The sequence below is a fragment of the Streptococcus sp. CL5.50 genome, assembly GCF_049738015.1.
Lineage (GTDB): Bacteria > Bacillota > Bacilli > Lactobacillales > Streptococcaceae > Streptococcus > Streptococcus mitis_CA.
The window spans coordinates 57,672-115,342 of sequence record NZ_JBKOTR010000001.1 but is presented as its reverse complement, the minus strand read 5'-3'; the positions used below and the strand labels follow the sequence as shown (position 1 = coordinate 115,342).

Sequence of the window (57,671 nt, the reverse complement as noted above, 5' to 3'; positions counted from 1 at the left end):
GAACGTGGCTACGGTACAACTCTTGGTAACTCTCTTCGTCGTGTACTTCTAGCTTCTCTACCAGGAGCAGCTGTGACATCTATCAATATTGATGGTGTGTTACATGAGTTTGACACAGTTCCAGGTGTTCGTGAAGACGTGATGCAAATCATTCTGAACATTAAAGGAATTGCAGTGAAATCGTACGTTGAAGACGAAAAAATCATCGAACTGGATGTTGAAGGTCCTGCTGAGGTAACAGCTGGTGACATTTTGACAGATAGCGATATTGAAATTGTAAATCCAGATCATTATCTCTTTACAATCGGTGAAGGTTCTTCCCTAAAAGCGACTATGACTGTTAACAGTGGTCGTGGATATGTACCTGCTGATGAAAATAAAAAAGATAATGCACCAGTTGGAACACTTGCTGTAGATTCTATTTATACACCAGTTACAAAAGTCAACTATCAAGTGGAACCTGCTCGTGTAGGTAGCAATGATGGATTTGACAAATTAACCCTTGAAATCTTGACAAATGGAACAATTATTCCAGAAGATGCTTTAGGGCTTTCAGCACGTATTTTGACAGAACATCTTGATTTGTTTACAAATCTTACTGAGATTGCTAAGTCAACTGAAGTGATGAAAGAAGCTGATACTGAATCTGACGACCGTATTTTGGATCGTACGATTGAGGAACTGGACTTGTCTGTGCGTTCATACAACTGTTTGAAACGTGCCGGTATCAATACTGTGCATGATTTGACAGAAAAATCTGAAGCAGAGATGATGAAAGTACGAAATCTTGGACGCAAGAGTTTGGAAGAAGTGAAACTCAAACTCATTGATTTGGGTCTTGGATTAAAAGATAAATAAAGGAGGAATAAATGGCTTACCGTAAACTAGGACGCACTAGCTCACAACGTAAAGCAATGCTTCGCGATTTGACAACTGACCTTTTGATCAACGAATCAATCGTGACAACTGAAGCTCGTGCTAAAGAAATCCGTAAAACTGTTGAAAAAATGATTACTCTAGGTAAACGTGGTGATTTGCATGCACGTCGTCAAGCAGCTGCTTTCGTACGTAATGAAATCGCATCTGAAAACTATGATGAAGCAACTGATAAGTACACTTCTACTACAGCACTTCAAAAATTGTTCTCAGAAATTGCACCTCGTTATGCTGAACGTAACGGTGGATACACTCGTATCCTTAAAACTGAACCACGTCGTGGTGATGCAGCGCCAATGGCGATCATCGAATTAGTATAAAATCATCAATTTTGTTGAGTGTTATGATGATGGAGTCTTGTGCTCTTAGTCTAGCTCTGGTCTACCGCTAGGATTTCGGTCCTAGCGGGAACACTCATCATAAGTTGGGATAGTAGACGCTTGTTTACGAAATTGTTTTTTTCTTAAGAACAACTTCGTAAGCAGGCGTTTTTGAGTATTTTAGTTAGAATTATGCTATACTATTTGAAAAGAATCCTGTTTAATGTTCAGGTTTCCTATTAAAAGAAGAATTGGAGTTTGCTTATGAAAGCGATTATAACTGTTGTTGGTAAAGATAAATCTGGAATTGTTGCAGGTGTTTCTGGTAAAATAGCAGAATTGGGTTTGAATATTGATGATATCTCTCAAACTGTCTTGGATGAATATTTCACGATGATGGCTGTCGTCTCTAGTGATGAAAAGCAAGATTTTACACGTCTTCGTAATGAATTTGAAGCTTTTGGGCAAATTTTGAATGTGAAAATCAACATTCAGAGTGCAGCGATTTTCGAAGCTATGTATAATATCTAGGAGGTTATCATGGATATTAGACAAGTTACTGAAACCATCTCCATGATTGAGGAGCAAAACTTCGATATCAGAACTATTACCATGGGGATTTCCCTATTGGACTGTATCGATCCGGATATCAATCGTGCTGCGGAGAAAATTTATCAAAAGATTAGGACCAAGGCAGCTAATTTAGTGGCTGTTGGCGATGAAATTGCGGCTGAGTTGGGGATTCCAATCGTTAATAAGCGTGTATCGGTGACTCCTATTTCTCTGATTGGGGCGGCGACAGATGCGACAGACTATGTGGTTCTGGCAAAAGCACTTGATAAGGCTGCGAAAGAGATTGGTGTGGACTTTATTGGTGGTTTTTCAGCCTTGGTACAAAAGGGTTATCAAAAGGGAGATGAGATTCTTATCAATTCTATTCCTCGTGCTTTGGCTGAAACGGATAAGGTCTGCTCGTCAGTCAATATAGGCTCAACCAAGTCTGGTATCAATATGACGGCTGTCGCAGATATGGGACGAGTTATCAAGGAAACGGCAACTCTATCTGATATGGGGGCAGCTAAGTTGGTTGTATTCGCTAATGCTGTTGAGGACAATCCATTTATGGCGGGTGCCTTCCATGGTGTTGGGGAGGCAGATGTTATCATCAATGTCGGAGTTTCTGGTCCTGGTGTGGTGAAACGTGCCTTGGAAAAAGTTCGTGGACAGAGCTTTGATGTAGTAGCAGAAACAGTCAAGAAAACTGCCTTTAAAATCACTCGTATCGGTCAATTGGTTGGTCAAATGGCCAGTGAGAGACTGGGTGTGGAGTTTGGTATTGTGGACTTGAGTTTGGCACCAACACCTGCAGTTGGAGACTCTGTGGCACGTGTCCTTGAGGAAATGGGGCTAGAGACAGTTGGTACGCATGGAACGACGGCTGCCTTGGCTCTCTTGAACGACCAAGTTAAGAAGGGCGGAGTTATGGCTTGCAACCAAGTTGGTGGTTTGTCTGGTGCCTTTATCCCTGTTTCAGAGGATGAAGGAATGATTGCTGCAGTGCAAAATGGCTCTCTTAATTTGGAAAAACTAGAAGCTATGACGGCTATCTGTTCCGTTGGTTTGGATATGATTGCCATCCCAGAAGATACTCCTGCTGAAACCATTGCAGCTATGATTGCGGATGAGGCTGCAATTGGTGTCATTAACATGAAGACAACGGCTGTTCGTATCATTCCAAAAGGAAAAGAAGGAGATATGATTGAGTTTGGTGGCCTATTAGGAACTGCACCTGTTATGAAAGTCAATGGGGCTTCGTCTGTCGATTTCATTTCTCGTGGGGGACAAATCCCAGCACCAATTCATAGTTTTAAAAATTAAGAAAATAGGAGAAATTTTAAGTTCTATTTAAGGTTGGATGTGTATACTATAATCATTAAATAAAGACCTCCTAATATTATTTGAAACAGATAACACTGATTTAGTTTGAATTTGATTTTCATCTAATATCTTTATTTAATAGAACTCCTAAACTTTTTCATAATAATCTCCTGCAAAAGTCACCTGTCTGGGTGGCTTTTGTTTTATCATCCATGATATAATAGAAGCAAACGGAGGACGGAAAATGGTAAAAGTACGATTGTATTTGGTACGTCATGGCAAGACTATGTTTAACACGATTGGTCGCGCGCAAGGTTGGAGCGATACTCCTTTAACGGCTGAAGGTGAGCGAGGGATTCAAGAATTAGGAATCGGTTTGCGAGAATCTGGTCTACAGTTTGATCGCGCTTATTCCAGTGATTCTGGCCGCACCATTCAGACAATGGGAATTATTCTTGAAGAACTTGGTTTGCAGGGGAAAATCCCTTATCGCATGGACAAACGTATCAGAGAATGGTGTTTTGGTAGCTTTGACGGAGCTTATGATGGTGATCTTTTCATGGGCATTATTCCTCGTATCTTTAATGTGGATCATGTTCACCAATTGTCTTATGCTGAACTGGCTGAGGGGTTGGTAGAGGTCGATACAGCTGGTTGGGCTGAAGGATGGGAAAAACTCAGTGGCCGAATCAAGGAAGGTTTTGAAGCGATTGCCAAAGAAATGGAAGAGCAAGGTGGGGGCAATGCCCTAGTCGTGAGCCACGGAATGACCATTGGAACCATTGTGTATCTGATTAATGGCATGCATCCGCATGGTCTCGATAATGGTAGCGTGACGATACTTGAATATGAGGACGGCCAGTTTAGCGTAGAAGTTGTCGGTGACAGTAGTTACCGACAACTAGGACGTGAGAAGATGGAGGAAGTCTCTATTTAATTAGTCTAGACTTGCTTGCAATGAACTAGGAATCTAGTAGGAATATCAAAATAAGAAAAAACAGCCGAAGTAATCCTTTCGGCTGTTTTTGATGGGGAAAACTAAAGTGTAATGCTATTGCTTTTAGAGATTTTCATAAACAAGAGCAAGGAACCTACTGTTAGAACAGTCAGGATAGTTGATAAGGCTGCGGCTACACCGTAATTCCCTCTGAGAACCTCTGTATAAATGGCTACAGTCATTGTTCTTGTTTTGACATTGTAGAGGAGGATAGAAGTAGAGAGTTCTGAAATCATTGTAACCCAAGATAGGATAGCTCCAGAAATAATACCAGATAGCATCATTGGAGTTGTAATCTTGGCAAAGGTATTGAGACGGCTACTTCCTAAGCTTTCAGCAGCTTCTTCAATACTTGGTGCTATTTGTTGCAAGCTAGCAACAGATGAGCGAATAGTATACGGTAATCTTCTGACAGATAGAGACATAATCAAGATGAAAGCAGTTCCTGTAATCATAAGAAATCCACTTCCAAATAGACCGGTATTGAAGGAAGAAATGAAGGCAATCCCTAGAACAGTTCCGGGTACAATATAAGGGACCATACTGAGGCTGTCAATTAAGTTTGTAAACAAATTCCGTTTTCTAACGGCTAGGTAGGAGATAAATGTTGCGAATAGGACAACTAGAACTAAGGCAATCAAAGGGATACGAATAGTATTGAAAATAGCAGATCCCATACGATTGAAAGCTACCTTGTAACTGTTTAGAGAATAACCTTTGACAAATACCATACCTGATGTTTTTAGGAAAGAAGTATAAATCAAGTAGACTTGAGGTAGAACAGAGAACAAGATAATTCCGTAGACTGTTGCATAAATGGCAGCCATTTTTCCTTTTGTAGTTTTTTTAGGCTCAATTGGATGGAGCGAATTCATGCTGAAACTGTAGCGGTTTGAGATGTATTTTTGGATAAGGAAGATTGCCAAGGCAATGATAATCGCCATAATTGCTAAAGCAGATGCAAAAGCAGAATTTCCTCCAACCTCGCTAATGAATTGGGTATAAATCAAGACGGGGAAAGTCCGATATCCTTCACCAATCAACATAGGCGTTCCAAAATCTGAGAATGCTCTCATAAACACAAGCAGGGCAGCAGCTAGTAAGGTTGGAACTAGGAGAGGTAAAACAACCGTTACGATACGCTTAAATCCGAAGGACCCCATGCTTTCAGCAGCTTCAAGTAGAGAATTGTCAATACTTTTCATTGTCCCAGCAACGTATAGAAATACCAGTGGGAATAGTTGCAGTGTAAAGACAAGTACAATTCCTTTGAATCCATAAATATCAATAGCTGGAAGATGAAGAGTATTTGTCATGAATTTTGTGATGACCCCATTTCGTCCCAGCAAGAGAATCCAGGAGTAGGCTCCCACGAAAGGAGCTGACATGGAAGCAATGATAATCAATATTTGTAGAAATTTCTTTCCCTTGAAGTCATACATGGAAAAAAGATAAGCTAATAGGGTTCCTACAACTAAGGAAGTGACAGTAGCGGTAATGGAGACCTTGAAACTGTTGACGAGTGTCTCAGAGTAGTAGGCTTTGCTAAAGAAAGTGACAAAATTAGCTAGTGAAAATTGTCCCTCATGTATAAGTGCTTGCTTGAGCACGGTAACGATAGGATAAACCAGAAAGACAAGATAGGTAAGAAAGATGAAGAAAGAGGAGACTGTCCAAATATTTAGTTTTTTACGTTCCATGGTTGACTCCTTTTATCAGGTTTTGCGAACCATCTGCAGAAAAGACGTTTAATTTTTGGGTATTGATTCGTAGACGAATACGATCGCCTTTTTGTAGATCTTCTTCAAAAGTTGATTCTTCGCTAACTTGAATTTTTGAGGCAAAACCTGTCTCAATGAAATACTCCGTATTTAGTCCAAGATAGACGCTATCGCTAATAGTTCCTTCAATATCTCCCGATTCATCTTTGATAAACTCTTCAGGACGAATGCTTACATGAATAGCTTGTTCCTCAGCCTGATCAAGAGCTGGCATTCGAAGAGCATAGCCATCTGAAAAGACGATATAAGCGCCGTCGCTCCGTTTTTCTAGATTGGCAGTGATGATATTTGTGCGTCCGATAAAGGTAGCCACAAACTCATTAGCTGGTTTATGATAGAGTTCTTTTGGCCGACCGATTTGTTGAATCACCCCATCTTTCATAACAGCAATTTGGTCTGAAATAGCCATGGCTTCTTCTTGGTCGTGGGTTACATAAACAGTTGTAATTCCCACTTCGTGTTGGATTTCTCGAATGGCTTGACGCATATCCAAGCGAAGTTTGGCATCTAGGTTACTAAGTGGCTCGTCCATGAGGAGAACACTTGGATTAACCGCTAAGGCACGTGCCAAGGCGACACGTTGTTGTTGTCCACCACTGAGTTTATCGGGCTTTCGGTCTGCATATTGAGCAATTTGCATGAGTTCAAGATACTTATTGGTCTGTTGGACCAATTCTTCTTTAGGGACTTTCTTTTGCTTGAGACCAAAAGCAACATTATCTCGAACAGTCAAATGTGGGAAAATAGCGTAGTTTTGAAAAACCATCCCTATATTGCGTTTGCTGGGTTCCATATTATTGATTTTTGTATCATCGAAGTAAAATTCTCCACCTTCGATACTGTTGAAACCTGCAATCATACGAAGAAGGGTCGTTTTCCCACACCCTGAAGGCCCAAGAAGGGTAAAGAGACTTCCTTTTGGAATTGTAATGTTCAAATTCTCAATAACAGGGACATCGTGGTAGATTTTTTTTGCGTTAATAATTTTGATCTCACTCATAGTGAACCTCTTTTACTGTTTAGATTGGATATCTGTAAAGACTTCGTTGTATTTCTTAACGATATCTGATTTATTCTTGATGACATAATCATAATCTTCAGTGAGTGTTTTGATTTTGTCAATTGGTTTCATATTTTCGCTTGTTTTAGCATTTTTACGAACAGGACGGTTAGTAGTGGTTGTACCAAGTGTATCTTGTACTTCTTGAGAGATAATAAAATCGATAAATTTCTTGGCATTTTCCATGTTCTTAGCTTTTTTAACGATAGCAGCGCTAGCAGGTAGGAAGACTGTTCCTTCTTTTGGATAGACAACTTTGATGTTAGCTCCGTCATTTAAGAGTTTAACAGCTGGATCTTCATAAGAGAGACCAACAGCCATTTCTCCATCAGCTACTGCTTTATAGACGCCAGATGAACTTGAACCGATTTTACCATCAATAAGTGTGAAGAGATCTTTTACATAAGACCAGGCTTTATCGTCTTTGTACCCACCTTGAGCTTGTAGCATATTTGTTAATTGAGCAAAGGCGCTAGAAGAGTTTGCTGGGTCAGCAGTTGCAATTTTTCCTTTTAGTTCAGGTTTGAGAAGGTCGCTATATCCTTCGATATTCATGCCTTTCGTTAAATCAGGGTTGACGATTAAAACACTACCATCTAGTGTATAAGGAGTAGAGTAGCCAGTTGTGTTTTGATATTCTTTGATAACATTATCATTTTCTTTTGAAGTATAGTTTTCAAAGAGTTCTCCGTGGGTAGCATATTGTGTATAAGAACCACCAAAGATAACATCGGCTACAGGAGCTTCTTTTTCTGACTCTAGTTTTTTGAAAAGTTCTCCAGTACCAGCTTGAATCAGTTCTACTTTAATACCGTATTTTTCTTCAAAGGCGGGAATAGTTGCTCCAATTAAGCCCTCTGAGTTTGGTGAATAAACGACTAGCGAACCGCCGTCTCCTTTATCAGATGAACTGTCATCGGCAGATTCACTAGAAGAACAAGCGGCAAGACCAAAAAGAGCTAGTCCGCAAGCAGCATAATACATCCATTTCTTTTTCATGATGGATACCTCCGTTATGTTATTTAAGTTTATTTTAAAATAATGTAAGCGTTTTTAAAACCGATAATTCTATTCTATTAGAGTAAAATTCTCTACAAAAACGGAAGCAATCTTTTTGATTTTATAGTAGGGTGCGACAGTTAATCATTGGGAAATCAAATTTTATTTTTTAGATAGAATATCTGTGAAAATATCATTGTACTTTTTAAGAATAGCGGATTTGTTTTTAATGACATAATCGGAATCTTCGGTGGCAATCTTGATTTCTGTCATAGCCTTCATATTTTTATTGGTTTTAGCATTTTTACGAATGGGTCTGATTGTTGTTTCAGTTCCTAGCTTATCTTGGATTTCTTGAGAAAGGAGGAAATCGATAAATTTCTTAGCGTTTTCCATGTGTTTGGCATTTTTGACGATAGCTGCGTTACCAGGTAAAAAGACGGTTCCTTCTTTTGGATAAATGACTTTTACATCAACCCCATCATTTAAGAGTTTTAAAGCAGGATCTTCATAGGTGAGTCCAACAGCCATTTCCCCATCGGCGACAGCTTTGTAAACATTTGAAGAACTAGATGCAATCTTTCCATCTACTAGGGTAAATAGATTTTTTACATAGGTCCAAGCTTGTTCATTTTCGTATCCACCTTGGTCTACAAGCATGTTTGTTAATTGAGCAAAGGCACTAGAAGCATTACTTGGATCAGCAGTAGCAATTTTTCCTTTTAATTTAGGATTGAGTAGATCATTGTAGCCTTCAATTTTAATATCTTTTGTAAGGGCTGAATTGGCAATGATAACACTGACATCCAGTGTGTAAGGTGTGTAGAATCCTGTTTTATTTTGATATTCAGGGATTATCTGGTCGTTTTCTTGGGAAATATAAGGTTCAAAAAGATTTTCGTTAGAAGAGAAGAGGGCGTAGGAGCCTCCAAAAATGACATCAGCTACAGGGGATTCTTTTTCGGCCTCAGCTTTTTTGAACAATTCACCCGTGCTGGCTTGTACTAAATCAACCTTAATACCATATTTTTCTTCGAAGGCAGGTATTGTCTCTTCGATAAGGTCTTCAGGGTTAGGCGAGTAGACAACCAAAGTGTTATCTGAATCTTTTTCAGAGCTAGTTTCCGCTTCTATAGGAGAAGAACATCCTGATAAAGAAAGGAATATCCAGCTAAAAGAGAGAAAGAATAGTATTTTTTTCATAAGTATCTCCTTTTTTACGAACATTTTCTCTACCTAGATTATTAATGTTTTTAAATTGTAGAGTCCTACAGAATATAATAAAAACCTTAAAGAAATCTAAAACGAAAAATAGGAAATGAGTTCCTAGAGCAAGGATGGGTGAATTGTAGCTGAGATTTTGATGGTAATACTCTTCAAAACACGTCGCTTTATCTGCAATCTCAAAGCTATGATTTGAGTAGTTAGCACTTTGATTTTCATTGGGTAAAAGCACAAAATAAAAAGATTGCCTGAGCTGAGCAATCCTTTTACATCAATGGTTTTTATCCATGAGTTTTAATTCTTTTGGAGAAATATGGAGATACTTTTTAAAAACTTTTGCAAAATATTTATAGTCTGAAAATCCAATTTGTTCAGAGATATCGCTTAGGGGGGAATTGGGGGATTCAGCCATTTTATCTATAGCTTGCTTGAGGCGGTAGCGTAAGATATATTCATTTAGCGTCATTGGGAAGTCTTCTTTGATAACCTTATATAGATAACTTTCGCTATACCCTAGATTCTCTGCAATGCTAGAAATGGTAAAGTGCATACAGTAGTGTTGATGAACAAATTCAAGAATTTGCTGAATGATTTGGTTTTGTGTATCAATTTGTTGGATAGAGGTAAGTAAAGTTTGATATTCTTCTAAAAAAGGAGTTTCTTGACGAGTGCTAACTCGTAATCGCAAAACAATTTTTTGAAGACATTTTGTCAACTCCTTGGTATCAATTGGTTTGGATAAGAAATCAACTGCCCCATATTGCATGGCTTTTTTGGCATTTTGAAAATCGTTATAACCTGATAAGATAACTTTTTCATAAGAAAGGGTACGAGTGGCTTCGAACATCATAAAAGCATCCATAATTGGCATTGTGATGTCTGTTAAGACAATATGAGGTTCTTTTTCTTGGATGAGTTTCATTCCCTCTTGACCGTGACTGGCAGTTCCTACGACTTGGATGCCTAAGGCAGAGTAGTCTACGGCAATCTCTAGCCATTTTCGGATGAGATGTTCATCTTCTACAATAATGAGCTTAAACATGAGTTAGTCCTTTCGTTACAAATTTGACCCAAGTTTCTCCTTGGCGATTGACTCCTAAATCTAGCTGGACATCAGAAAAGAAATTACTCAATCGTTTATAGCTGTTAACAATGCCATGTTGGGTATGAGGGCTTTCTAAAGAGTCTAAAATAGCGAGTCGCTCTTGTTTTGTGAGCCCTCCGGCATTATCCTTGACCAAAAAAGTCAGAGAATCTTCTTCCAAGGTAATTTGGATATCAATATGAAGATCAATACGGTATTGCATCCCATATTTTATAGCATTTTCTACGAGAGGAAGCAAGAAAAGCTTAGGTATAGGCTGATTATCGACAGTTTCTGGACAGACAATATCATAAGAAAAGTGCTCAAAACGAATCTTATGAATAATAAGGTAATCCTCTATAATCTTTAAATCCTGACAAATGGTTGTTTCTTTTTCTAAATCGGTGATACTGTAGCGAAGAATGCGCGTGAGGTTTTGAATCAGATCTTGTGTGAGATCTGCATCCATTAAAGAAGTGATTTTAATCGTCTCAAGTGTATTGTAGAGAAAATGAGGATTGAACTGAGCTTCCAGCATTTTTCTTTCAAAAATCCACTTTTCTTTTTCGATGGTCAACATTTTCTGATGAAGTTGATCTAATTCATACAACATATTATTAATTTTTTCGGCCATAAACTCAAACTCATCACCTGTTTGTAGATAGAGCCTTTTTTCTGCTTGTTTGGGAATTTCTTGAAGTTGGTAAACTAAGCTTTCAATAGGAACAGCGTTGAGTGTAGCAATCTTATGAGCAATTCGTCTTGCTTGCCAGAAGTAGAGGAAGAATATACATAAGGTGAGAATGGAGGCTAGACCAAGTAAGCTAGGAATGGGAAAGAAGGATTGAAAAGTATAGATTGAAAAAATAGCACCGACTTTTTCTTTTTGAACAATAAGCGGTTCGTTCGCATACCAGTGGGTGCGAGAGTGTAGGAGTTTTTCATCAAATTTTTCAAGAGTGGAACGAGTAAATTGATTTGTATTGTTGGAAAACATATTTCCAAAGTTATCGGTAATGATGTATTTAGAATTTATCATTGGGAAACTTGAGATGAAATCATTCTCATTTACGAAAGCAATAGTATAAGCCTTAACTCGTTGGTTTTGAAGTAGTGGTTTGATAAAGAGTGTGTAGTGTTGCTTGTCTGAAGAGAGTGCAATTTTTTCTGTAACTTTATCATGAGAAGGATTTTGAATGAGCAGTTTTAGATAGTAGGGTGATAAAATACTTTCTTGATGATTTCTATTGGTACTAAATAGTAATTCACCTGTATCACTTAGGATAATGAGGTCAGAACTAAGTTTTAATTTAGCTTTTGTCTCGTAAAATAAGCTAAATACTTCTCGTTCTGTGTGTTTGCCGTCCAAAAATCCAGGAATCATTTTATAGTTCATAGTGGTTAGGAGTTCACTATTTGCTTCTTTCATCTCTTGAACTTGTTTGACAATCTGTCTCGTGTCTTTGGAGAGTTGTTGCTTTTGTAAAAAATAGGAAAAACCAAAAAGTAAAATGAGTAGTAAAAGAGAGGTTATAAAGGCTGCGATAGAGCTTCGATGGAGAATTTCTTTTTGGAGAGATTTTTTAAAGGAATGAGACATCTGCTACCTCCTTGGAAGGGTTTTCTGTTATAAGTATAGCAGTTTAAAAATTCTAGAGCAAGGTAAAATAGAAAAGTATAGAATAGAACGAGACCAAATTCCCTCAAAAATGGTATAATAGTAACATCACAAAATTGGAGAGAGACCATGAGTTTTTACAATCATAAAGAAATCGAGTCTAAGTGGCAGGGCTACTGGGCAGAACATCATACATTTAAGACAGGAACAGATGCATCAAAACCTAAGTTTTATGCGCTTGACATGTTCCCTTATCCGTCTGGAGCGGGTCTGCACGTGGGACACCCAGAAGGCTATACCGCAACAGATATCCTCAGCCGTTACAAACGTGCGCAAGGCTACAATGTCCTTCACCCAATGGGTTGGGATGCTTTTGGTTTGCCTGCAGAGCAATACGCTATGGATACTGGTAATGACCCAGCGGAATTTACGGCTGAAAACATTGCTAACTTCAAACGCCAAATCAATGCGCTTGGATTCTCTTACGACTGGGATCGTGAAGTCAATACAACAGATCCAAACTACTACAAGTGGACTCAGTGGATTTTCACTAAGCTTTACGAAAAGGGCTTGGCCTATGAAGCGGAAGTGCCAGTAAACTGGGTTGAAGAATTGGGAACTGCCATCGCCAACGAAGAGGTTCTTCCTGATGGAACTTCTGAGCGTGGTGGCTATCCTGTTGTCCGCAAACCAATGCGTCAATGGATGCTTAAAATTACAGCCTATGCAGAACGCTTGCTTAATGACTTGGATGAGTTGGATTGGCCAGAGTCTATCAAGGACATGCAACGCAACTGGATTGGTAAATCAACTGGTGCCAATGTAACCTTCAAAGTTAAGGGAACAGACAAGGAATTCACAGTCTTTACGACTCGTCCTGACACCCTTTTCGGTGCTACTTTCACTGTCTTGGCTCCTGAGCATGACTTGGTTGACGCCATCACAAGCCCAGAGCAAGCAGAGGCTGTAGCAGACTACAAACATCAAGCTAGTCTCAAGTCTGACTTGGCTCGTACCGACCTTGCTAAGGAAAAAACAGGAGTTTGGACTGGTGCTTATGCTATTAACCCTGTTAATGGCAAGGAAATTCCAATCTGGATTGCGGACTATGTTCTTGCTAGTTATGGAACAGGTGCTGTCATGGCTGTTCCTGCCCATGACCAGCGTGACTGGGAATTTGCCAACCAATTTGACCTTCCAATCGTAGAAGTACTTGAAGGTGGAAACGTAGCAGAAGCTGCCTACACAGAAGATGGACCTCATGTCAATTCAGACTTCCTAGATGGATTGAACAAAGAAGACGCTATTGCTAAGATTGTGGCTTGGTTGGAAGAAAAAGGCTGTGGACAAGAGAAGGTTACTTACCGTCTCCGCGACTGGCTCTTTAGCCGCCAACGTTATTGGGGTGAGCCAATTCCTATTATTCATTGGGAAGATGGAACTTCAACAGCTGTTCCTGAAAATGAATTGCCACTTGTCTTGCCTGTAACCAAGGACATCCGTCCTTCAGGTACTGGAGAAAGTCCGCTAGCTAACTTGACAGACTGGCTTGAAGTGACTCGTGAAGATGGCGTTAAGGGTCGTCGCGAGACCAACACAATGCCACAATGGGCAGGTTCAAGCTGGTACTACCTCCGCTATATTGACCCGCACAATACTGAGAAATTGGCCGATGAGGAGCTCCTCAAACAATGGTTGCCAGTAGATATCTACGTGGGTGGTGCAGAGCATGCCGTTCTTCACTTGCTTTATGCTCGTTTCTGGCACAAATTCCTCTATGACCTCGGTGTTGTTCCAACTAAGGAACCATTCCAAAAACTCTTTAACCAAGGGATGATTTTGGGAACCAGCTACCGTGACCACCGTGGGGCTCTTGTGGCGACTGACAAGGTTGAAAAACGTGACGGTTCCTTCTTCCATGTAGAAACAGGTGAAGAGTTAGAGCAAGCGCCAGCTAAGATGTCTAAATCGCTCAAGAACGTGGTTAACCCTGACGATGTGGTGGAACAATACGGTGCCGATACCCTTCGTGTTTATGAAATGTTTATGGGACCACTTGATGCTTCGATTGCTTGGTCAGAAGAAGGTCTGGAAGGAAGCCGTAAGTTCCTTGACCGTGTTTACCGCTTGATTACAAGTAAAGAAATAGCTGCGGAAAACAATGGCGCTCTTGACAAAGTTTACAACGAAACTGTTAAAGCTGTCACAGAACAAATCGAATCCCTCAAATTCAACACAGCCATTGCCCAACTTATGGTCTTTGTCAATGCAGCTAACAAGGAAGACAAGCTTTATGCAGACTACGCCAAAGGCTTTATCCAATTGATTGCACCATTTGCGCCTCACTTGGCAGAAGAGCTCTGGCAAACAGTTGCAGCAACAGGTGAGTCAATCTCTTATGTGGCTTGGCCAACTTGGGACGAAAGCAAATTGGTTGAAGACGAAATCGAAATTGTCGTCCAAATCAAAGGTAAAGTCCGTGCCAAACTCATGGTCGCTAAAGACCTATCACGAGAAGAATTGCAAGAAATTGCTCTGGCTGACGAAAAAGTCAAAGCAGAAATTGACGGTAAGGAAATCGTGAAAGTAATTGCGGTACCGAATAAACTCGTTAATATTGTTGTGAAATAAGATAGGAGTCCTTCAGAGTAGAATCTGGGGGATTTTTTATTTGACAGGAAGTTTCTGTTTTGTTAATATGATTAACAAAGGAAAGAGAGATTATGGATAAAAAAGAATTTATTGCATTTAATAATCGTTTCAATAGATTTATTTTAGCGTTTGACCAGTTAAAAAAAAATCAACATAAAAGTGGTGTTGACAAATCCATTACTTTGAATGAGGTACATTTGATTGTTGTGATTGGGGAAAATCAGCCCTTAAATCTAGTAAAATTATCTGAATTATTAGAAGTTTCAAGAAGTGCAATAACTCAAAGTGTTAGGAGATTGATTCAAAAAAATTTAGTTGTTTTTGATTTTGATCCGAATAATGGGAAAAATAAATATTTGAGATTATCGGAAAAAGGCATCGAAATTTTTAAAATCCATAAGGAGCAACAAGAATATATTGAAAAATCAATCTTTTCAGTTTTAAACAACTATAGCGAGGTGGAACTTAAAACAGTTGTGAAATTGATGGAGGATATTGAAAAGGTGTGGGGAGAATTACCGTGGTAAAAGTCACGGTAAATTTCAAATATAATTGTTAAGTAAATTAACAAAAAGGAGAAGATATGACTGTAAACATAGAACTGATTTCACAAACAGATTTAGCGGATGAATCTTTTTATATTGCTATTAATGGTTTAGAACCAAGGGCAATGTATTGTGTAGAAATGTACCTGTCTGATTATTACTGTATAAATGCTCCCTTGCTTTTAGATCATGATGTTATATGGAAATCAACCGCAATTTTTTTATCTGATCAGGACGGTATGATTGATACCTCTCAGACAGCATCTATTTCGGGATCTTATAAAGGAGTTTCAGAAATGGGATTATTCTTTAATGCGAAACCGTTGAAGAATAGGAAAAGGAGATTACCGAGTTCTCTTGATAGAATTCCATTACGAGATTGTTTTGGTGTTGAAATTAAAATCAGACTGGGAAAAGATATGGTCGCGGAGCAAAGTTTTGTAAGGCGTTATATGAATCTGGGAGTAAGATATCAAGATATCTATGACAAGCATTTTCAAGGTCGATTATTTTATGATGAAAAGTTAAGAAGGGCGCCAGCCGTGATTATTGTTAGCGGTAGTGAGGGAAGAATTGAAAAAGCTCAGAATATTGCCCAACTTTTATCTTCTAGAGGCTATATTTGTCTTGCGATAGCTTATTTTGGTTTAGAGGGATTACCCCAAAATTTAGAACGAATTCCAATAGAATGTCTGGAGGAGGCGAAAGATTTTCTATATCATCATCCTCAAGTTGATAATACAAAAATAGGAATATATGGTCGCTCTAAAGGAGCAGAGCTTGTTCTGGCTGGACAAAGTATTTTGGAAGATGTGCAATGTTTGGTACTCAATTCCCCCTCAAATGTAATATTTGAGGGAATAAAGGGAAAACTCAATTCTAATTCATCTTCTTGGACATATTTACAAAAAGAACTTCCGTATCAAAAATTTCAGTTAGGAAATTATTTGTTAAACAAGTTTTTTGGAAAACACATTCCTGAAGATAGTAGGGCTCAGATTGATGTGAGTAAAATTGCCTCTCCTTTATTATTACTAGGAAGTGATGTTGATGAAATATGGAATGCATCATCCGCGATAGATGATATTATTTCACAATATAAAGGGGAATCCATTTTGTTTAAAAAATATCATGAAACAGGGCATATGTTGACGATTGCTTATCAACCGAATCATCGTTATCGAAAAGATTGGCGCTTATTAATGAAAGAAAGTGTAGACTCATGGTTTGCCACGATAAATTATTTTGATACACATCTGAAAAATTTGTAGATAGTGCTGAACCGTACTATAATAGTCCCAACTAAGATAAAAACACAGTTCTGGTTGGTAGTCCAGTCTAAAAAAGCAATTGTTCAAACAAGAGAGATTTGAACTCAAACAGTAAAAACGTAGAGAGAAGCATAAGGGACATTAACTCACTCGTTCCCATATTTGATTATTCCTCCATAAAGTGGATGGATGATTTTTATAAGAGGAGTTTGCATTATTGAATAGAAAACCAAGTGTTTCCTAAAATTTTCATTGAGATATGTTATACTATATTCAATAAGTGAATAAGGAGAAAGCTATGCCAGTAAATGAATATGATCAGATGATTGGGGAGTCAATGGAAGGTTATACACCGGGCGAATTGCCTTCTATTGGTTTCTTAGAAGGGCGTTATGCTAGGGTAGAGGCTCTTTCGGTGGAAAAGCATGCGGATGATTTATTAGCTGTTTATGGTCCAGATACTCCGCGGGAGATGTGGACTTACCTCTTTCAGGAACCAGTGGCAGATATGGAGGAGCTGGTTAGCCTTTTAAATCAGATGTTGGCTCGTAAGGATCGCTTTTACTATGCAATTATAGACAAGGAAACTGGTAAGGCTTTGGGAACATTTTCTCTCATGCGCATTGACCAGAATAATCGAGTGATAGAAGTGGGAGCGGTCACTTTTTCTCCAGAACTCAGGGGAACACGAATAGGGACAGAAGCTCAGTATCTCTTGGCACGTTATGTTTTTGAGGAGCTTAACTATCGTCGCTACGAATGGAAATGTGATTCTCTTAATCTGCCATCCAGACGAGCTGCGGAGCGTTTGGGATTTGTTTATGAAGGAACCTTCCGCCAGGCAGTCGTTTATAAGGGGCGTACTAGGGATACGGATTGGTTGTCTATGATTGATAAGGACTGGCCTCAAGTCAAAGCTCGATTGGAAGCATGGTTGGCTCCTGAAAATTTTGATAAAAATGGACGGCAGTACAAGAGCTTGAGAGAGTTTTAAGAGGTGTTGACATGATCACTATTAAAAAGCAAGAATTTGTCAAGCTAGAGGATGTTTTGCATCTCTATCAGGCTGTCGGTTGGACAAATTATACCGATCAATCAGAGATGCTGGAGCAGGCCTTATCTCATTCATTAGCGATTTATGTGGCGCTTGATGATGATACTGTGGTGGGCTTGATTCGTTTGGTTGGAGATGGATTCTCATCAGTACTGGTTCAGGATTTAATCGTTTTACCTATCTATCAGCGTCAAGGGATTGGTAGTGCCCTAATGAAAGAGGTTTTAGAGGATTACAAAGATGTCTATCAAGTTCAGCTGGTGACAGAAGAGACAGAAAGAACCTTGGGCTTCTATCGTTCTATGGGCTTTGAAATCTTATCCACCTATAATTGTATAGGAATGACTTGGATGAATCGAGAAAAATAATAAAATTTGTTTTTTATTAAGCAAAATTTAAGGATGGTCTAGTATTATATAGTCATTAAATAAAGACCTCCTAACTTTATTTAATGAAATCCTAAAACTTTTTTCATCATAATCTCCTAATGAAGCCACCCAATCAGGTGGCTTTTTTCGTGGATAGGTGATGGTGATAGATTTTTTTTGCAAAATAGTAAAATTTGAGAAAAGTTAAGCTAGTTTTAAGCTTTGTCTTGTATCATATAGTTATTAAATAAAGACCTCCTAACTTTATTTAATAAAATCCTAAACTTTTCTTTTTCATAATAATCTCCCTTAACTCCACCCAATCAGGTGGAGTTTTTTGGCTCTATTTCAGGATTTTGGGGACTATTCTAAAAATCATTTTCCGATATTTTTCGGATTTTGGTCGGGGAATTGGCGGGGACTTTTTTTAGCGAATATGACTAATAAATAGGTCTGTTGTCGCTTCAGCTACTTCAAACTCAATTTGATTGTAAGTGACTGTTAATTGAAGGACTGGAACTGCTGTAATAATGTTCTTGGTTGTCGAGGAGTGAGTCATCATATTGTTGTACAGCGGTTAAAGCTTGCGAAGCTGAGAATGTAAATCTTTGACGAAATGTGTGAACTGTGGGATAATGAAAGAGAATTAAGTATTGTGTCTATATCATAGGCTAGAAAAGACCCCAAGCTCACGTCCAAATAAGCTTGGGGTCTTTTTTGACACTATTTGTCCTTGTTTAGCCATTTATCGACTAGCCGAAGAACGACACCGACCACAATCGGTTCGATGATAGTTTTAAGGATTAGTTCCATCATGGGCTATCTCACCTCCTTTCGTAGGCGGTGTAGCAGTGCCGTAGAATGTTATACCACATAGGTGCTAAACTCTGGAGTCACCCAATCAGGTGGCTTTTTTGTTTGTGGCTTGGTTTTTTGATATAATAGAGCCATGAGTAGAATTTTAGATAATGAGATAATGGGGGACGAGGAGTTAGTAGAACGCACGCTCCGTCCTCAGTATTTACGTGAATATATTGGGCAGGATAAGGTCAAGGACCAGCTTCAAATCTTTATAGAAGCTGCCAAAATGCGGGATGAAGCGCTGGATCATGTGCTTTTATTTGGCCCTCCAGGCTTGGGAAAAACGACCATGGCTTTTGTTATTGCCAATGAACTAGGTGTCAATCTCAAGCAGACTTCGGGTCCAGTCATTGAAAAAGCCGGTGATTTGGTAGCGATTTTGAATGACTTAGAGCCTGGGGATGTTCTCTTTATTGATGAGATTCATCGTTTGCCAATGTCAGTGGAAGAGGTGCTTTATAGTGCCATGGAGGACTTCTACATTGATATCATGATTGGGGCTGGTGAAGGCAGTCGCAGTGTTCATTTGGAGTTGCCACCTTTCACTTTGATTGGTGCGACGACTCGGGCTGGTATGCTCTCAAATCCGCTACGGGCACGTTTTGGAATTACAGGTCACATGGAGTATTATGCCCATGCTGACTTGACGGAAATTGTTGAGCGGACGGCAGATATTTTTGAGATGGAAATCACTCATGAGGCAGCATCTGAATTAGCCCTACGTAGTCGTGGAACCCCTCGTATTGCCAATCGTCTCCTCAAACGCGTGCGCGATTTTGCCCAGATTATAGGGAATGGGGTTATCGATGATCTTATTACTGATAAGGCTTTAACCATGCTGGATGTTGACCATGAAGGCTTGGACTATGTGGACCAGAAAATCCTTCGCACCATGATTGAGATGTATGGCGGCGGTCCTGTCGGTCTAGGAACTCTTTCTGTGAATATCGCTGAAGAGCGTGAGACGGTTGAGGATATGTACGAACCTTACCTAATCCAGAAAGGCTTTATCATGCGAACTCGTTCAGGACGAGTTGCGACCGCTAAGGCTTACGAACATTTAGGGTATGAATACAATGAAAAATGAGCAAGAAATTCTAGATGCATTTAGAGAAAATCCGGATATGATGGCTATTCTGACGATCATACGAGACCTTGACTTAAAAGACTCATGGTTGGCAGCGGGTTCGGTACGAAATTTCATCTGGAATCTCTTGTCAGACAGACCAGCTTTTGACTGTGAAACAGATGTAGATGTGATTTTCTTTGATCCAGATATTTCTTATGAGGGAACCTTATCCCTAGAGAAAAAGTTGAGAGAGGACTTTCCTCAGTACCAGTGGGAATTGAAAAATCAGATCTATATGCACCAGCACAGTCCTCATACTGCGCCCTATACCAGCTCTCGTGATGCTATGAGTAAGTATCCAGAACGGTGTACGGCGGTTGGGCTCCGTTTGAATGAAGACTCCGATTTAGAATTCTTTACTCCTTATGGAGTCGAGGATATTTTGAATTTTCAAGTTCGCCCAACTCCTCATTTTTTAGAAAATGAAGATCGAATGCAGCTCTATCAAATACGTCTATCCAAGAAAAATTGGCAGGAGAAATGGAAAAATTTGATTTTTAAAAATACTTAAGGAAACTTTAAGCTAGGGAGTGTATACTAAATTCATAAGTTAAGAAGACCTTAACTTAAACTCCTAAAACTTTTTCATAATAATCTCCCTATAAAAAATTGAGTCGCCCAATCAGGCGGCTTATTTTTTTGAAAACTGAGCCTGGTGCCTGAGAATAAATAGCTTAGTGATAGAAGAAAATAGGGAAATATGGTATAATGAAACGATAGATTTTTGAATAGGAATAAGATCATGTTTGGATTTTTTAAGAAAGATAAGGCTGTGGAAGTAGAAGTTCCGACACAGGTTCCTGCTCATATCGGCATCATCATGGATGGTAATGGCCGTTGGGCTAAGAAACGTATGCAACCGCGAGTTTTTGGACACAAGGCGGGCATGGAAGCATTGCAAACTGTGACCAAGGCAGCCAACAAACTGGGCGTCAAGGTTATTACGGTTTATGCTTTTTCTACGGAAAACTGGACCCGTCCCGATCAGGAAGTCAAGTTTATCATGAACTTGCCAGTAGAGTTTTATGACAATTATGTCCCTGAATTGCATGTGAATAATGTTAAGATTCAAATGATTGGGGAAACAGACCGCCTGCCTAAGCAAACCTTTGAAGCTCTGACCAAGGCTGAGGAATTGACTAAGAACAACACAGGTTTGATACTTAATTTTGCCCTTAACTATGGTGGACGTGCTGAGATTACACAGGCGCTTAAGTTGATTTCCCAGGATGTTTTAGATGCCAAAATCAACCCAGGTGACATCACAGAGGAATTGATTGGCAACTATCTCTTTACCCAGCATTTGCCTAAGGACTTACGAGACCCAGACTTGATTATCCGTACTAGTGGAGAATTGCGTTTGAGTAATTTCCTTCCATGGCAGGGGGCATATAGTGAACTCTATTTTACAGATACCTTGTGGCCTGATTTTGACGAAGTAGCCTTGCAGGAAGCCATTCTTGCCTACAATCGTCGACAACGCCGATTTGGAGGAGTTTAGGAGGAAATATGACACAAGATTTACAGAAAAGAACCTTGTTTGCAGGGATTGCACTGGCTATTTTCCTACCGATTTTAATGATTGGGGGACTCTTGCTGCAGATAGCAATTGGAATCATAGCCATGCTAGCCATGCATGAACTTTTGAAGATGAGAGGTCTAGAGACCATGACTATGGAAGGACTCTTGACCCTCTTTGCAACCTTTGCTTTGACCATTCCCTTGGAGAATTATCTGACTTTTTTACCAGTTGATGGGAATGTGGTTGCCTATAGTGTTTTGATTTCAATCATGTTAGGAACGACTGTTTTTAGCAAGTCTTATACGATTGAGGATGCTGTTTTCCCGCTTGCTATGAGTTTCTACGTGGGCTTTGGTTTTAATGCTCTATTAGATGCTAGAATTGCAGGGTTAGACAAGGCACTATTAGCCTTATGTATCGTCTGGGCGACAGACAGTGGTGCCTATCTTATAGGAATGAACTATGGTAAACGAAAATTAGCTCCGACAGTTTCTCCAAATAAAACCTTTGAGGGTGCCTTGGGTGGTATTTTAGGTGCTATTTTAGTAACCATCATCTTTATGATGTTTGATAGGACAGTTGCTCTTCCGTATGGAATTTACAAGATGTCAGTCTTTGCTATTTTCTTTAGCATTGCTGGACAATTTGGTGATTTACTAGAAAGTTCGATTAAGCGTCACTTTGGTGTCAAGGATTCTGGGAAATTTATTCCTGGACATGGTGGTGTTTTGGATCGCTTTGATAGTATGCTACTTGTATTTCCAATTATGCACTTATTTGGACTCTTTTAATCAAAAGACGGAGGAAATACTATGCTCGGAATTTTAACCTTTATTCTGGTTTTTGGGATTATTGTAGTGGTGCACGAGTTCGGACACTTCTACTTTGCCAAGAAATCAGGGATTCTAGTGCGTGAATTTGCCATTGGCATGGGACCCAAGATCTTTGCTCATATTGGCAAGGATGGAACGGCCTATACTATTCGAATCTTGCCTCTGGGAGGCTACGTTCGCATGGCCGGTTGGGGTGATGATACAACTGAAATTAAGACAGGAACTCCTGTCAGTTTGACTCTTACTGATGATGGTAAGGTTAAACGCATCAATCTATCAGGTAAAAAATTAGATCAAACGGCCCTCCCTATGCAGGTGACCCAGTTTGACTTTGAAGACAAGCTCTTTATCAGGGGCTTGGTTCTGGAAGAAGAAAAAACATTTGCAGTAGATCACGATGCAACGGTTGTGGAAGCAGATGGAACTGAGGTTCGAATTGCACCTTTAGATGTTCAATATCAAAATGCAACTATCTGGGGGAAACTCATTACTAACTTTGCAGGCCCTATGAATAACTTTATCTTAGGTGTCGTTGTTTTCTGGATTTTAATCTTTATGCAGGGTGGTGTCAGAGATGTCGATACCAACCAGTTCCATGTCATGCCCCAAGGGGCCTTGGCTAAGGTGGGAGTACCAGAAACGGCACAGATTACCAAGATTGGTTCACATGAGGTTAGCAACTGGGAAAGTTTGATTCAGGCTGTGGAATCAGAAACCAAAGATAAGACGGCCCCGACCTTGGATGTGACTATTTCTGAAAAGGGGAGTGACAAACAAGTCACTGTTACCCCAGAAGAAAGTCAAGGCCGTTACCTTCTAGGTGTTCAACCGGGGATTAAGTCAGATTTTCTATCTATGTTTGTAGGTGGTTTTACAACTGCTGCTGACTCGGCCCTCCGAATTCTATCAGCTCTGAAAAATCTGATTTTCCAACCGGATTTGAACAAGCTAGGTGGACCTGTTGCTATCTTTAAGGCAAGTAGTGATGCTGCTAAAAATGGAATTGAGAATGTCTTGTACTTCTTGGCAGTGATTTCCATCAATATCGGGATTTTTAATCTTATTCCGATTCCAGCATTGGATGGTGGTAAGATTGTGCTCAATATCCTGGAAGCCATTCGCCGCAAACCATTGAAACAAGAAATTGAAACCTATGTCACCTTGGCCGGAGTGGTTATCATGGTTGTCTTGATGATTGCTGTGACCTGGAATGACATTATGCGACTCTTTTTTAGATAATCGAGGAATATTATGAAACAAAGTAAAATGCCTATCCCAACGCTTCGCGAAATGCCAAGCGATGCTCAAGTTATCAGCCACGCTCTTATGTTGCGAGCTGGTTATGTTCGTCAAGTTTCAGCAGGTGTTTATTCTTACCTACCACTTGCCAACCGTGTGATTGAAAAAGCTAAAAATATCATGCGCCAAGAATTCGACAAGATTGGTGCCGTTGAGATGTTGGCTCCAGCCCTTCTTAGTGCAGAATTGTGGCGCGAATCAGGTCGTTACGAAACTTATGGTGAGGACCTTTACAAACTAAAAAACCGTGAAAAATCAGACTTTATCCTAGGTCCAACTCACGAAGAAACCTTTACAGCTATTGTCCGTGATTCTGTTAAGTCTTACAAGCAATTGCCACTCAACCTTTACCAAATCCAACCTAAGTATCGTGATGAAAAACGCCCACGTAATGGACTTCTTCGTACACGTGAGTTCATCATGAAGGATGCTTACAGTTTTCACGCTAACTATGATAGCTTGGACAGTGTTTACGATGAGTACAAGGCTGCTTATGAGCGTATTTTCACTCGTAGTGGTTTAGACTTCAAAGCTATCATCGGTGACGGTGGAGCCATGGGTGGTAAGGACAGCCAAGAATTTATGGCCATTACACCTGCTCGTACAGACCTTGACCGCTGGGTTGTCTTGGACAAGTCAGTTGCCTCATTTGATGAAATTCCTACAGAAGTGCAAGAAGAAATCAAGGCAGAATTGCTCAAATGGATGGTTTCTGGTGAAGATACCATTGCTTACTCAAGTGAGTCTAGCTATGCGGCTAACTTAGAAATGGCAACAAACGAGTACAAACCAAGCAACCGTGTTGTCGCTGAAGAAGAAGTGACTCGTGTTGCAACTCCAGATGTTAAATCAATTGATGAAGTTGCAGCCTTCCTTAACGTTCCAGAAGAACAAACGATTAAAACTCTTTTCTACATGGCAGATGGTGAGCTTGTTGCGGCCCTTCTAGTTGGAAATGACCAACTCAACGAAGTCAAGTTGAAAAACCACTTGGGAGCAGATTTCTTTGACGTTGCTAGTGAAGAAGAAGTGGCGAATCTTGTTCAAGCAGGATTTGGTTCACTTGGCCCGGTTGGTTTGCCAGAGAATGTTAAAATCATTGCAGACCGTAAGGTGCAAGATGTTCACAATGCAGTTGTCGGTGCTAACGAAGATGGCTACCACTTGACTGGTGTGAACCCAGGTCGTGATTTTACTGCAGAATATGTGGATATACGTGAAGTTCGTGAGGGTGAAATTTCCCCAGACGGGCAAGGAGTCCTTAACTTTGCGCGTGGTATCGAAATTGGTCACATCTTCAAACTCGGCACTCGCTATTCAGCAAGCATGGGAGCAGATGTTTTGGATGAAAATGGCCGTGCTGTGCCAATTATCATGGGATGTTACGGTATCGGTGTCAGTCGTCTCCTTTCAGCAGTGATGGAGCAACACGCTCGCCTCTTTGTTAACAAAACGCCAAAAGGTGAATACCGTTACGCTTGGGGAATCAACTTCCCTAAAGAATTGGCACCATTTGATGTGCACTTGATCACTGTCAATGTCAAGGATGAAGAAGCCCAGACTTTGACAGAAAAGCTTGAGGCAAGCTTGATGGGAGCTGGTTACGAAGTCTTGACGGATGACCGTAACGAACGTGTTGGAGTGAAATTCAGTGATAGCGACTTGATTGGATTGCCAATCCGTATCACTGTTGGTAAAAAAGCAGCCGATGGCATCGTAGAAGTGAAGATTAAAGCGACTGGTGATACCATCGAAGTTCATGCAGATAACGTGCTTGAAACGCTTGAAATCCTTAGCAAGAAATAAAAACTATAATCAGAAGAAAAACAAGGAAAAAATGTAACTAGTTTTTACCTTGTTTTTTCTGTATAATAGGAAAAATGAGTAGATAAAGAGGTAAATGTATGCTAAGATTTCCAAAGGATTTTGTCTGGGGATCCTCCACTTCTGGACCGCAGACAGAAGGGCGTGTAACTGGTGACGGTAAGGGAGATAATCTCTGGGATTATTGGTACCAAGTGGAGCCAAATCGTTACTATAATGGGATTGGTCCAGATAAGACATCGACCTTTTATGAAAACTGGGAACAGGATATTGAGCTCTTATTAGAAACTGGTCACACAGCTTTTCGGACTTCTATCCAGTGGTCACGGATTTTTCCACAAGGCTGTGGGAAAGTCAACCCTCAAGGTGTGGATTTTTATCGTAAGGTCTTTGAGGCTATTAAGGCTAAAGGGATTCGTCTTTTAGTCAATCTCTACCACTTTGATTTGCCTTTTGCTCTTCAAGAAGCTGGTGATGGTTGGGAAAATAAGGCGACAGTTTCAGCTTATGAAGACTATGCTCGTTTTTGTTTTAAGACTTATGGAGATTTAGTGGATCAATGGATTACCTTTAACGAGCCCATCGTTCCGGTAGAATTTGGCTATTTTTACGATGCGCATTATCCGCATAAGGTGGATGCAGAAGCGGCAGTTAAAGTAGCCTACCACACACAATTAGCCAGCAGTCGAGCGGTCAAGGCCTGTCATGAACTCTTGCCTGATTCTAAGATTGGGATTGTCTTAAACTTGACACCGGCTTATCCACGTAGCCAGCATCCTGCTGATGTCAAGGCAGCTCGCATTGCGGACCTTTTTCAGGCCCAATCTTTCTTAGATCCGTCTGTTTTGGGGACTTATCCACAGGAGTTGGTAGAAATCTTGCATGAACATGGACTCTTGCCTGATACCACAGAGGAAGAGTTGGAGCTTATTCGTGACAATACAGTAGATTTCCTTGGTGTTAACTACTATCAGCCTTTGCGCGTTATGGCACCTCGATTTGCTAAGCATCCAGAGAGTCCTCTCTTGCCAGAACATTTTTACGAACCTTATGTTATGCCTGGCCGTAAAATTAATCCTCACCGTGGCTGGGAGATTTATGAGCAAGGGATTTATGACATCGCCCAAAATATCAAGGAAAATTATGGCAATATTGAGTGGATGTTGACAGAGAATGGCATGGGTGTTGAAGGGGAAGAAAAATTCCGTCAAGATGGGATGATTCAAGATGATTACCGTATTGACTTTGTAAAAGGTCATCTTCGTGAACTTCACCGTGCTATTGAAGACGGAGCTAACTGTAAAGGATACTTAATCTGGACCTTTATTGACTGCTGGTCATGGCTCAACAGCTATAAAAACCGTTATGGGTTAGTTGAATTAGATTTGGGAACACAAGAACGTCGTCTGAAAAAATCAGGGCACTGGTTCAAGGAACTTAGCGACAATAATGGATTTTAAAAAAGACTCTGACTGATTATCCTAATTGGTCAGAGCTTTTTGCTTACAGAAGCTTAATTTGAACTATACCAATTTTTACTCTTGACAAGTTAAAGAAACAAGTATATACTGTTTTTGCTGATTCTATAAAAGAGGAATTAGACTATACCAATTTTAAGGAGAAAGCACAGCTGGTCTGTGTCGTATATACTATGTGTGGAATTGTTGGTGTTGTTGGAAACACAAATGCAACTGATATTTTGATTCAAGGACTTGAAAAGCTCGAATACCGTGGCTATGATTCTGCGGGGATTTTTGTCCTAGGTGGTGCTGAAAACCATCTAGTCAAGGCTGTTGGTCGTATAGCAGAATTGTCTGCCAAGACAGCTGGTGTTGAGGGAACAACTGGTATCGGACATACTCGTTGGGCAACTCATGGGAAACCAACTGAAGACAATGCTCACCCACATCGCTCTGAGACTGAACGTTTTGTCTTGGTGCACAACGGGGTGATTGAGAACTACCTTGAAATCAAGGAAGAATACCTTGCAGGTCACCACTTCAAGGGGCAAACAGATACTGAAATCGCTGTTCACTTGATTGGGAAATTTGCGGAAGAAGAAGGTCTCTCAGTTCTTGAAGCCTTCAAAAAAGCCCTTCACATCATCCGTGGTTCTTATGCTTTTGCCTTGGTTGACTCACAAGATCCTGAAGTCATCTACGTAGCTAAAAATAAATCACCACTCTTGATTGGTCTTGGTGAAGGTTATAACATGGTATGCTCAGATGCTATGGCTATGATTCGTGAAACCAACCAATACATGGAAATTCATGACCAAGAGTTGGTAATCGTCAAGGCTGATAGTGTGGAAGTTCAAGACTATGATGGAAATCGTCGTGAGCGTGCTAGCTACACTGCTGAGCTAGACTTGTCAGATATCGGTAAAGGAACTTACCCTTACTACATGCTTAAGGAAATTGACGAGCAACCAACTGTTATGCGTAAACTAATCCAAGCCTACACAGATGAGGCTGGTCAAGTAGTAGTAGACCCAGCTATCATCCAGGCTGTTCAAGACGCAGACCGTATCTACATCCTTGCAGCTGGGACATCTTACCACGCAGGATTTGCTTCTAAGAAAATGTTGGAAGAATTGACAGATACACCAGTTGAACTTGGAATTTCATCTGAGTGGGGTTACGGTATGCCACTTCTCAGCAAGAAACCACTCTTCATCTTTATCAGTCAGTCTGGTGAAACGGCGGATAGCCGTCAGGTTTTGGTCAAGGCTAATGAAATGGGAATCCCAAGCTTGACAGTGACAAACGTACCAGGTTCAACTCTTTCACGTGAAGCCAATCATACCATGCTCCTTCATGCAGGTCCTGAAATTGCCGTAGCATCAACAAAGGCTTATACAGCACAAATTGCAGCCCTTGCTTTTCTTGCAAAAGCAGTAGGAGAAGCAAATGGCAATGCTAAAGCGCAAGTCTTTGACTTGGTTCATGAGTTGTCAATCGTAGCTCAGTCTATCGAATCAACTCTTTCAGAGAAAGAAACCATTGAAGCCAAGGTTCGTGGGCTTCTTGAAACAACTCGCAACGCCTTTTATATTGGGCGTGGTCAAGATTACTACGTAGCTATGGAAGCAAGCCTTAAACTCAAAGAGATTTCTTACATCCAGTGTGAAGGTTTTGCAGCAGGAGAACTCAAGCATGGAACCATTGCCTTGATTGAAGAAGGAACGCCTGTCTTGGCTCTCTTGTCAGATCCAGTCCTTGCCAACCACACTCGTGGAAATATCCAAGAAGTGGCAGCCCGTGGTGCCAAAGTCCTCACTATCGCAGAAGAAAATGTTGCTAAAGAGACAGACGATATCGTCCTTACGGCCGTACACCTTTACCTCTCACCAATTTCAATGGTCGTACCAACACAATTGGTCGCTTACTTTGCAACACTGCACCGTGGCCTTGATGTGGATAAACCACGTAACCTTGCTAAGTCAGTAACGGTAGAATAAGCTAAAAAAGTCTAGTTATCTAGGCTTTTTCTTGTGAGCAAACTAGGAAGCTAGCCGCAGGCTGTACTTGAGTACGGCAAGGTGAAGCTGACGTGGTTTGAATTTGATTTTAGAAGAGTCTTAATAAAAAATCCTAATCGAGTTTATTATGACGGCAAATATTGTGCAAAAATCAATCCCCCGAGCGTTAAGGCTTGGGGGATTGTTCTATAGGAGGGCTAGTTTAGTTCTCTTTTTTGTTTTTTAACAAGAACCCGAGACCTAGGAGTGCAAGGAGACTAATTCCTGCAAACAGAAGTTTGTGATCATTTTTGGTTCCTGTATTTGGAAGTTCAGCTTGTTTAGCTAGGGGCGCAGGTATATTTTCCTTGCTAGAGTTTTCTACCGATTCGTTTTGAACAGCTTCACTTACAGATGATGGTTGTGCTTCTTGTGCTGGTTGTGAATCAGTTGTAGCTTGCTTGGGTTTATCTTCTGCATCAGCTACTTTGGCATCTGGTTTAGTAGAGTCAGGTTTAGCTTGTGGAGCTGGTTCTTGATGTTCAGATTTGATTACTGGGTTTGAAATATGGCCTTGGCTATTATTTTGCCCTTGTTCTTGTTTTAAGCTAGAAAGATCAAATTCTGGTTTTTCTTCCACAGCTGGGGCAACAATGGCACCGCCTTGAGAGACTCGAAGAACAGTAGCTGTAAGGGCATTTAATTTCAAGCCTTTTTCAGTCCACTCAAGTCCTTTCGGGTTGGCAATTCCGACTGGCCCTGCTTGGTTTTCATCTGCTAAAACTTCAGCATTTCTGAGATGTGCAAAGGCAGTTCCCAAATTAAATTCGCGAGCTTTTTCGTCCGCATTGACAAAGACTGCGTAGATATCCCCATTTGGAGCAGTGATTTGGTAGCCAATTACCACGTCCTCTTTTGCCACACCATTTTGGCCTGGAACAGTGATGAGGTGGACACGGTCTTTGATATCTTGGAGACTCTTAAGTCGGAAGGCATCTGTAGATTGACGAAGGGCAATCAAACCTTTCATATAGTCACGGCTCTTGACATTTTCAGGATATGCTTTTCCATCTGTAGCCTTAGTCCAGTCAAACTTGTTAATAGCATCACTCGAATCGTAAGAGTCATGTATGAAGTAAGGATAGTCAAATGGATTGCCGTCCTTATCACGCAACAAGTGAGATTTGTTTGGAACCTTATCCTCTGCTACTGGAGTCTTGTAGGCTGGGTCACGGAATTGTTTAGTACGTCCATATTCCTGACCGGAGTGGATAAACGGAGTTCCTTGAGCTGTCAAGACCATGAGATTTCCAAGTCGCAAACGACGGTGGATTTCAGCATAGTTCTCAGCTTTGCTTGGATCTTTTTTGATAGATTGGGCGATGATGTCAAAGAGGGTCAAGTTATCATGGGCTGCGATGTATTGGATGACATCTCCAGGGCTGTCAGCTTCAAAGTTGGTTGGTTGAGCAATGAGATTTTTGAAGATGGTGTTGATATCACGCTTGCCACCTGTGATAAAGGCAGGTTGGCCTTCGTTTGGATAACCAGACTTGAGGTTGTTACGGATGTCATCTGAAAAGACAGCGACAGTATCGGTATGTTTCATCCAATCTTGGTCAGCAGCTTTAGTAGGCATGTTTTCATCACCAGCATAGGTTCTCCAACCTTCACCAAGCATGATGAGGTTTGGATTGAGGGCGCGTGCAGCCTTGTACGCTTCTTCGATAGAAGCGGCATCATGGTCTCCCATCATATCGAAACGGAAGCCATCAACTTTGTAGGTATCAACTAGATATTTGATAGAGTCAACTAGGAGCCGTTTGGTCATATGGTGGGTTGTCCCCAAGCGTCCACCACCAAAGCTAGTTCGAGGTGTTCCGTCAGCATCCATAAAGTGGTAGTAGTTTGGCTCTAAATCTTCAAAGATATCGACCTTGGCTGTATGGTTATAAACGACATCTAGGATAGCTCCCATGCCACGTTTGTGGATTTCGTTGATGAGGTTTTTAAATTCTGCGATTCGTTTTTCTGGATTTTTAGGATCGCTTGAATACATACCAGTCAAGGAGAAGTAGTTTTGAGGATCATATCCCCAGTTATAGTTGCTGTTGCTTGAAGCATAGTCAGACAAGCGTTCATGGTTTTTCAATTCATTGACAAAGTAGTAAGACAAGACTGGAAGGAGCTGGATGTGGGTCACACCTAAGTCTTTGAGATAGTCTAGTTTTTCAATAAAGGCTTCAAAGGTACCAAATGGTTTGGTCAAGTCTTTTGCAATGGCAGGATCTGAAGTGAAGTCACGCACATGAGCTTCGTAGATAACGGCATCTTCACGAGTCTTGAAGTTGTGAATCTTACCATAAGTTAAGTCTTGAGGTCCTAGTTTGGCTGGATTTACAAAGGCAGCTTTAGCCACTTTATGGGCATCGTCGATCTTGGCATCATCACTATTCCAAGCAGCGAGGGATTTAGCGTAAGGATCGAGTGCAAGAACAGTTTTACCCTGACGCTCGATCTGGTATTGATAATAGTAGCCAGTGAAATCTGTGATTCCTAATTTGTTTGTGCTATCTAGAGTTTGTTTCCAAGTACCTTTTTCCCCTTTTTCAAGAGCGACAGTTCCAACCACTTTTTCAGGGTTATTCTTGTCGTAGACAACGACAGAAACCTTATCAGCACTTGGTGACCAAAGGGTCAAATCAACTTGTTTTCCTTCTTCTTTGAGGTCGGCTCCAAGTTTACCATCATAGCTGTATGTCTCATCTTTAAGTCGCCAGCTTGTTTTGGTAGTGAATTGGTCGGAATTGTAGCTAACAGTATACGGATGTTTTGTGTCAGAGAAATCTCCGCTGTAGGTCACTTTCTTGCCAGCTTCATCGATTGAAACATCGGTGATAGTTACCTTGTTTCCTAGGTGATTAGTGATGTTGGAGTGTTTGAGGATATCTTCTTTTTTGGCACCGACTAGTGTTGAAAAACTACTTTCAATGCTAGAAGTGCCTACGTGTTGGGCTCCTGTCATACGGATATCATGGACATAGTATGGATTTGTGTAAATCGATTCATCATCGTCTTTTAGGAAGATTTGGCTATGATTTTTTAAATCTGTGAACTTATAATCTTCTTTACGGATTTTCACATCGTCTCCTTGTTTGTTTCTGTCTAGTAATAAAAATCCAAGGTCTTTAGCTGCATCTTTGAGTGGAATATCGATATAGCGACCATATTTGCCTGTAGCCGTAAAGTCTGTTCCGTTGGGCCATTCACCACTACTTGGCTCTTTCACATCTCCCCAGTACCAGAGAGATTTCTTGTCATAGTTGCCATCTGTGCGGTAGTAGTTGACGCGAACAGTTCCTGCAGGTTGTGGCTCGTAAGAGAAAACCTTGTGATCTTGGTCCAACCAAGCCTCATTCATCTTTGGTGCCAGTTTTTCTACCGATTTATCGCCGGTCAGATTTTTCCCAGCTGTATTATTGATGAGGAAGCTAATTTTCTTGGCTTGCTCTCCCTTTAATTTGATATCTAGGTAATAGCCATAGTCATCTTTTTTGGCATCCTTGAAGGACAAGGCTCCGTTTGGCCAATTTTCAGATGGTTTTTCAACATCGTCCCAAGTCCATAGCCCTTGAGCATCCTTGTTTTCTTCAGGAAGTTTTTTGACATGGATACGGAAGTAGTTGTCTTCGATTGGCTCTTCTGCTTTAGTTTCATTTGTTACTGGACTCGTAGAAGTAGTTGGTTCACTTGAACGATCTTGCCCGGTTTGTGGTGCTGAATCGGCTGGGGTTGCAGCAGGAGTGGTTGCCTCTGTTGCAGGTTTTTCTTCTGTTTTCTCTAGGGAAGCGTTTGCATTATTAGGCGAAGAAATATCACTTTCGTTCTTACCAGAGTTAACTACTGTATCAGTAAGAGGTTGTGCAAGGGCAGTAGTAGTTTCATTACTAGTTCCCTTATTGCTTGTAGTATTTTCGTTTGCTGAGATAGTTGGTGTAGCCATGGCAAGCAGGACAAGGCTTGCTCCAATAAGGACAGAACCAGTTCCATTTTTGAGGGAACGGATGCTGTAAACCATTTTTTTCTCAGTGTGAGATGGTGTTCTTTTCATAATCAATCTCCTATAAATGAATTTCTTTATCAGTATAGCACGTAGTAAAACAATATGCAAGCGTTTTCCTAAAATTAAACTAAAAGAAAAATCGCAACAAATTTTGTTATGATTCAGCCAGTCTTTCTTATAGGAAAAGATTTTGTCAAAAATTCGTCAATCCCCTTGAACAATCTAGCTAAATAGGGTATAATATGAGTAATCATTTGTCGTAGGTTTTGTCTGAAATATTGTCCAGACAAGACTCACAGCAGTTAAATCTTCTGAAAAAGTCAGATTTAGCTGCTCTTTTTGTGCTTTTTTTCAGGATTTTGAGTACTTGTAACAAAGACTTAAAGATTCTGAAAATTTATCAAAGGGACACGGTGATAGGGGTTTTTAAAACCATATGACGATTAGAAAAGCCTGATTGACAAGGCTTGGAACTTATTTACAAAGGAGAATCATCTTGGCAGGACATGACGTTCAATACGGGAAACATCGTACCCGTCGTAGTTTTTCAAGAATCAAAGAAGTTCTTGACTTACCAAATTTGATTGAAATTCAAACTGACTCATTCAAAGATTTCCTAGACCATGGTCTTAAGGAAGTGTTTGAAGATGTATTGCCAATTTCAAACTTCACAGACACAATGGAGTTGGAATTTGTTGGATATGAAATCAAGGAACCAAAATACACGCTAGAAGAGGCTCGTATCCACGATGCTAGCTACTCAGCACCAATTTTTGTAACCTTCCGCTTGATCAATAAAGAAACAGGCGAAATCAAAACTCAAGAAGTTTTCTTTGGTGATTTCCCAATCATGACAGAAATGGGTACTTTCATCATCAATGGTGGTGAACGTATCATCGTATCTCAGTTGGTCCGCTCACCAGGTGTTTACTTTAACGATAAAGTTGATAAAAACGGTAAAGTGGGCTACGGTTCAACTGTTATCCCTAACCGTGGAGCTTGGTTGGAACTTGAAAGTGACTCAAAAGATATCGCCTACACTCGTATCGACCGTACTCGTAAGATTCCATTTACGACATTGGTTCGTGCGCTTGGTTTCTCAGGTGATGATGAAATCTTTGATATTTTTGGTGACAGCGAATTGGTTCGCAACACTGTTGAAAAAGATATCCATAAGAACCCAATGGACTCTCGTACCGACGAAGCCTTGAAAGAAATTTACGAACGTCTTCGTCCAGGTGAGCCTAAGACTGCTGAAAGCTCACGTAGCTTGCTTGTGGCTCGTTTCTTTGATCCACGTCGTTATGACTTGGCAGCTGTTGGTCGTTACAAAATCAATAAAAAACTCAATGTTAAAACACGTTTGCTCAACCAAACCATTGCAGAGCCATTGGTAGATCCTGAAACTGGAGAAATCTTGGTAGAAGCTGGAACAATCATGACTCGTAGTGTGATTGAAAGCATTGAAAGCCATTTGGATGGTGATTTGAATAAGATTGTCTACATTCCAAATGATGCAGCCGTTGTGACTGAGCCTGTTGTTCTTCAAAAGTTCAAGGTTGTTGCACCAACGGATCCAGACCGTGTTGTAACCATCATTGGTAATGCCAATCCAGATGACAAGGTTCGTATCGTCACTCCTGCAGATATTCTTGCTGAGATGAGTTACTTCCTCAACTTGGCTGAAGGACTTGGCCGTGTAGATGATATCGACCACCTTGGGAACCGTCGTATCCGTGCGGTTGGTGAATTGCTTGCCAACCAAGTACGTCTTGGACTTTCTCGTATGGAACGTAATGTCCGTGAACGTATGTCTGTTCAGGACAACGAAGTCTTGACACCACAACAAATTATCAATATCCGTCCTGTAACAGCTGCGGTTAAAGAATTCTTTGGTTCATCACAGTTGTCACAGTTCATGGACCAACACAACCCGCTTTCTGAGTTGTCTCACAAACGCCGTTTATCAGCCTTAGGACCTGGTGGTTTGACACGTGACCGCGCTGGATATGAAGTACGTGACGTGCACTACACTCACTACGGCCGTATGTGTCCAATCGAGACACCTGAAGGACCTAACATCGGTTTGATCAATAACTTGTCATCTTACGGACACTTGAATAAGTATGGTTTTGTTCAAACACCATACCGTAAGGTTGACCGTGAAACAGGTGTTGTTACCAACGAAATCGTTTGGTTGACAGCCGATGAAGAAGATGAATTTACTGTAGCACAGGCTAATTCTCGTCTGAATGAAGATGGAACATTTGCTGAGAAAGTTGTCATGGGACGTCACCAAGGGGTCAACCAAGAGTATCCAGCTAATGTTGTTGACTATATGGACGTATCACCAAAACAGGTAGTTGCCGTTGCGACAGCATGTATTCCTTTCTTGGAAAACGATGACTCCAACCGTGCCCTTATGGGAGCCAACATGCAACGTCAGGCTGTGCCGTTGATTAATCCTAAAGCACCTTACGTTGGTACTGGTATGGAATACCAAGCAGCCCATGATTCAGGAGCTGCTGTGATTGCTCAGTATGACGGTAAAGTTACTTATGCAGATGCTGACAAGGTAGAAGTTCGTCGTGAAGATGGTTCATTGGACGTTTACCACATCCAAAAATTCCGTCGTTCAAACTCAGGTACTGCCTACAACCAACGCACTCTCGTAAAAGTTGGCGATGTCGTTGAAAAAGGCGATTTCATCGCTGACGGACCTTCTATGGAAAATGGAGAAATGGCGCTTGGACAAAACCCAATCGTTGCCTACATGACTTGGGAAGGTTACAACTTCGAGGATGCCGTTATCATGAGCGAACGCTTGGTGAAAGACGATGTCTACACATCTGTCCACCTTGAAGAATACGAATCAGAAACACGCGATACAAAGCTTGGGCCTGAAGAAATTACTCGTGAAATTCCAAACGTTGGGGAAGACGCTCTTAAAGACCTTGACGAAATGGGTATTATCCGTATCGGTGCTGAGGTTAAAGAAGGGGATATCCTTGTAGGTAAAGTAACACCTAAGGGTGAGAAAGACCTTTCAGCTGAAGAACGTCTCTTGCACGCTATCTTTGGAGACAAGTCACGTGAAGTGCGTGATACTTCTCTTCGTGTACCACACGGTGCTGATGGTGTCGTTCGTGATGTTAAGATCTTTACACGTGCAAATGGAGATGAGCTGCAATCAGGTGTTAACATGCTGGTTCGCGTCTACATCGCTCAAAAACGTAAGATTAAGGTTGGAGATAAGATGGCCGGACGTCACGGAAATAAAGGGGTTGTCTCTCGTATCGTGCCTGTAGAAGACATGCCTTACCTTCCAGACGGAACTCCAGTCGACATCATGTTGAACCCACTTGGGGTGCCATCACGTATGAATATCGGTCAGGTTATGGAGCTCCACCTTGGTATGGCGGCTCGTACTCTTGGTATTCACATCGCAACACCAGTCTTTGACGGAGCAAGTTCTGAAGACCTTTGGTCAACTGTTAAAGAAGCAGGTATGGATAGTGATGCCAAAACAATCCTTTACGATGGCCGTACTGGGGAACCGTTTGATAACCGTGTTTCTGTCGGGGTCATGTACATGATCAAACTCCACCACATGGTTGATGATAAATTGCACGCGCGTTCAGTCGGACCATACTCAACCGTTACCCAACAACCACTCGGAGGTAAAGCTCAGTTTGGTGGACAACGTTTCGGTGAGATGGAGGTTTGGGCTCTTGAAGCCTACGGTGCATCAAATGTTCTTCAAGAAATCTTGACTTACAAGTCTGACGATATCAATGGACGTTTGAAAGCTTATGAAGCTATTACAAAAGGAAAACCAATTCCAAAACCAGGTGTTCCAGAATCCTTCCGAGTTCTTGTCAAAGAATTGCAATCACTTGGTCTTGACATGCGTGTTCTTGACGAAGATGACCAAGAAGTGGAACTTCGTGACTTGGATGAAGGAATGGACGAAGATGTCATCCACGTAGATGACCTTGAAAAAGCCCGCGAAAAAGCAGCCCAAGAGGCTAAAGCAGCTTTTGAAGCTGAAGAAGCTGAGAAAGCAACAAAAGCGGAAGCAACAGAAGAAGCTGCTGAGTAAGAAAAAGCAGTTCACTTAGAATAGAAAGGGAAGAAATAGTGGTTGATGTAAATCGTTTTAAAAGTATGCAAATCACCCTAGCTTCTCCAAGTAAAGTCCGTTCATGGTCTTATGGAGAAGTCAAAAAACCTGAAACAATCAATTACCGTACCTTAAAACCAGAACGTGAAGGGCTCTTTGATGAAGTTATCTTTGGTCCTACAAAAGACTGGGAATGTGCTTGTGGTAAGTACAAACGCATTCGTTACAGAGGAATTGTTTGTGACCGTTGTGGGGTTGAAGTAACGCGCACAAAAGTTCGTCGTGAGCGTATGGGGCACATTGAGTTGAAAGCTCCTGTATCTCACATCTGGTACTTCAAGGGGATTCCAAGCCGTATGGGCTTGACCCTTGATATGAGCCCTCGTGCCCTCGAGGAAGTTATCTACTTTGCGGCTTATGTGGTGATTGATCCTAAGGATACACCACTTGAGCACAAGTCTATCATGACAGAGCGCGAATACCGTGAGCGTTTGCGTGAGTATGGTTATGGATCATTCGTTGCCAAGATGGGTGCCGAAGCCATCCAAGACCTTTTGAAACAAGTAGATCTTGAAAAAGAAATTGCTGAACTCAAAGAAGAGTTGAAAACAGCTACTGGACAAAAACGTGTCAAAGCTATCCGTCGTTTGGATGTTTTGGATGCCTTTTATAAGTCTGGTAACAAACCTGAATGGATGATTCTCAACATTCTTCCGGTTATTCCACCAGATCTTCGTCCAATGTTGCAGTTGGATGGTGGCCGTTTTGCCTCATCTGACTTGAATGACCTTTACCGCCGTGTTATCAACCGTAACAACCGTTTGGCTCGTTTGCTTGAGTTGAATGCACCAGGTATCATCGTTCAAAATGAGAAGCGTATGCTTCAAGAAGCGGTTGACGCTTTGATTGACAATGGTCGTCGTGGTCGTCCAATCACAGGACCAGGTAGCCGTCCACTGAAATCATTGAGCCACATGCTTAAAGGTAAACAAGGACGCTTCCGTCAAAACTTGCTCGGTAAACGTGTTGACTTCTCAGGACGTTCCGTTATCGCCGTTGGCCCAACTCTTAAGATGTACCAATGTGGTGTGCCACGTGAAATGGCGATCGAGCTCTTTAAGCCATTCGTGATGCGTGAAATCGTTGCACGTGATATCGTGCAAAACGTGAAAGCAGCTAAACGCTTGGTCGAACGTGGAGATGAACGCATCTGGGATATCCTCGAAGAAGTGATTAAAGAACACCCAGTGCTTTTGAACCGCGCACCGACCCTTCACCGTTTGGGTATCCAAGCCTTCGAGCCAGTCTTGATTGATGGTAAGGCTCTTCGCTTGCACCCACTTGTCTGTGAAGCCTACAATGCCGACTTTGACGGGGACCAAATGGCCATCCACGTACCGCTTTCAGAAGAAGCCCAAGCAGAAGCTCGTATCTTGATGTTGGCTGCTGAGCATATCTTGAACCCCAAAGATGGTAAACCAGTTGTTACTCCATCTCAGGACATGGTTTTGGGTAACTACTACTTGACGATGGAAGAAGCTGGTCGTGAAGGTGAAGGAATGGTCTTCAAAGACCGTGACGAAGCGGTTATGGCTTACCGTAATGGTTATGTTCACCTTCACTCACGTGTTGGTATTGCAACAGATAGCCTCAACAAACCTTGGACAGAAGAGCAAAAACACAAGGTCTTGCTTACAACAGTTGGTAAAATCCTCTTCAACGACATCATGCCAGAGGGTCTACCATACTTGCAAGAACCAAACAATGCCAACTTGACAGAAGGCGTTCCAGCTAAATACTTCTTGCCACTTGGTGGAGATATCAAGGAAGCTATCAGCAATCTTGAACTTAACCCTCCATTCAAGAAGAAAAATCTTGGAAATATCATCGCTGAAATCTTCAAACGTTTCCGTACGACAGAAACTTCTGCCCTACTTGACCGTATGAAGAACCTCGGTTATCACCACTCAACTCTTGCAGGATTGACAGTGGGTATTGCCGATATCCCAGTCGTTGATGACAAGGCTGAAATCATTGAAGAATCACACAAACGTGTAGAACAAATCACAAAACAATTCCGTCGTGGTATGATCACAGACGACGAGCGTTACAATGCTGTTACAGCTGAATGGCGTGCTGCCCGTGAAAAACTAGAGAAACGTTTGATTGCCAACCAAGATCCTAAGAACCCAATCGTTATGATGATGGACTCTGGAGCCCGTGGTAACATCTCAAACTTCTCACAGCTTGCCGGTATGCGTGGTCTGATGGCTGCTCCGAACGGACGTATCATGGAATTGCCAATCCTTTCAAACTTCCGCGAAGGTTTGTCAGTATTGGAAATGTTCTTCTCAACTCACGGTGCCCGTAAAGGTATGACCGATACGGCCCTTAAGACAGCCGACTCAGGTTACTTGACTCGTCGTTTGGTTGACGTTGCCCAAGATGTTATCATCCGTGAGGACGACTGTGGAACTGACCGTGGTCTCTTGATCCGCTCTATCGCAGAAGGAAAAGAAATGATTGAGTCTCTCGAGGAGCGTCTCAATGGTCGTTACACTAAGAAAACTGTTAAACATCCAGAAACTGGTGCAGTGATTATCGGTCCAAATGAATTGATTACAGAAGACAAGGCGCGTGAAATTGTCAATGCTGGTGTGGAAGAAGTGACTATCCGTTCCGTATTTACATGTAACACTCGTCACGGTGTCTGCCGTCACTGTTACGGTATCAACTTGGCGACTGGTGATGCGGTTGAAGTTGGTGAAGCAGTTGGTACAATCGCTGCCCAATCTATCGGGGAACCTGGTACACAGCTTACAATGCGTACCTTCCACACGGGTGGGGTTGCCTCAAATACCGATATCACTCAGGGTCTTCCTCGTGTTCAAGAAATCTTTGAAGCCCGCAATCCTAAAGGGGAAGCGGTTATCACAGAGGTTAAAGGACAAGTTACTGCTATCGAAGAAGATGCATCAACTCGTACTAAGAAAGTCTTTGTTAAGGGTGAAACTGGTGAAGGTGAGTACGTCGTTCCATTTACAGCTCGTATGCGTGTTGAAGTTGGAGACCAAGTAGCGCGTGGTGCTGCTCTTACAGAAGGTTCTATCCAACCAAAACGTCTCCTTGCAGTTCGCGATGTCTTGTCAGTTGAAACTTACCTTCTCGGTGAAGTACAAAAAGTTTACCGTAGCCAAGGGGTAGAAATCGGTGACAAACACATCGAGGTAATGGTTCGTCAAATGATCCGTAAAGTCCGTGTCATGGATCCAGGTGACACAGATCTTCTCATGGGTACCCTCATGGATATCAATGACTTTACAGATGCCAACAAAGATGTCCTTATCGCAGGTGGAGTTCCAGCGACAGGTCGCCCAGTTCTTATGGGAATTACCAAAGCCTCACTTGAAACAAATAGTTTCTTGTCAGCGGCTTCCTTCCAGGAAACAACTCGTGTCCTTACTGACGCAGCTATCCGTGGTAAGAAAGACCATCTCCTTGGACTCAAGGAAAATGTTATCATCGGTAAGATCATCCCAGCTGGTACTGGTATGGCTCGTTATCGTAACCTTGAACCACATGCTGTCAACGAAGAAGAATACCTTAATCCTCCAGTAGAGGAAGAAGGAAATGAAGAAACAACAGAAGTAGTTGTGGATGCTGCCGTTGAAACTGTGGAAGAAACAGTAGAATAAAAGAGAATGAGAGAGCCCTCGGGTTCTCTCATTTTTCTGAAAACTTTCTCCATTTTTTCACGAAATGTGGTAAAATAATACTCAATGAAAATCAAAGAGCAAACTAGGAAACTAGCCGCAGGTTGCTCAAAGCACTGCTTTGAGGTTGTAGATAGAACTGACGAAGTCAGCTCAAAACACTGTTTTGAGGTTGTGGATAGAACTGACGAAGTCAGTAACCATACCTACGGTAAGGCGACGTTGACGTGGTTTGAAGAGATTTTCGAAGAGTATAAAAGAAAGAAGCTGACAAAGGAGACAGGTATGGAACAAACATTTTTTATCATTAAACCAGACGGTGTAAAAAGAGGATTAGTGGGTGAGGTGTTGAAACGCATTGAACAACGTGGATTTACAATCGAAAAATTGGAGTTGCGTTCACAGGTTTCAGAAGAGTTGATTGATCAGCACTATCAGGACTTGGTTGGTCAAAGTTTTTACCCACCGATTCGTGAATTTATGACTTCAGACCCTGTTCTTGTGGGTATCATTTCAGGCCCCAAAGTAATCGAAACTTGGCGGACTATGATGGGTGCGACTCGTCCAGAAGAAGCTTTACCAGGAACTATTCGAGGTGATTTTGCAAAAGCTGCTAGTGAAAACCAAGCTATCCAAAATGTTGTACATGGGTCAGATTCAGAAGAGTCAGCTAAGCGAGAAATTGCTCTTTGGTTTGACGGAAAGTAGTAAAAGTTTGATGTAAGGGTTACTTGCATCAAACTTTTTTGCATTTTAGAGTAGAAAACTGACAGTTGAGAAATATTCTAGCAATGGGGAGGATTTCTAGCCTATAATAAGAGCAAGTAAGGGAGGAAGAATGATGGAAAAAATGAAAAAGCAAATTCGTGTTTTGTTATTGCTGACGGTTTTTGGACTTAGTAGCTGTTCTTGTTTAAGTTTATCGACTTGGGCCTTGATGTTAAATCAAAACTGCTTCTATTATTTAATTGGCATGTTGCTCCTTGCCAGTATTGGTGCAGGGGTAAACTACTATAGAGGACAGGGAAATCAATCTTATTCAGTTTTTAAGGAAGATAAGCAACAATTCTTGTATAGTCTCTTGCTCTTAGTAAACATTTTGGGTTTAGCCTTAATTGTCATAGAGCATATCCTTGCAGGAAATACATCCGTAGAAGGGTTTGTGGAAGCCTTTCTACCTAGTTTCTTTTTCTTATTTGGTATTGATTTGCTAGTCTTTTTACCGATTCAGAAGTATTTAAATGGATTGAAAAAGATTTTAGGAAAGAAGGAAATCTGTTTTATTAGTGGACTAGCTACTCTAATCTTTCTCAGAAATCCTTGGATGCTATTGTCCATGACCTTTTATATTGCCTTGGGAATGCTATTTCTAGGACTGTTGGTGCCAAAAGTCATTCGCTGGGAAGTTTCATTTTACAGTCATTTGATGAGAGATATCTTGTTAGTTGTCTTCTTGCTGTTTCTATTTTAAGAACAAAAAAAGAGATAGTTCTAGTTTTACAATTTATAATATGGAATTCATAGATAATACCTAGACAAAGGACAACTTTTTGGTATAATAGAAACATGTACACTAAAAACGAAGAAGAGTTACAGTCCTTAGGTGAACGTTTGGGCTATTTATTAGAAAAGAATGATGTCTTAATTTTAACTGGTGAACTTGGAGCAGGCAAAACGACATTTACAAAAGGTCTTGCTAAAGGATTACATATTTTTCAGATGATTAAGAGTCCAACCTACACTATCGTAAGAGAGTATGAAGGTCGTCTTCCACTTTACCACCTAGATGTTTATCGTATAGAGGGGGATGCTGATTCTATTGATTTAGATGAGTTTCTCTTTGGTGGTGGGGTAACTGTCATCGAGTGGGGGCATCTTTTAGGTGATGCCTTGCCAGATACTTATTTAGAATTGGAAATTCTAAAAGAAGAAGACGGTCGCAGATTAAACTTCAAAGCCAAGGGTTTGCGTGCAGAAAAACTCTTAAAGGAGCTTCAACATGGAGTATGAGTTGCTCATTAGGGAAGCAGAAGTTGAAGATGCGGCTGAATTAGTGGCCTTTTTAAATCGTGTCAGTGTAGAAACAGATTTTACCAGTCTGGATAGGAATGGCATTTTGATGACAGATACTGAGATGGAGTTGTTTTTGGATAAACAGGCTCACTCGGAAAATCAAATCACTTTACTGGCCTTGCTGAATGATGAAATTGCTGGTCTTGTAAATATCACAGCTGATCAACGTAAGAGAGTTCGTCATATTGGAGATCTCTTCATTGTGATTGGTCAGAAATATTGGAATAATGGATTGGGAAGTTTGTTGATAGAAGAAGCGATAGAGTGGGCACAAGCTAGTGGTATTCTTCGTCGACTTCAACTAACTGTCCAAACTCGTAATCAAGCTGCAGTTCATCTATATCAAAAATATGGCTTTGTAATTGAAGGTAGACAAGAGCGCGGTGCGTACATAGAAGAAGGGAAATTTATCGATGTTTACTTGATGGGTAAACTGATAGATTAGTAGAAATATGGTTAAAAAAATTATTGGAATGGTGCTAGCTTTTCTAGCTGTGACAGTTTTGGGTGTGGGTGTCTTTGCTTATACCATTTATCAGCAAGGTACACAAACCTTATCAAAAACCTATAAAAAGATTGGGGAAGAAACCAATGTTATTGAGGCGACTGAACCCTTAACGATCCTTTTAATGGGGGTTGATACTGGAAACGTTGAACGAACTGACCCTTGGGAGGGGAATAGTGATTCTATGATTCTCTTGACGGTTAATCCGCATACGAAAAAGACTATGATGTTGAGTTTAGAGAGAGATATTTTGACGAAAATTCAGCATAAAGATGGTCAAATCGAAGAAGCGAAACTGAACGCAGCTTATGCTGGAGGAGGTGCAGAATTAGCTATCTCAACGATTCAAAGGATGATGAATATCCATATTGACCGCTATATTATGGTCAATATGCAAGGTTTGCAACAATTGGTAGATGCAGTGGGCGGGATTACGGTTAATAATACACTAGGTTTCCCGATTTCTATCAGTGACCAAGAGGAATTTAACACCATTTCTATCGGTGTTGGAGAGCAGACAATAAATGGAGAAGAAGCGCTTGTTTATTCTCGCATGCGCTACCAGGATCCAGAAGGGGACTACGGACGTCAGAAGCGTCAGCGTGAAGTCATTCAAAAGGTTGTTGAAAAAGTTCTTAGCTTGAATAGTGTTAGTCACTATCAATCTATCCTAAAAGCCTTAAGTACCAATATGCAGACTAATATTGATCTATCTGCGAAAAGTATTCCAAGCTTGTTAGGTTACCAGGACTCGTTTAAAACGATTGAAACTCAACAATTACGAGGAGAAGATGCCGAATTGCAAGGGACATCTTATCAAATTGTAACTGCTAACCATTTGTTAGAAATCCAGAATCTTTTGAGAACCTCACTTGATAAACCGAAGGTGACAGAGTTAGAGACAAATGCTGTCTTATATGAAGATATTTTCGGAAATCGAAATAATACCGGTTTGGGAACAGGTATGATTAATAATACAATAAATCAAGAAGATGTAGAATAATCTATTTTATAGTTAAAATCGTGGGAAATTTCCTGCGATTTTTTCAAAAAAATACGAATAGATAGGTAGGAGGAAACATGAAAGCAGAAATCATTGCTGTTGGAACAGAGATTTTGACAGGACAGATTGTCAATACCAATGCTCAGTTTTTGTCGGAAAAACTAGCAGAGATTGGGGTAGATGTATATTTTCAGACGGCTGTAGGAGACAATGAAGCTCGTCTCTTATCCCTGCTTGAGATTGCCAGTCAACGTAGCAGCCTGCTGATTTTGACAGGCGGTTTGGGGCCAACTGAGGACGATTTGACCAAACAAACCCTGGCTAAATTCTTAGGGAAAAAATTAGTCTTCGATCCTCAGGCACAGGCGAAGTTGGATGTCTTTTTTGCCCAGAGACCAGACTATGCCCGAACACCGAATAATGAAAGACAAGCTCAACTTGTAGAAGGGGCGACTCCGCTGCCAAATGAAACAGGACTGGCTGTGGGAGGAATATTAGAAGTCGAAGGAGTGACCTACGTTGTCCTTCCTGGTCCGCCAAGTGAATTGAAACCCATGGTTTTAAACCAACTTCTACCCAAGTTGATGACAGGAAGCAAGCTGTATTCCCGAGTTCTTCGTTTCTTTGGAATTGGCGAAAGTCAGTTGGTGACCATTTTGGCTGATTTGATTGACAATCAAACAGATCCGACCTTAGCGCCTTATGCCAAGACAGGAGAAGTCACTCTGCGTCTGTCAACAAAGGTTAGCAGTCAAGAAGAGGCGAATCAAGCGCTGGATATCTTAGAAAATCAAATCTTGAATCGTCAAACTTTTGAAGGCCTTTCTTTACGAAAACTTTGTTATGGTTATGGGGAAGAAACTAGTTTAGCTAGCATTGTGGTAGAAGAACTGAAAAGGCAAGGGAAAACTATCACGGCTGCAGAGAGTTTGACGGCTGGTCTTTTCCAAGCTAGGGTAGCGGATTTTTCGGGTGCTTCAAGTATATTTAAGGGTGGTTTTGTGACCTATAGCTTGGAGGAAAAATCAAAAATGTTGGATATTCCTGTCAAGGATTTGGAAGAGCACGGTGTGGTATCTGAATTTACAGCTCAGAAGATGGCTGAGCAGGCACGAATCAAGACCCAGTCTGATTTTGGCCTTAGTTTGACTGGAGTGGCAGGACCAGATAGCCTGGAAGGACATCCAGCTGGGACAGTCTTCATAGGCTTGGCTCAAGAGCAAGGAACTGAGGTTATCAAGGTCAATATTGGAGGCAGAAGTCGAGCAGATGTACGTCACATTGCGGTTATGCATGCCTTTAACCTAGTTCGCAAGGCTTTATTAAGTGACTAACTTTTGATATAATAGTAGATAGGTCTGAGGACCATTAGAATGTAGGAGAATAGAATGGCGAAAAAACCAAAAAAATTAGATGAAATTTCAAAAAAATTCGGGGCAGAACGTGAAAAAGCCTTGAATGACGCTCTTAAATTGATTGAGAAAGACTTTGGTAAGGGTTCAATCATGCGTTTGGGTGAGCGTGCAGAGCAAAAGGTGCAAGTGATGAGCTCAGGTTCCTTGGCTCTTGATATTGCCCTTGGTTCAGGTGGTTATCCTAAGGGACGTATCATCGAAATCTATGGGCCAGAGTCATCTGGTAAGACAACGGTTGCCCTTCATGCAGTTGCACAAGCGCAAAAAGAAGGTGGGATTGCAGCCTTTATCGATGCGGAGCATGCCCTTGATCCAGCTTATGCTGCGGCTCTTGGGGTCAATATTGACGAATTGCTCTTGTCTCAACCAGATTCAGGAGAGCAAGGTCTTGAGATTGCAGGAAAATTGATTGACTCAGGTGCAGTTGACCTTGTCGTAGTCGACTCCGTTGCGGCCCTTGTCCCTCGTGCGGAAATTGATGGAGATATCGGAGATAGCCACGTTGGTTTGCAGGCTCGTATGATGAGTCAGGCCATGCGTAAACTTGGTGCTTCTATCAATAAAACCAAAACAATTGCCATCTTCATCAACCAATTGCGTGAAAAAGTTGGGGTCATGTTTGGAAATCCAGAAACAACTCCTGGTGGACGTGCCTTGAAATTCTACGCATCAGTCCGTTTGGATGTTCGTGGAAGCACGCAAATCAAGGGAACTGGTGACCAAAAAGACACCAACGTCGGTAAAGAAACCAAGATCAAGGTCGTGAAAAACAAGGTGGCTCCACCATTTAAAGAAGCCTTCGTTGAAATCATGTACGGAGAAGGAATTTCTAAGACCGGTGAGCTTTTGAAGGTTGCAAGCGATTTGGATATCATCAAAAAAGCAGGGGCTTGGTATTCTTATAAGGATGAGAAAATCGGGCAAGGTTCTGAAAATGCTAAGAAATACTTGGCAGATAACCCAGAAGTCTTTGATGAGATTGATCATCAAGTCCGTGTTCAATTTGGTTTGATTGATGGAGAAGAAGCTTCTGTAGAAGGTGTTGAAACTAAAAAAGATGACGTAGTTCAAGCAGATTCTGTGAATGAAGAAGTGACACTTGACCTAGGCGACGAGCTTGAAATCGAAATTGAAGAATAAGCTGTTAAAGTAGTGGAGAAATTCACTGCTTTTTCATTGCCTAGTTCTGGCATAGTTTGCTGTTTCTTGTCGCTCCTTTAGAAAGCTGATATAATAGCCTTATGAATAAAAAACGAACAGTGGACCTGATTCATGGTCCTATTCTTCCTTCGCTTTTGAGTTTTGCCTTTCCAATCTTGCTGTCCAATATTTTCCAACAGCTCTATAATACTGCTGATGTCTTGATTGTTGGACGTTTTCTTGGTCAAGATTCCTTGGCTGCGGTTGGGGCAACAACTGCTATTTTTGATTTGATTATAGGCTTTACGCTTGGTGTTGGTAATGGAATGGGGATTGTCATTGCCCGCTATTATGGGGCTAGGAATTTCACCAAAATCAAGGAAGCGGTAGCAGCTACCTGGATTTTAGGTGCTCTTTTGAGTATTGTAGTGATGTTGCTGGGCTTTCTTGGTCTGTATCCTCTTTTGCAATACTTAGATACTCCTGCAGAAATCCTTCCTCAGTCCTATCAATATATTTCTATGATTGTGACCTGTGTCGGTGTCAGCTTTGCTTATAATCTCTTTGCAGGTTTGTTGCGGTCCATTGGGGACAGTCTAGCAGCCCTTGGATTTCTGATTTTCTCTGCTCTGGTTAATGTGGTTCTGGATCTCTATTTCATTACGCAATTGCATCTGGGAGTTCAATCTGCAGGCCTTGCTACCATCATTTCGCAAGGCTTATCAGCGGTTCTCTGCTTTTATTATATCCGTAAGAGTGTGCCAGAACTTTTGCCTCAACTCAAGCATTTCAAATGGAACAAGGCTTTGTACGCTGATCTCTTGGAGCAAGGTTTAGCTATGGGTTTGATGAGTTCAATTGTATCGATCGGCAGTGTGATTTTACAGTCTTCTGTTAATACCTTTGGTGCAGTGATTATTAGTGCCCAGACGGCAGCTCGACGCATTATGGCTTTCGCCCTTCTTCCCATGACTGCTATTTCTGCATCAATGACGACCTTTGCTTCTCAGAATCTAGGAGCTAAGCGACCAGACCGCATTGTTCAAGGACTTCGAATCGGCAGTCGTCTAAGTATATCCTGGGCAGTTTTTGTTTGTATCTTCCTCTTTTTTGCCAGTCCAACCTTGGTTTCCTTCTTGGCTAGTTCGACAAATGGTTACTTGATAGAAAATGGAAGTCTGTACTTGCAAATCAGTTCAGCCTTTTATCCTATTTTGAGTCTCTTGTTGATTTATCGCAATTGTTTGCAGGGTTTGGGGCAAAAAATCCTTCCTCTGGTTTCTAGCTTTATCGAACTAATCGGGAAAATCGCTTTTGTGGTTTTGATTATCCCTTGGGCAGGATATAAGGGAGTTATCCTTTGCGAACCCTTAATCTGGGTTGCCATGACCATTCAACTGTATTTCTCACTGTTTCGTCACCCCTTGATAAAAGAAGGCAAGGAAATTTTAGCAACTAAAGTGCTATCCTAGTTGTATTTACTGAATAAAATCCATTTCCTCTAGTGAAAATCGAAAAAACTTGTGTTATAATAAGAAAGATTAAAATGTGAAAAAAGGAGATTCCTAATGGGACGTAAATGGGCCAATATCGTAGCCAAGAAAACGGCTAAAGATGGAGCTAACTCTAAAGTATATGCAAAATTTGGTGTAGAAATCTATGTAGCAGCTAAAAAAGGTGATCCAGATCCAGAATCAAACTCAGCCTTGAAATTCGTTATCGACCGTGCTAAACAAGCCCAAGTGCCAAAACACGTTATCGATAAAGCTTTGGACAAGGCTAAAGGAAACACAGACGAAACCTTTACAGAAGGACGTTACGAAGGTTTTGGACCAAATGGTTCTATGCTGATTGTTGATACTTTGACTTCAAATGTCAACCGTACAGCGGCTAATGTCCGTGCAGCCTTTGGTAAAAATGGCGGAAACATGGGCGCTTCAGGTTCAGTTTCATACCTCTTTGACAACAAGGGAGTTATCGTATTTGCAGGTGAAGATGCGGACGCGGTCTTTGAGCAATTGCTAGAAGCAGATGTGGATGTGGATGATGTAGAAGCAGAAGAAGGGACAATCACAGTTTACACAGCTCCAACTGACCTTCATAAGGCTATCGTTGCCCTTCGTGAGTCAGGTATCGAAGAATTCCAAGTGACTGAATTGGAAATGATTCCTCAGTCAGAAGTGGAATTGTCAGGCGATGATCTTGAAACCTTTGAAAAACTTTACAGCGTTCTTGAAGACGACGAAGACGTACAAAAGATCTACACAAACGTAGATGGATTCTAATTTAACCTAGTGAACATGATCCTAAGTGAAAAAATCACTTGGGATTTTTTGAATCAAGAAAAATAGTTCTCTAGGAAACTTTTTCTTGACATCCCTTTTCAAAGTGGTAAAATAGTTCTCATGGAAACTTGTTTAGTTCCTAGGAGAACTAAATGTGATAGTTAGAAAGGAGTTAGTATGGATAAACCGATGTTAGTCTTTAAGCGTTTTGGTCATCAGATTCACCTCATGGTGCAAAAGGAAGCCAAACGTTGTGGTATTGAATTTATGGGTGGGCCTCAAGGTCAGGTTGTTCGTTTTTTGGATAATCGTGAGAAAAACCAAGACTTGGTCTTGATTAAAGATATAGAGCAGGAACTCAATATTACCAAGTCTGTTGCTAGTAATTTGGTCAAGCGTATGGTGCAAAATGGTTTGGTGGAATTGGAGGCGAGTCCTAGCGATAAGCGGGCAAAATTTGTTCGTTTGACGGACAAAGCACGTTCTCAGATGCAACAGGTTAAGTCTTTTTTTGAACGAATAGACAAGAAGTTGATGGAAGACATTGATGAAGATGAATTACTGATTTTTGAGAAAGTTCTCGGTCAACTACAGGCAAATATCAAGGGAATAGGAGGAGAGAATGAAGAAATTAGCCAAACGAATTAGTAGAAAAGAATGGGGGATGATTTTACTAGCCATTCTCTTTACTTGCTTTTCGGTCTATCTAGAGTTGGAAGTGCCGACCTATATCTCGAAAATTACGAATTTACTAGGAAGTCAAAGAACCAACTTGGATGAGTTATGGCAACCAGCAGGTATGATGGTGGGAATGTCCTTTCTAGCCTTCTTATCCGCAGTTGCAGTTGGATTTTTTTCGTCCAGAGTGGCCGCTTCTTATACTAGTAGGCTGAGAAGTGATATTTTTAACCGAGTTTTGGATTACTCGCAGACAGAGATTAAGAAATTCTCTATTCCTAGCCTCTTGACGCGTACTACCAATGACATTACTCAAGTTCAAATGTTGATTACCATGGGCTTGCAAGTAGTTACGCGTGGTCCGATTATGGCTATCTGGGCTATCGGGAAGATTTTAGGCCATTCAGAATACTGGCTCTGGGCCGTACTTGTGGCAGTGATTGTCAACGTCCTGATGACGACTGTTTTGATGACGCTAGCCTTTCCAAAACAGTCCTTGATTCAGGGGTTGACAGATAAACTGAACAGTATCACTCGTGAGAGTTTAACAGGTATTCGCGTCGTTCGTGCCTACAATGCAGAGGATTACCAAAATGAAAAATTTGCAGCAGCAAATGATGAATTGACACGCTTGAATTTGTTTGTCAACCGTCTCATGGCCATTTTGAATCCTATCATGATGGGAATTTCAAGTGGTTTGAGTGTGGCGATATACTGGATTGGAGCCTATGTAATCAACGATGCTGCTCCGACGGCGCGCCTGCCTCTCTTTAGTGATATGGTTGTTTTCATGTCTTATGCCATGCAGGTTGTCATGGGCTTCCTTCTCATGGGGGCGCTCTTCATCGTTCTTCCCCGAACCATGGTCTCTGCCAAGCGGATTAACCAGGTTCTAGATTTACATTCTTCTATCCAAAATCCTGCTCAAGCGCAGCTGGCTGATGAAAATCTCAAAGGTCAGGTCGAGTTTAAGGATGTGACCTTCCGCTATGCGGCAAATTCGGAGGCGGTTATCGAGCATGTCAGCTTTAAAGCAGAAGCTGGTCAAACAGTGGCCTTTATTGGGTCAACAGGTTCTGGTAAATCAACTCTGGTCAATCTGATTCCACGTTTCTACGATGTGTCAGAAGGAGAAATTCTGGTGGATGGTGTCAATGTTCAAGACTATGACTTGAAAGATTTGCGCAACAAGGTTGGTTATATTCCTCAGAAAGCGGTTCTCTTTTCAGGTGATGTTAAGGGCAATTTGGACTTTGGACACAGTCAAGAAACACCACTTAGTGAACAGGCTATGTGGCAGGCTTTGGAGTTGGCCCAGTCTAAGAACTTTATCGAAGACAAGGAAGCGGGCTTATCGTCAGAAGTGGCCCAAGGAGGAACCAACTTCTCAGGTGGTCAAAGACAGCGTCTGGCAATTGCGCGTGCCTTAGCTCGGAAGCCAGAAATCCTCATCTTTGATGACTCCTTCTCAGCTTTGGACTACAAGACAGACCGTGTCCTACGCCAAGAGCTAGCAGAGAAAACCAAGTCTATGACCAAGCTTATCGTTGCACAGCGTATTTCAACGATTATGGATGCAGATTTGATTTTGGTCTTGGATCAAGGAAAAGTCGTGGGACAAGGCACCCACAAGGAACTTCTAGCTAATAACGAAGTTTACCAAGAAATTGCCTATTCACAACTATCGAAGGAGGAATTGGAACATGGAAAATAAGAAAATGTCTCTCTGGAAACAGAGTAAACCCTATCTTGCAGGCCTCCAGTTTGCCCTTCTAATCGCCTTTCTAGCAACAATCTTATCCAATATCATTACTGTATATGGTCCAACCCGTATCAAGGAAATGACTAATATTATTGCCAGTGGTTTGGAAACAAGTGTGGATGTCGCGGCGGTTGCAGCTATTGGTGGTTTTTTGGCCGTCATCTATGTGATTGGACTTTTATCAAATTATTTGCAGGCCTTTCTGTTTACAACAGCTATTCAACGTTTTTCAGAGCGTTTGAGAAGAGCTATTGCAGAGAAAATCAATCGCCTTCCATTAGGATATTTTGATGGGCATTCTCAAGGAGATACCTTGTCTCGTGTGACTAATGACGTTGACACTGCAGCCCAATCCCTCAATCAAAGTCTAGGAACAGTTCTTTCATCTAGCTTACTGGTCGTGGCTGTCTTAGTAACCATGTTTGGTATGAACTGGATTTTAGCTTTGGTGACGGTTGTTTCAACTCTTATTGGTTTTGCTTTCGTGTCTGTCTTTATGGGCAAATCACAGGGATTCTTTAAAAGTCAGCAACAGGATTTGGCAGCTGTCAATGGTTATGTGGAAGAAATGTACTCTGGTCATAATGTGGTGACCAGCTACAATGCTATCGAGAGCACGAAAGAAGAGTTTGCGAAATTAAACCATCGTCTGTATGATAGTATCTGGAAATCTCAGTTTATTTCAGGGATTATGATGCCGATTATGATGTTTATTGGGAACTTTAGCTATGCCTTGGTGATTATTGTTGGTGCAGCTTTGGCTCTGAATGGGCAGATTAGTATCGGGATTATCGTTGCCTTTATGGCCTACGTTCGTATCTTTTCTCAGCCCCTTTCCCAAATTGCTCAAGGGATTACCAGTCTTCAGCAAACTAGCGCAGCCATGGGACGTGTCTTCGAATTCTTAGGTGAAGAGGAAATGGAAGATGAATCTCATAAAGAAAGACAGCTGAGCGATATGAAAGGGCAAGTGGTCTTTGATCGAGTTTCCTTTGGTTATACACCAGAGCGAACCATCATTAATGACTTTTCTGCGACTGCTCATGCAGGTCAAAAGGTTGCCATTGTCGGACCGACCGGAGCTGGGAAGACAACTATTGTCAATCTTTTGATGAAGTTCTATGAGATTGATAAGGGAAGCATCCGTATCGATGGTGTGGATACCAAGGAGATGAAGCGTTCGGAAGTGCATGATGCCTTTTCAATGGTCTTGCAGGACACTTGGCTCTTTGAAGGCACTATCCGAGACAATCTTATCTATAACCAAAAGGATATTAGCGATGAGCGCGTGATTGAAGCCAGCAAGGCTGTAGGGATTCATCACTTTATTATGACCCTCCCAGATGGTTACGATACCGTCTTGGACGATACAGTGACCTTGTCTGTCGGACAAAAGCAACTCTTGACCATTGCTCGCGCTTTGCTGAAAGATGCACCACTCCTAATCCTAGATGAAGCGACCTCTTCGGTTGATACACGGACGGAAGAATTAATCCAGAAAGCCATGGACCGTTTGATGGAGGGAAGAACTTCCTTTGTCATCGCCCACCGCTTGTCTACTATCCGAAATGCTGATCTTATTCTGGTTATGAAAGATGGAAATATCATCGAGCAAGGAAATCATGATGAGCTGATGGCGCAAGCTGGTTTCTACGCTGACCTCTACAACAGTCAATTTACAGAAGACGAAGCAGAAGAATAAATCGAAAGAAGGCTTGACGGCCTTCTTTTTCTGCACTATACTAGAAGACAAGTGCTTCCCTGTAAGCAAAATTTGAGTAAGTGATGAGAAAATATATGAAAAATTATCAAGAATGGTATGACTACATTGCTGCTAACATTGAAAATAGGCCCTTTCTTCTGAGCTTGTTAAGAACTTTCAATCGCTTTATGACGGTAGTTATGCCTATAATTTATCTAACCTTGTTAGCAACTGTCTATCTCCAACAAGGACTTGAGAAACAGGTCTGGATCTATGTGTTTGTCCCTGCATCAGGCTTTGTTATTTTGTCCCTTCTTCGTAAGAAAATCAATACTCCTAGGCCTTATGAGGAATGGGATATTAAACCCTTGCTTGACAGAGATAGTCCTGGTCAGTCTATGCCCAGCCGTCATGTCTTTTCAGCAACCATTATCTCCATGGCTTGCTTACATGCTAGTTTATCTGTAGGGGTTATCTTGTTGGTCTTGTCAGCCCTCCTCGGCCTTGTGCGAGTTCTAGGTGGCGTGCATTATCCCAAGGATGTAGTGGTTGGCTATATGTGTGCTCTTGTGTGGGGGGTGATTTTCTTTCTATGTTGACCTGTAAGTTAGGGTAGCCTTACAACCACTTACGGGTCTAAAGTAACCACTTGCTTTTTTGCTCTTGTTTTCTTATTTTAGCTTTGATATAGTAGAGTCAGAAAGGAGATGGAATGAAGTTACGAATCGAAATTGACAGCAATTTAGAGGAAACTGAAATTGTCATCAAGGCAGCGGCTTTGACAGATGAGATTGCGGATTTACAGCGGCTCTTGCAAGAATCCAAGTCTCCTCGGTTGATTTTTTATAAGGGAACAGGTGAATATTATCTGGATTTGTCGGAAATTCTCTTCTTTGAGACGGAAGGTAGCAAGATTTATGCCCATACCCAGAAAGATGCCTACGAAGTTCGGCTCAAACTCTATGAGTTAGAGTCGATCCTGCCTCGCTATTTTAGTCGAGTATCCAAGTCAACTATCGCAAATATCCGTCAGGTTTACTCGGTGGACAAGTCCTTTTCAGGAACGGGCACCATTTCCTTTTATCAGACCCATAAGGAGGTTCATGTCTCACGACATTACCAATCCCTCCTAAAAGAAAATCTAAGAAACATGAGGTAAGAACATGAAAAAGAAAGCATTTGGTATTGTGTTGCTAGTATTGGCAGCTTTAATATTATTACAAGGAAATTTTGGAATCCCTTCATTCGGTGGGCAAATTTGGCCCTTGCTTGGTATTGCATTTTTTGCCTATCAATCAGTTGGAGCTTTGTTGCGTCGTCACTTAACTTCAGCCTCTTTTACAGCTCTAGTAGCCTTAATGATTGCTAACCACTTTTATGGCATTTTACCAATTCCCAATCAGTCATTGTTCTGGGCAAGTATTTTAATCGTAATGGGTGTCAGCGCACTCACTCATTCTAACAGAACTTGGAATGGGAAAAAATGGTGGTATGATGGTAAAAAGACCATTCTTACAGATAAGGAAGTTGCTTTTGGGACTGGGACTTTCTACAAGCAAAATCAAGAATTGGTAGACGACCAAGTAGAAGTTGGTTTTGGAAATGCCAAAATCTATTATGACAATGCAGAGATTTTAGGAGATAGCGCAACTCTGAAAGTGGAAGTCGGTTTTGGGAATGCAGTTATCTATGTTCCTAAACATTGGGGAGTTGATTTAAAGGTAGAAACTTTCTGTGGCGTAGCCAAGGCAGATACTCCTCTAGCGCCAACCAGCAAAACCTTGATTATCCGTGGAGATGTGGCTTTTGGGAAATTAGGAGTTGTTTACGTTAAATAAAAAAATCTTTCAATCCCCTTGCCAAAACAGAGAAAGTGTGATAACATAGTACAGTATGTGGTGCTAGCACATCCGCTATATTAGATCTAATAGGAGGAAAACACAAATGGCTAAAGTATGTTACTTTACAGGTCGTAAGACTGTATCAGGAAACAACCGTTCACACGCGATGAACCAAACAAAACGTGCCGTAAAACCAAACCTTCAAAAAGTTACTGTTCTTATCGATGGTAAACCTAAAAAAGTTTGGGCTTCAGCTCGTGCTTTGAAATCAGGTAAAGTTGAACGCGTTTAATAATAAAAGTAAGGAGACCTTAGGGTCTTTTTTCTTTTACTGCAGGTATAAAATCATTTGAAAAATAGAGTAAATATCCGCTGATACAGTATTCTGCTTTTACACTTGGGCTGAAATATGATAAAATAGAGTATCAACTAGTTGAGGTAAAAAGGATGACTGTAAAAATTAATACAAAAGATGGTCAAATCGAACTAACAGATGAAGTGATTGCAACCGTCGTAGGTGGAGCAGCAACTGAGATTTTTGGTGTGGTCGGTATGGCTAGTAAAAATGCCCTCAAAGATAATTTCCAAGCCCTTCTAGGTAAGGAAAATTATTCCAAAGGTGTCGTCGTGAAGGCAGCCGAAGATGGCAGTATTGCAGTTGATGTATATACCGTGTTGAGCTACGGAACAAAGATTAGCGAAGTGTCAAAAAACATTCAAGAGCGTGTTCGGTTTAGTTTGGAAAATCAACTTGGAATTACCGCTCAGACTGTAAATGTCTACATTCAAAATATCAAAGTTGTAGGAGAATAACCGTGTCAAAAATTACTACTAGCTTATTTCAAGAAATGGTGCAGGCTGCATCAACTCGTTTGAATAAGCAAGCTGAATATGTCAATTCATTAAACGTCTTTCCAGTTCCAGATGGAGATACTGGAACAAACATGGGAATGACCATTGAAAATGGAGCTAAAGAAGTTGCAGACAAGCCAGCTTCTACAGTTGGCGAGGTAGCGAGCATTCTTGCTAAAGGTCTTTTGATGGGTGCGCGTGGAAACTCAGGCGTTATTACGTCTCAGCTTTTCCGTGGATTTTCACAAGCCATCAAGGATAAAGACGAATTAACAGGTCAAGACTTGGCCCTTGCCTTCCAATCAGGTGTAGAAGTTGCTTATAAGGCAGTGATGAAACCAGTTGAAGGAACGATTTTGACAGTTTCTCGTGGGGCAGCTATTGGTGCGAAGAAAAAAGCTGAGCAAACAGATGACGCTGTTGAAGTCATGCGCGCAGCCTTGGAAGGTGCTAAAACAGCACTAGCTAAAACGCCAGACATGCTTCCAGTATTGAAAGAAGTTGGCGTTGTGGATTCAGGTGGTCAAGGACTGGTCTTCATCTATGAAGGTTTCCTTTCAGCCCTTACTGGCGAATATATTGCATCTGAGGACTTTGTAGCGACTCCTGCCAACATGAGTGAGATGATCAATGCAGAGCATCATAAGTCTGTGGCTGGTCACGTAGCGACTGAGGACATCACGTTTGGTTACTGTACTGAAATTATGGTAGCTCTTAAGCAAGGTCCAACCTATGCCAAAGATTTTGACTACGACGAATTCCGTAACTACTTGAATGAACTCGGGGATTCTCTCCTTGTTGTCAATGATGATGAAATTGTCAAAGTCCATGTCCATACAGAAGATCCAGGACTTGTTATGCAAGAAGGTCTCAAATATGGTAGCTTGGTCAAGGTAAAAGTTGACAATATGCGTAACCAACACGAAGCGCAGGTTGAAAAAGAAGCTGCTCAAGTTAGCAAACCAGCTGAAGAAAAAGAATATGCTTTGATTGCTGTCGTTGCTGGTAAAGGTCTAGCAGATATCTTCCGTTCTCAAGGTGTGGATTATGTTATCGAAGGCGGTCAAACCATGAACCCTTCAACAGAAGACTTTATCAAGGCTGTTGAACAGGTCAACGCTCGTAACATCATCTTCCTGCCAAACAACAAAAACATCTTCATGGCAGCTCAATCTGCAGCAGAAGTTTTGGAGCAACCAGCAGTAGTGGTAGAGACTCGTACTCTTCCTCAAGGTTTGACAAGTCTTCTTGCCTTTGATCCAAGCAAGTCAATTGAAGAAAATCAAGAGCGTATGACTGCAGCCCTTAGAGATGTCGTTAGCGGAAGCGTCACAACAGCCGTTCGTGATACAACCATTGATGGTTTAGAAATCCATGAAAACGATAATCTTGGTATGGTTGATGGGAAAATTCTTGTGTCAAACCCTGACATGCACCAAACCTTGACAGAAACATTGAAACATATGTTGGATGAAGATAGTGAAATTGTAACCTTCTATGTCGGTGAAGATGGAAGCGAAGAACTTGCCAATGAAATTGCTCAAGAAATCGCAGAAGAATTCGAAGACGTTGAAGTCGAGATTCACCAAGGTCAACAACCTGTTTACCCATACCTATTCAGTGTGGAATAAGATTAATGAAGAACTGAGAAATCAGTTCTTTTTTCTTTTTTAGTAAATGAAATCGGTATCTTTTTAATAAAAACAAAAATAACATTCATAAATAAACGTTAAAATAGAAAATTCAGAAAATTTCTTCTTTTCTCTTGAAAAATTTTGAAAAAATGGTATGATAGAAACAA

Annotated in this window: 47 protein-coding genes (1 of these 47 only partly in view); 38 read left to right on the top strand and 9 right to left on the bottom strand. The window is 41.2% G+C overall.

The features are described 5' to 3' along the window. From ACLNCV_RS00515 to ACLNCV_RS00495, 5 genes are all read left to right on the top strand, one after another. Positions 1-858, top strand: partial view of a DNA-directed RNA polymerase subunit alpha gene (locus tag ACLNCV_RS00515; RefSeq protein ID WP_000568988.1) — the 3' portion only. It extends 78 nt beyond the left edge of the window; only the last 858 of its 936 coding nucleotides appear in the window; its start codon lies beyond the left edge, outside the window; its stop codon occupies positions 856-858. An 11-nt stretch (positions 859-869) separates the two neighbouring features. Beyond that, the gene (rplQ, locus tag ACLNCV_RS00510; protein ID WP_000331493.1) at positions 870-1,256 is read left to right on the top strand and encodes a 50S ribosomal protein L17; all 387 of its coding nucleotides are present in this window, start codon (positions 870-872) and stop codon (positions 1,254-1,256) included. Positions 1,257-1,520: 264 nt separating this feature from the next. After that, a complete protein-coding gene (locus tag ACLNCV_RS00505) occupies positions 1,521-1,787 on the top strand; it encodes an ACT domain-containing protein (RefSeq protein WP_000644120.1) in 267 nt (88 codons plus the stop codon). A 9-nt stretch (positions 1,788-1,796) separates the two neighbouring features. After that, the gene (locus ACLNCV_RS00500) at positions 1,797-3,134 is read left to right on the top strand and encodes a PFL family protein (RefSeq protein WP_000354926.1); all 1,338 of its coding nucleotides are present in this window, start codon (positions 1,797-1,799) and stop codon (positions 3,132-3,134) included. A gap of 244 nt (positions 3,135-3,378) precedes the next feature. Next, positions 3,379-4,071: a histidine phosphatase family protein gene (locus ACLNCV_RS00495; protein WP_023946791.1), complete on the top strand. Its 693-nt coding sequence runs from the start codon at positions 3,379-3,381 to the stop codon at positions 4,069-4,071. A gap of 101 nt (positions 4,072-4,172) precedes the next feature. Here the strand turns inward: ACLNCV_RS00495 and ACLNCV_RS00490 are convergent, their stop codons facing one another. The 6 genes from ACLNCV_RS00490 to ACLNCV_RS00465 all read right to left on the bottom strand — a co-directional run bounded on the left by ACLNCV_RS00490 (position 4,173) and on the right by ACLNCV_RS00465 (position 11,879). After that, positions 4,173-5,831, bottom strand: a complete 1,659-nt coding sequence (locus ACLNCV_RS00490) for an iron ABC transporter permease (RefSeq protein WP_261125807.1) — start codon at positions 5,829-5,831, stop codon at positions 4,173-4,175. Further along, entirely contained in the window at positions 5,821-6,912 is a 1,092-nt protein-coding gene (locus tag ACLNCV_RS00485; RefSeq protein WP_424844771.1) for an ABC transporter ATP-binding protein, read from the bottom strand. The genes ACLNCV_RS00490 and ACLNCV_RS00485 overlap by 11 nt, the downstream gene beginning before the upstream one ends. 12 nt (positions 6,913-6,924) lie before the next feature. Then, positions 6,925-7,971 (bottom strand): ABC transporter substrate-binding protein, encoded by a 1,047-nt coding sequence (locus tag ACLNCV_RS00480; protein ID WP_000731167.1) that lies wholly within the window; start codon positions 7,969-7,971, stop codon positions 6,925-6,927. Positions 7,972-8,133: 162 nt separating this feature from the next. Beyond that, the gene (locus ACLNCV_RS00475) at positions 8,134-9,174 is read right to left on the bottom strand and encodes an ABC transporter substrate-binding protein (RefSeq protein WP_261050481.1); all 1,041 of its coding nucleotides are present in this window, start codon (positions 9,172-9,174) and stop codon (positions 8,134-8,136) included. A gap of 292 nt (positions 9,175-9,466) precedes the next feature. Continuing rightward, positions 9,467-10,237, bottom strand: coding sequence for a response regulator (locus ACLNCV_RS00470; RefSeq protein ID WP_261125804.1), 771 nt, complete (start codon positions 10,235-10,237; stop codon positions 9,467-9,469). Then, positions 10,230-11,879 carry a sensor histidine kinase gene (locus ACLNCV_RS00465; RefSeq protein ID WP_237447097.1) on the bottom strand — a complete coding sequence of 550 codons (1,650 nt, stop codon included), beginning with the start codon at positions 11,877-11,879 and terminating at the stop codon, positions 10,230-10,232. The genes ACLNCV_RS00470 and ACLNCV_RS00465 overlap by 8 nt, the downstream gene beginning before the upstream one ends. 147 nt (positions 11,880-12,026) lie before the next feature. On the opposite strand from ACLNCV_RS00465, the gene leuS reads away from it, so the two are divergent. The 5 genes from leuS (at position 12,027) to ACLNCV_RS00440 (ending at position 17,787) form a co-directional block, all read left to right on the top strand. Further along, positions 12,027-14,528 carry a leucine--tRNA ligase gene (leuS, locus tag ACLNCV_RS00460; RefSeq protein WP_237447096.1) on the top strand — a complete coding sequence of 834 codons (2,502 nt, stop codon included), beginning with the start codon at positions 12,027-12,029 and terminating at the stop codon, positions 14,526-14,528. 92 nt (positions 14,529-14,620) lie between these two features. Further along, positions 14,621-15,076 carry a MarR family winged helix-turn-helix transcriptional regulator gene (locus ACLNCV_RS00455; RefSeq protein WP_237447095.1) on the top strand — a complete coding sequence of 152 codons (456 nt, stop codon included), beginning with the start codon at positions 14,621-14,623 and terminating at the stop codon, positions 15,074-15,076. A gap of 56 nt (positions 15,077-15,132) precedes the next feature. Next, positions 15,133-16,365, top strand: coding sequence for an acyl-CoA thioesterase/BAAT N-terminal domain-containing protein (locus ACLNCV_RS00450; RefSeq protein ID WP_237447094.1), 1,233 nt, complete (start codon positions 15,133-15,135; stop codon positions 16,363-16,365). A gap of 298 nt (positions 16,366-16,663) precedes the next feature. Next, the gene (locus ACLNCV_RS00445) at positions 16,664-17,359 is read left to right on the top strand and encodes a GNAT family N-acetyltransferase (RefSeq protein ID WP_049551256.1); all 696 of its coding nucleotides are present in this window, start codon (positions 16,664-16,666) and stop codon (positions 17,357-17,359) included. Positions 17,360-17,370: 11 nt separating this feature from the next. Further along, complete coding sequence (locus ACLNCV_RS00440; protein ID WP_020902700.1) at positions 17,371-17,787, top strand: GNAT family N-acetyltransferase; 417 nt, start codon at positions 17,371-17,373, stop codon at positions 17,785-17,787. Between the two features lie 427 nt (positions 17,788-18,214). Here the strand turns inward: ACLNCV_RS00440 and ACLNCV_RS00435 are convergent, their stop codons facing one another. After that, positions 18,215-18,346, bottom strand: coding sequence for a hypothetical protein (locus tag ACLNCV_RS00435; RefSeq protein ID WP_261056288.1), 132 nt, complete (start codon positions 18,344-18,346; stop codon positions 18,215-18,217). A gap of 164 nt (positions 18,347-18,510) precedes the next feature. Continuing rightward, positions 18,511-18,603 (bottom strand): type I toxin-antitoxin system Fst family toxin, encoded by a 93-nt coding sequence (locus ACLNCV_RS00430; protein WP_084862780.1) that lies wholly within the window; start codon positions 18,601-18,603, stop codon positions 18,511-18,513. A gap of 133 nt (positions 18,604-18,736) precedes the next feature. On the opposite strand from ACLNCV_RS00430, the gene ruvB reads away from it, so the two are divergent. The 8 genes from ruvB to glmS all read left to right on the top strand — a co-directional run bounded on the left by ruvB (position 18,737) and on the right by glmS (position 28,715). Beyond that, positions 18,737-19,735, top strand: coding sequence for a Holliday junction branch migration DNA helicase RuvB (ruvB, locus tag ACLNCV_RS00425; RefSeq protein ID WP_282186115.1), 999 nt, complete (start codon positions 18,737-18,739; stop codon positions 19,733-19,735). Next, on the top strand, positions 19,716-20,288 hold the full coding sequence (locus ACLNCV_RS00420) for a nucleotidyltransferase family protein (RefSeq protein ID WP_247949587.1): 573 nt from the start codon (positions 19,716-19,718) through the stop codon (positions 20,286-20,288). Before ruvB ends, ACLNCV_RS00420 begins: the two co-directional genes overlap by 20 nt. Before the next feature lie 231 nt (positions 20,289-20,519). Continuing rightward, positions 20,520-21,278, top strand: coding sequence for an isoprenyl transferase (locus ACLNCV_RS00415; RefSeq protein WP_247949586.1), 759 nt, complete (start codon positions 20,520-20,522; stop codon positions 21,276-21,278). Positions 21,279-21,286: 8 nt separating this feature from the next. Beyond that, positions 21,287-22,090, top strand: coding sequence for a phosphatidate cytidylyltransferase (locus ACLNCV_RS00410; protein WP_141230590.1), 804 nt, complete (start codon positions 21,287-21,289; stop codon positions 22,088-22,090). Positions 22,091-22,111: 21 nt separating this feature from the next. Further along, on the top strand, positions 22,112-23,371 hold the full coding sequence (gene rseP / locus ACLNCV_RS00405; protein ID WP_214614804.1) for an RIP metalloprotease RseP: 1,260 nt from the start codon (positions 22,112-22,114) through the stop codon (positions 23,369-23,371). A gap of 12 nt (positions 23,372-23,383) precedes the next feature. Further along, complete coding sequence (locus ACLNCV_RS00400) at positions 23,384-25,237, top strand: proline--tRNA ligase (RefSeq protein WP_424844770.1); 1,854 nt, start codon at positions 23,384-23,386, stop codon at positions 25,235-25,237. 98 nt (positions 25,238-25,335) lie between these two features. Further along, on the top strand, positions 25,336-26,715 hold the full coding sequence (gene bglA / locus ACLNCV_RS00395; RefSeq protein WP_261050621.1) for a 6-phospho-beta-glucosidase: 1,380 nt from the start codon (positions 25,336-25,338) through the stop codon (positions 26,713-26,715). A 191-nt stretch (positions 26,716-26,906) separates the two neighbouring features. Beyond that, positions 26,907-28,715 (top strand): glutamine--fructose-6-phosphate transaminase (isomerizing), encoded by a 1,809-nt coding sequence (gene glmS, locus ACLNCV_RS00390; protein WP_424844769.1) that lies wholly within the window; start codon positions 26,907-26,909, stop codon positions 28,713-28,715. Between the two features lie 223 nt (positions 28,716-28,938). On the opposite strand, the gene ACLNCV_RS00385 is transcribed toward glmS, so the two are convergent. After that, positions 28,939-32,826 carry a pullulanase gene (locus ACLNCV_RS00385; protein ID WP_261022478.1) on the bottom strand — a complete coding sequence of 1,296 codons (3,888 nt, stop codon included), beginning with the start codon at positions 32,824-32,826 and terminating at the stop codon, positions 28,939-28,941. Between the two features lie 448 nt (positions 32,827-33,274). On the opposite strand from ACLNCV_RS00385, the gene rpoB reads away from it, so the two are divergent. From rpoB to ACLNCV_RS00285, 20 genes are all read left to right on the top strand, one after another. Next, positions 33,275-36,880, top strand: coding sequence for a DNA-directed RNA polymerase subunit beta (gene rpoB, locus ACLNCV_RS00380; RefSeq protein ID WP_120769758.1), 3,606 nt, complete (start codon positions 33,275-33,277; stop codon positions 36,878-36,880). A gap of 38 nt (positions 36,881-36,918) precedes the next feature. Beyond that, complete coding sequence (rpoC, locus tag ACLNCV_RS00375; RefSeq protein WP_185756756.1) at positions 36,919-40,596, top strand: DNA-directed RNA polymerase subunit beta'; 3,678 nt, start codon at positions 36,919-36,921, stop codon at positions 40,594-40,596. A 303-nt stretch (positions 40,597-40,899) separates the two neighbouring features. Further along, positions 40,900-41,322, top strand: coding sequence for a nucleoside-diphosphate kinase (gene ndk, locus ACLNCV_RS00370; RefSeq protein WP_084928885.1), 423 nt, complete (start codon positions 40,900-40,902; stop codon positions 41,320-41,322). Between the two features lie 133 nt (positions 41,323-41,455). Next, the gene (locus ACLNCV_RS00365; RefSeq protein ID WP_261120328.1) at positions 41,456-42,085 is read left to right on the top strand and encodes a competence protein; all 630 of its coding nucleotides are present in this window, start codon (positions 41,456-41,458) and stop codon (positions 42,083-42,085) included. A 95-nt stretch (positions 42,086-42,180) separates the two neighbouring features. Next, positions 42,181-42,624, top strand: coding sequence for a tRNA (adenosine(37)-N6)-threonylcarbamoyltransferase complex ATPase subunit type 1 TsaE (gene tsaE, locus ACLNCV_RS00360; RefSeq protein WP_084928783.1), 444 nt, complete (start codon positions 42,181-42,183; stop codon positions 42,622-42,624). Beyond that, entirely contained in the window at positions 42,614-43,132 is a 519-nt protein-coding gene (locus ACLNCV_RS00355) for a GNAT family N-acetyltransferase (RefSeq protein ID WP_261126525.1), read from the top strand. The genes tsaE and ACLNCV_RS00355 overlap by 11 nt, the downstream gene beginning before the upstream one ends. Positions 43,133-43,139: 7 nt before the next feature. Further along, positions 43,140-44,195 (top strand): glycopolymer--peptidoglycan transferase LytR, encoded by a 1,056-nt coding sequence (lytR, locus tag ACLNCV_RS00350; RefSeq protein WP_084925604.1) that lies wholly within the window; start codon positions 43,140-43,142, stop codon positions 44,193-44,195. Between the two features lie 77 nt (positions 44,196-44,272). After that, positions 44,273-45,529, top strand: coding sequence for a competence/damage-inducible protein A (locus ACLNCV_RS00345; RefSeq protein ID WP_004256720.1), 1,257 nt, complete (start codon positions 44,273-44,275; stop codon positions 45,527-45,529). A 54-nt stretch (positions 45,530-45,583) separates the two neighbouring features. Next, positions 45,584-46,750, top strand: a complete 1,167-nt coding sequence (gene recA, locus ACLNCV_RS00340; protein ID WP_064276728.1) for a recombinase RecA — start codon at positions 45,584-45,586, stop codon at positions 46,748-46,750. Positions 46,751-46,851: 101 nt separating this feature from the next. Further along, positions 46,852-48,222, top strand: coding sequence for an MATE family efflux transporter (locus ACLNCV_RS00335; RefSeq protein WP_261126527.1), 1,371 nt, complete (start codon positions 46,852-46,854; stop codon positions 48,220-48,222). Between the two features lie 96 nt (positions 48,223-48,318). Next, positions 48,319-49,035: a YebC/PmpR family DNA-binding transcriptional regulator gene (locus ACLNCV_RS00330; RefSeq protein WP_000532882.1), complete on the top strand. Its 717-nt coding sequence runs from the start codon at positions 48,319-48,321 to the stop codon at positions 49,033-49,035. 177 nt (positions 49,036-49,212) lie between these two features. Beyond that, positions 49,213-49,683 carry a MarR family winged helix-turn-helix transcriptional regulator gene (locus ACLNCV_RS00325; RefSeq protein ID WP_084929789.1) on the top strand — a complete coding sequence of 157 codons (471 nt, stop codon included), beginning with the start codon at positions 49,213-49,215 and terminating at the stop codon, positions 49,681-49,683. Beyond that, positions 49,658-51,427, top strand: a complete 1,770-nt coding sequence (locus tag ACLNCV_RS00320; protein ID WP_060627467.1) for an ABC transporter ATP-binding protein — start codon at positions 49,658-49,660, stop codon at positions 51,425-51,427. The genes ACLNCV_RS00325 and ACLNCV_RS00320 overlap by 26 nt, the downstream gene beginning before the upstream one ends. Next, entirely contained in the window at positions 51,417-53,177 is a 1,761-nt protein-coding gene (locus tag ACLNCV_RS00315; RefSeq protein WP_261126529.1) for an ABC transporter ATP-binding protein/permease, read from the top strand. Before ACLNCV_RS00320 ends, ACLNCV_RS00315 begins: the two co-directional genes overlap by 11 nt. A 95-nt stretch (positions 53,178-53,272) precedes the next feature. Then, positions 53,273-53,776: a phosphatase PAP2 family protein gene (locus ACLNCV_RS00310; RefSeq protein ID WP_060627471.1), complete on the top strand. Its 504-nt coding sequence runs from the start codon at positions 53,273-53,275 to the stop codon at positions 53,774-53,776. Between the two features lie 113 nt (positions 53,777-53,889). Further along, positions 53,890-54,336 (top strand): LytTR family DNA-binding domain-containing protein, encoded by a 447-nt coding sequence (locus ACLNCV_RS00305; RefSeq protein ID WP_000776607.1) that lies wholly within the window; start codon positions 53,890-53,892, stop codon positions 54,334-54,336. Positions 54,337-54,340: 4 nt separating this feature from the next. After that, a complete protein-coding gene (locus ACLNCV_RS00300; protein ID WP_060627473.1) occupies positions 54,341-55,015 on the top strand; it encodes a LiaF transmembrane domain-containing protein in 675 nt (224 codons plus the stop codon). A gap of 106 nt (positions 55,016-55,121) precedes the next feature. Beyond that, the gene (rpmB, locus tag ACLNCV_RS00295; RefSeq protein ID WP_001140948.1) at positions 55,122-55,310 is read left to right on the top strand and encodes a 50S ribosomal protein L28; all 189 of its coding nucleotides are present in this window, start codon (positions 55,122-55,124) and stop codon (positions 55,308-55,310) included. 155 nt (positions 55,311-55,465) lie between these two features. Beyond that, positions 55,466-55,831, top strand: a complete 366-nt coding sequence (locus tag ACLNCV_RS00290) for an Asp23/Gls24 family envelope stress response protein (RefSeq protein WP_000216437.1) — start codon at positions 55,466-55,468, stop codon at positions 55,829-55,831. Positions 55,832-55,833: 2 nt separating this feature from the next. After that, positions 55,834-57,501, top strand: a complete 1,668-nt coding sequence (locus ACLNCV_RS00285) for a DAK2 domain-containing protein (RefSeq protein ID WP_060627476.1) — start codon at positions 55,834-55,836, stop codon at positions 57,499-57,501. Positions 57,502-57,671: the final 170 nt, after the last annotated feature.

Bases quoted from the DNA above. Each gene is read 5' to 3' on its own strand.
- rplQ (WP_000331493.1), top strand. From the start codon at position 870: ATGGCTTACCGTAAACTAGGACGCACTAGCTCACAACGTAAAGCAATG.
- ACLNCV_RS00505 (WP_000644120.1), top strand. From the start codon at position 1,521: ATGAAAGCGATTATAACTGTTGTTGGTAAAGATAAATCTGGAATTGTT.
- ACLNCV_RS00500 (WP_000354926.1), top strand. From the start codon at position 1,797: ATGGATATTAGACAAGTTACTGAAACCATCTCCATGATTGAGGAGCAA.
- ACLNCV_RS00495 (WP_023946791.1), top strand. From the start codon at position 3,379: ATGGTAAAAGTACGATTGTATTTGGTACGTCATGGCAAGACTATGTTT.
- ACLNCV_RS00490 (WP_261125807.1), bottom strand. From the start codon at position 5,831: ATGGAACGTAAAAAACTAAATATTTGGACAGTCTCCTCTTTCTTCATC.
- ACLNCV_RS00485 (WP_424844771.1), bottom strand. From the start codon at position 6,912: ATGAGTGAGATCAAAATTATTAACGCAAAAAAAATCTACCACGATGTC.
- ACLNCV_RS00480 (WP_000731167.1), bottom strand. From the start codon at position 7,971: ATGAAAAAGAAATGGATGTATTATGCTGCTTGCGGACTAGCTCTTTTT.
- ACLNCV_RS00475 (WP_261050481.1), bottom strand. From the start codon at position 9,174: ATGAAAAAAATACTATTCTTTCTCTCTTTTAGCTGGATATTCCTTTCT.
- ACLNCV_RS00470 (WP_261125804.1), bottom strand. From the start codon at position 10,237: ATGTTTAAGCTCATTATTGTAGAAGATGAACATCTCATCCGAAAATGG.
- ACLNCV_RS00465 (WP_237447097.1), bottom strand. From the start codon at position 11,879: ATGTCTCATTCCTTTAAAAAATCTCTCCAAAAAGAAATTCTCCATCGA.
- leuS (WP_237447096.1), top strand. From the start codon at position 12,027: ATGAGTTTTTACAATCATAAAGAAATCGAGTCTAAGTGGCAGGGCTAC.
- ACLNCV_RS00455 (WP_237447095.1), top strand. From the start codon at position 14,621: ATGGATAAAAAAGAATTTATTGCATTTAATAATCGTTTCAATAGATTT.
- ACLNCV_RS00450 (WP_237447094.1), top strand. From the start codon at position 15,133: ATGACTGTAAACATAGAACTGATTTCACAAACAGATTTAGCGGATGAA.
- ACLNCV_RS00445 (WP_049551256.1), top strand. From the start codon at position 16,664: ATGCCAGTAAATGAATATGATCAGATGATTGGGGAGTCAATGGAAGGT.
- ACLNCV_RS00440 (WP_020902700.1), top strand. From the start codon at position 17,371: ATGATCACTATTAAAAAGCAAGAATTTGTCAAGCTAGAGGATGTTTTG.
- ACLNCV_RS00435 (WP_261056288.1), bottom strand. From the start codon at position 18,346: ATGACTCACTCCTCGACAACCAAGAACATTATTACAGCAGTTCCAGTC.
- ACLNCV_RS00430 (WP_084862780.1), bottom strand. From the start codon at position 18,603: ATGATGGAACTAATCCTTAAAACTATCATCGAACCGATTGTGGTCGGT.
- ruvB (WP_282186115.1), top strand. From the start codon at position 18,737: ATGAGTAGAATTTTAGATAATGAGATAATGGGGGACGAGGAGTTAGTA.
- ACLNCV_RS00420 (WP_247949587.1), top strand. From the start codon at position 19,716: ATGAATACAATGAAAAATGAGCAAGAAATTCTAGATGCATTTAGAGAA.
- ACLNCV_RS00415 (WP_247949586.1), top strand. From the start codon at position 20,520: ATGTTTGGATTTTTTAAGAAAGATAAGGCTGTGGAAGTAGAAGTTCCG.
- ACLNCV_RS00410 (WP_141230590.1), top strand. From the start codon at position 21,287: ATGACACAAGATTTACAGAAAAGAACCTTGTTTGCAGGGATTGCACTG.
- rseP (WP_214614804.1), top strand. From the start codon at position 22,112: ATGCTCGGAATTTTAACCTTTATTCTGGTTTTTGGGATTATTGTAGTG.
- ACLNCV_RS00400 (WP_424844770.1), top strand. From the start codon at position 23,384: ATGAAACAAAGTAAAATGCCTATCCCAACGCTTCGCGAAATGCCAAGC.
- bglA (WP_261050621.1), top strand. From the start codon at position 25,336: ATGCTAAGATTTCCAAAGGATTTTGTCTGGGGATCCTCCACTTCTGGA.
- glmS (WP_424844769.1), top strand. From the start codon at position 26,907: ATGTGTGGAATTGTTGGTGTTGTTGGAAACACAAATGCAACTGATATT.
- ACLNCV_RS00385 (WP_261022478.1), bottom strand. From the start codon at position 32,826: ATGAAAAGAACACCATCTCACACTGAGAAAAAAATGGTTTACAGCATC.
- ndk (WP_084928885.1), top strand. From the start codon at position 40,900: ATGGAACAAACATTTTTTATCATTAAACCAGACGGTGTAAAAAGAGGA.
- ACLNCV_RS00365 (WP_261120328.1), top strand. From the start codon at position 41,456: ATGGAAAAAATGAAAAAGCAAATTCGTGTTTTGTTATTGCTGACGGTT.
- tsaE (WP_084928783.1), top strand. From the start codon at position 42,181: ATGTACACTAAAAACGAAGAAGAGTTACAGTCCTTAGGTGAACGTTTG.
- ACLNCV_RS00355 (WP_261126525.1), top strand. From the start codon at position 42,614: ATGGAGTATGAGTTGCTCATTAGGGAAGCAGAAGTTGAAGATGCGGCT.
- lytR (WP_084925604.1), top strand. From the start codon at position 43,140: ATGGTTAAAAAAATTATTGGAATGGTGCTAGCTTTTCTAGCTGTGACA.
- ACLNCV_RS00345 (WP_004256720.1), top strand. From the start codon at position 44,273: ATGAAAGCAGAAATCATTGCTGTTGGAACAGAGATTTTGACAGGACAG.
- recA (WP_064276728.1), top strand. From the start codon at position 45,584: ATGGCGAAAAAACCAAAAAAATTAGATGAAATTTCAAAAAAATTCGGG.
- ACLNCV_RS00335 (WP_261126527.1), top strand. From the start codon at position 46,852: ATGAATAAAAAACGAACAGTGGACCTGATTCATGGTCCTATTCTTCCT.
- ACLNCV_RS00330 (WP_000532882.1), top strand. From the start codon at position 48,319: ATGGGACGTAAATGGGCCAATATCGTAGCCAAGAAAACGGCTAAAGAT.
- ACLNCV_RS00325 (WP_084929789.1), top strand. From the start codon at position 49,213: ATGGATAAACCGATGTTAGTCTTTAAGCGTTTTGGTCATCAGATTCAC.
- ACLNCV_RS00320 (WP_060627467.1), top strand. From the start codon at position 49,658: ATGAAGAAATTAGCCAAACGAATTAGTAGAAAAGAATGGGGGATGATT.
- ACLNCV_RS00315 (WP_261126529.1), top strand. From the start codon at position 51,417: ATGGAAAATAAGAAAATGTCTCTCTGGAAACAGAGTAAACCCTATCTT.
- ACLNCV_RS00310 (WP_060627471.1), top strand. From the start codon at position 53,273: ATGAAAAATTATCAAGAATGGTATGACTACATTGCTGCTAACATTGAA.
- ACLNCV_RS00305 (WP_000776607.1), top strand. From the start codon at position 53,890: ATGAAGTTACGAATCGAAATTGACAGCAATTTAGAGGAAACTGAAATT.
- ACLNCV_RS00300 (WP_060627473.1), top strand. From the start codon at position 54,341: ATGAAAAAGAAAGCATTTGGTATTGTGTTGCTAGTATTGGCAGCTTTA.
- rpmB (WP_001140948.1), top strand. From the start codon at position 55,122: ATGGCTAAAGTATGTTACTTTACAGGTCGTAAGACTGTATCAGGAAAC.
- ACLNCV_RS00290 (WP_000216437.1), top strand. From the start codon at position 55,466: ATGACTGTAAAAATTAATACAAAAGATGGTCAAATCGAACTAACAGAT.